The 56,062-nt window shown below is 67.7% G+C and carries 54 protein-coding genes and 2 pseudogenes (1 of these 56 cut by a window edge); 28 read left to right on the top strand and 28 right to left on the bottom strand.

What is annotated here, in order from left to right:
- Window positions 1–635, bottom strand: partial view of an arginine/ornithine antiporter ArcD gene (gene arcD, locus DJ69_RS04430; RefSeq protein WP_099254482.1) — the start only. 829 nt of this gene lie to the left of the window's left edge; the window shows 635 of its 1,464 coding nt (coding positions 1–635); the start codon lies at window positions 633–635; its stop codon lies off the left edge, out of view.
- Window positions 636–857: 222 nt separating this feature from the next.
- Between arcD and DJ69_RS04425 the strand changes: the two genes are divergently transcribed.
- Window positions 858–1,844 (top strand): NOG1 family protein, encoded by a 987-nt coding sequence (locus DJ69_RS04425; protein WP_099254481.1) that lies wholly within the window; start codon window positions 858–860, stop codon window positions 1,842–1,844.
- Between the two features lie 79 nt (window positions 1,845–1,923).
- Here DJ69_RS04425 and DJ69_RS04420 read toward each other — a convergent pair whose 3' ends face one another.
- From DJ69_RS04420 to DJ69_RS04410, 3 genes are all read right to left on the bottom strand, one after another.
- Entirely contained in the window at window positions 1,924–2,682 is a 759-nt protein-coding gene (locus DJ69_RS04420; RefSeq protein WP_099254480.1) for an SIMPL domain-containing protein, read from the bottom strand.
- A 91-nt stretch (window positions 2,683–2,773) separates the two neighbouring features.
- Window positions 2,774–4,912 carry a formate/nitrite transporter family protein gene (locus DJ69_RS04415; protein WP_099254479.1) on the bottom strand — a complete coding sequence of 713 codons (2,139 nt, stop codon included), beginning with the start codon at window positions 4,910–4,912 and terminating at the stop codon, window positions 2,774–2,776.
- A gap of 216 nt (window positions 4,913–5,128) precedes the next feature.
- Entirely contained in the window at window positions 5,129–6,400 is a 1,272-nt protein-coding gene (locus DJ69_RS04410) for a TIGR00341 family protein (protein WP_099254539.1), read from the bottom strand.
- A gap of 200 nt (window positions 6,401–6,600) precedes the next feature.
- Here DJ69_RS04410 and DJ69_RS04405 point away from each other — a divergent pair, with 200 nt between their 5' ends.
- Both DJ69_RS04405 and DJ69_RS04400 read left to right on the top strand, forming a co-directional pair.
- Window positions 6,601–6,852 carry a hypothetical protein gene (locus DJ69_RS04405; RefSeq protein ID WP_099254478.1) on the top strand — a complete coding sequence of 84 codons (252 nt, stop codon included), beginning with the start codon at window positions 6,601–6,603 and terminating at the stop codon, window positions 6,850–6,852.
- 248 nt (window positions 6,853–7,100) lie between these two features.
- Entirely contained in the window at window positions 7,101–7,982 is an 882-nt protein-coding gene (locus DJ69_RS04400) for a homoserine kinase (RefSeq protein WP_099254477.1), read from the top strand.
- A gap of 105 nt (window positions 7,983–8,087) precedes the next feature.
- Here the strand turns inward: DJ69_RS04400 and DJ69_RS04395 are convergent, their stop codons facing one another.
- Genes DJ69_RS04395 through trxA form a run of 3 tightly spaced genes read right to left on the bottom strand, consistent with a single transcriptional unit; the run spans window position 8,088 to window position 10,187 of the window.
- Window positions 8,088–8,660, bottom strand: coding sequence for a class I SAM-dependent methyltransferase (locus DJ69_RS04395; protein ID WP_099254476.1), 573 nt, complete (start codon window positions 8,658–8,660; stop codon window positions 8,088–8,090).
- 45 nt (window positions 8,661–8,705) lie between these two features.
- Entirely contained in the window at window positions 8,706–9,845 is a 1,140-nt protein-coding gene (locus tag DJ69_RS04390) for an aminotransferase class V-fold PLP-dependent enzyme (protein WP_099254475.1), read from the bottom strand.
- Window positions 9,846–10,187 (bottom strand): thioredoxin, encoded by a 342-nt coding sequence (trxA, locus tag DJ69_RS04385; RefSeq protein WP_099254474.1) that lies wholly within the window; start codon window positions 10,185–10,187, stop codon window positions 9,846–9,848.
- A 137-nt stretch (window positions 10,188–10,324) separates the two neighbouring features.
- Here trxA and DJ69_RS04380 point away from each other — a divergent pair, with 137 nt between their 5' ends.
- The 3 genes from DJ69_RS04380 to DJ69_RS04370 all read left to right on the top strand — a co-directional run bounded on the left by DJ69_RS04380 (window position 10,325) and on the right by DJ69_RS04370 (window position 12,441).
- Window positions 10,325–10,855, top strand: coding sequence for a DUF5817 domain-containing protein (locus DJ69_RS04380; RefSeq protein WP_099254473.1), 531 nt, complete (start codon window positions 10,325–10,327; stop codon window positions 10,853–10,855).
- A 111-nt stretch (window positions 10,856–10,966) separates the two neighbouring features.
- Window positions 10,967–11,980 (top strand): DUF7490 domain-containing protein, encoded by a 1,014-nt coding sequence (locus DJ69_RS04375; protein WP_099254472.1) that lies wholly within the window; start codon window positions 10,967–10,969, stop codon window positions 11,978–11,980.
- Window positions 11,977–12,441, top strand: a complete 465-nt coding sequence (locus DJ69_RS04370) for a hypothetical protein (RefSeq protein WP_099254471.1) — start codon at window positions 11,977–11,979, stop codon at window positions 12,439–12,441. Before DJ69_RS04375 ends, DJ69_RS04370 begins: the two co-directional genes overlap by 4 nt.
- Window positions 12,442–12,463: 22 nt before the next feature.
- On the opposite strand, the gene DJ69_RS04365 is transcribed toward DJ69_RS04370, so the two are convergent.
- Both DJ69_RS04365 and DJ69_RS04360 read right to left on the bottom strand, forming a co-directional pair.
- Window positions 12,464–12,799: a hypothetical protein gene (locus tag DJ69_RS04365; RefSeq protein WP_099254470.1), complete on the bottom strand. Its 336-nt coding sequence runs from the start codon at window positions 12,797–12,799 to the stop codon at window positions 12,464–12,466.
- A gap of 88 nt (window positions 12,800–12,887) precedes the next feature.
- Complete coding sequence (locus tag DJ69_RS04360) at window positions 12,888–13,730, bottom strand: Rieske (2Fe-2S) protein (RefSeq protein WP_099254469.1); 843 nt, start codon at window positions 13,728–13,730, stop codon at window positions 12,888–12,890.
- A 184-nt stretch (window positions 13,731–13,914) separates the two neighbouring features.
- Between DJ69_RS04360 and ppc the strand changes: the two genes are divergently transcribed.
- Window positions 13,915–16,617, top strand: a complete 2,703-nt coding sequence (gene ppc / locus DJ69_RS04355; protein ID WP_099254468.1) for a phosphoenolpyruvate carboxylase — start codon at window positions 13,915–13,917, stop codon at window positions 16,615–16,617.
- Window positions 16,618–16,911: 294 nt separating this feature from the next.
- Here ppc and DJ69_RS04350 read toward each other — a convergent pair whose 3' ends face one another.
- The 3 genes from DJ69_RS04350 to DJ69_RS04340 form a co-directional block, all read right to left on the bottom strand.
- On the bottom strand, window positions 16,912–17,367 hold the full coding sequence (locus tag DJ69_RS04350) for a 30S ribosomal protein S19e (RefSeq protein ID WP_099254467.1): 456 nt from the start codon (window positions 17,365–17,367) through the stop codon (window positions 16,912–16,914).
- A 137-nt stretch (window positions 17,368–17,504) separates the two neighbouring features.
- Complete coding sequence (gene hmgB / locus DJ69_RS04345) at window positions 17,505–18,848, bottom strand: hydroxymethylglutaryl-CoA synthase (protein WP_099254466.1); 1,344 nt, start codon at window positions 18,846–18,848, stop codon at window positions 17,505–17,507.
- A gap of 271 nt (window positions 18,849–19,119) precedes the next feature.
- Window positions 19,120–20,688: an Ig-like domain-containing protein gene (locus DJ69_RS04340; RefSeq protein WP_180271718.1), complete on the bottom strand. Its 1,569-nt coding sequence runs from the start codon at window positions 20,686–20,688 to the stop codon at window positions 19,120–19,122.
- A 345-nt stretch (window positions 20,689–21,033) separates the two neighbouring features.
- Here DJ69_RS04340 and DJ69_RS04335 point away from each other — a divergent pair, with 345 nt between their 5' ends.
- Complete coding sequence (locus DJ69_RS04335; protein ID WP_099254465.1) at window positions 21,034–21,759, top strand: nucleoside phosphorylase; 726 nt, start codon at window positions 21,034–21,036, stop codon at window positions 21,757–21,759.
- Window positions 21,760–21,782: 23 nt separating this feature from the next.
- Here the strand turns inward: DJ69_RS04335 and DJ69_RS04330 are convergent, their stop codons facing one another.
- Window positions 21,783–22,232: a UPF0179 family protein gene (locus DJ69_RS04330; protein WP_099254464.1), complete on the bottom strand. Its 450-nt coding sequence runs from the start codon at window positions 22,230–22,232 to the stop codon at window positions 21,783–21,785.
- A 123-nt stretch (window positions 22,233–22,355) separates the two neighbouring features.
- On the opposite strand from DJ69_RS04330, the gene tmcA reads away from it, so the two are divergent.
- Window positions 22,356–24,716, top strand: coding sequence for a tRNA(Met) cytidine acetyltransferase TmcA (gene tmcA / locus DJ69_RS04325; RefSeq protein WP_099254463.1), 2,361 nt, complete (start codon window positions 22,356–22,358; stop codon window positions 24,714–24,716).
- A 107-nt stretch (window positions 24,717–24,823) separates the two neighbouring features.
- Here tmcA and DJ69_RS04320 read toward each other — a convergent pair whose 3' ends face one another.
- Together DJ69_RS04320 and DJ69_RS04315 are read right to left on the bottom strand one after the other, a co-directional pair.
- Window positions 24,824–25,153 (bottom strand): 4Fe-4S dicluster domain-containing protein, encoded by a 330-nt coding sequence (locus DJ69_RS04320; RefSeq protein WP_099254462.1) that lies wholly within the window; start codon window positions 25,151–25,153, stop codon window positions 24,824–24,826.
- A 93-nt stretch (window positions 25,154–25,246) separates the two neighbouring features.
- The gene (locus DJ69_RS04315; protein ID WP_099254461.1) at window positions 25,247–27,019 is read right to left on the bottom strand and encodes a glutamate--tRNA ligase; all 1,773 of its coding nucleotides are present in this window, start codon (window positions 27,017–27,019) and stop codon (window positions 25,247–25,249) included.
- A 398-nt stretch (window positions 27,020–27,417) separates the two neighbouring features.
- Between DJ69_RS04315 and DJ69_RS04310 the strand changes: the two genes are divergently transcribed.
- Window positions 27,418–27,645 (top strand): hypothetical protein, encoded by a 228-nt coding sequence (locus DJ69_RS04310; RefSeq protein WP_099254538.1) that lies wholly within the window; start codon window positions 27,418–27,420, stop codon window positions 27,643–27,645.
- 14 nt (window positions 27,646–27,659) lie between these two features.
- Here the strand turns inward: DJ69_RS04310 and surE are convergent, their stop codons facing one another.
- Window positions 27,660–28,553, bottom strand: coding sequence for a 5'/3'-nucleotidase SurE (surE, locus tag DJ69_RS04305; RefSeq protein WP_099254460.1), 894 nt, complete (start codon window positions 28,551–28,553; stop codon window positions 27,660–27,662).
- Between the two features lie 163 nt (window positions 28,554–28,716).
- Window positions 28,717–29,778: a glutamine-hydrolyzing carbamoyl-phosphate synthase small subunit gene (gene carA / locus DJ69_RS04300; protein WP_099254459.1), complete on the bottom strand. Its 1,062-nt coding sequence runs from the start codon at window positions 29,776–29,778 to the stop codon at window positions 28,717–28,719.
- Window positions 29,779–29,874: 96 nt separating this feature from the next.
- On the opposite strand from carA, the gene DJ69_RS04295 reads away from it, so the two are divergent.
- Both DJ69_RS04295 and DJ69_RS04290 read left to right on the top strand, forming a co-directional pair.
- A complete protein-coding gene (locus DJ69_RS04295) occupies window positions 29,875–30,288 on the top strand; it encodes an Lrp/AsnC family transcriptional regulator (RefSeq protein WP_004047093.1) in 414 nt (137 codons plus the stop codon).
- Between the two features lie 163 nt (window positions 30,289–30,451).
- A complete protein-coding gene (locus tag DJ69_RS04290) occupies window positions 30,452–31,033 on the top strand; it encodes a hypothetical protein (RefSeq protein ID WP_099254458.1) in 582 nt (193 codons plus the stop codon).
- 228 nt (window positions 31,034–31,261) lie between these two features.
- Here DJ69_RS04290 and DJ69_RS04285 read toward each other — a convergent pair whose 3' ends face one another.
- From DJ69_RS04285 to DJ69_RS04275, 3 genes are all read right to left on the bottom strand, one after another.
- Window positions 31,262–34,123, bottom strand: a complete 2,862-nt coding sequence (locus tag DJ69_RS04285; RefSeq protein ID WP_099254457.1) for a TRAP transporter permease — start codon at window positions 34,121–34,123, stop codon at window positions 31,262–31,264.
- Window positions 34,120–34,617 (bottom strand): DUF1850 domain-containing protein, encoded by a 498-nt coding sequence (locus tag DJ69_RS04280; protein ID WP_099254456.1) that lies wholly within the window; start codon window positions 34,615–34,617, stop codon window positions 34,120–34,122. The genes DJ69_RS04285 and DJ69_RS04280 overlap by 4 nt, the downstream gene beginning before the upstream one ends.
- A 103-nt stretch (window positions 34,618–34,720) precedes the next feature.
- A complete protein-coding gene (locus DJ69_RS04275) occupies window positions 34,721–35,770 on the bottom strand; it encodes a TAXI family TRAP transporter solute-binding subunit (RefSeq protein ID WP_099254455.1) in 1,050 nt (349 codons plus the stop codon).
- 74 nt (window positions 35,771–35,844) lie between these two features.
- Here DJ69_RS04275 and DJ69_RS04270 point away from each other — a divergent pair, with 74 nt between their 5' ends.
- A complete protein-coding gene (locus DJ69_RS04270) occupies window positions 35,845–36,057 on the top strand; it encodes a hypothetical protein (protein WP_099254454.1) in 213 nt (70 codons plus the stop codon).
- Here DJ69_RS04270 and icd read toward each other — a convergent pair.
- From icd to DJ69_RS04255, 3 genes are all read right to left on the bottom strand, one after another.
- Window positions 36,054–37,316: an isocitrate dehydrogenase (NADP(+)) gene (icd, locus tag DJ69_RS04265; protein WP_099254453.1), complete on the bottom strand. Its 1,263-nt coding sequence runs from the start codon at window positions 37,314–37,316 to the stop codon at window positions 36,054–36,056. The genes DJ69_RS04270 and icd overlap by 4 nt on opposite strands.
- Window positions 37,317–37,406: 90 nt before the next feature.
- Window positions 37,407–38,345 carry a glycosyltransferase gene (locus DJ69_RS04260; protein ID WP_099254452.1) on the bottom strand — a complete coding sequence of 313 codons (939 nt, stop codon included), beginning with the start codon at window positions 38,343–38,345 and terminating at the stop codon, window positions 37,407–37,409.
- A gap of 106 nt (window positions 38,346–38,451) precedes the next feature.
- Window positions 38,452–40,089 carry a hypothetical protein gene (locus DJ69_RS04255; RefSeq protein ID WP_099254451.1) on the bottom strand — a complete coding sequence of 546 codons (1,638 nt, stop codon included), beginning with the start codon at window positions 40,087–40,089 and terminating at the stop codon, window positions 38,452–38,454.
- A 116-nt stretch (window positions 40,090–40,205) separates the two neighbouring features.
- Between DJ69_RS04255 and DJ69_RS04250 the strand changes: the two genes are divergently transcribed.
- A complete protein-coding gene (locus DJ69_RS04250; protein ID WP_099254450.1) occupies window positions 40,206–41,138 on the top strand; it encodes an isoaspartyl peptidase/L-asparaginase in 933 nt (310 codons plus the stop codon).
- A 120-nt stretch (window positions 41,139–41,258) separates the two neighbouring features.
- Here the strand turns inward: DJ69_RS04250 and DJ69_RS04245 are convergent, their stop codons facing one another.
- Window positions 41,259–41,909, bottom strand: a complete 651-nt coding sequence (locus DJ69_RS04245; RefSeq protein ID WP_099254449.1) for a potassium channel family protein — start codon at window positions 41,907–41,909, stop codon at window positions 41,259–41,261.
- 3 nt (window positions 41,910–41,912) lie between these two features.
- Window positions 41,913–43,376, bottom strand: coding sequence for an APC family permease (locus DJ69_RS04240; protein ID WP_099254448.1), 1,464 nt, complete (start codon window positions 43,374–43,376; stop codon window positions 41,913–41,915).
- Between the two features lie 136 nt (window positions 43,377–43,512).
- Between DJ69_RS04240 and cofD the strand changes: the two genes are divergently transcribed.
- From cofD to DJ69_RS17755, 11 genes and pseudogenes are all read left to right on the top strand, one after another.
- Complete coding sequence (cofD, locus tag DJ69_RS04235; protein WP_099254447.1) at window positions 43,513–44,547, top strand: 2-phospho-L-lactate transferase; 1,035 nt, start codon at window positions 43,513–43,515, stop codon at window positions 44,545–44,547.
- Window positions 44,544–45,374 carry a tRNA-dihydrouridine synthase gene (locus DJ69_RS04230; RefSeq protein WP_099254446.1) on the top strand — a complete coding sequence of 277 codons (831 nt, stop codon included), beginning with the start codon at window positions 44,544–44,546 and terminating at the stop codon, window positions 45,372–45,374. Before cofD ends, DJ69_RS04230 begins: the two co-directional genes overlap by 4 nt.
- Window positions 45,371–46,339: a triphosphoribosyl-dephospho-CoA synthase gene (locus DJ69_RS04225; protein WP_099254445.1), complete on the top strand. Its 969-nt coding sequence runs from the start codon at window positions 45,371–45,373 to the stop codon at window positions 46,337–46,339. The genes DJ69_RS04230 and DJ69_RS04225 overlap by 4 nt, the downstream gene beginning before the upstream one ends.
- Window positions 46,336–46,983, top strand: coding sequence for a DUF447 domain-containing protein (locus tag DJ69_RS04220; RefSeq protein WP_099254444.1), 648 nt, complete (start codon window positions 46,336–46,338; stop codon window positions 46,981–46,983). Before DJ69_RS04225 ends, DJ69_RS04220 begins: the two co-directional genes overlap by 4 nt.
- 123 nt (window positions 46,984–47,106) lie before the next feature.
- Window positions 47,107–47,301 (top strand): 30S ribosomal protein S17e, encoded by a 195-nt coding sequence (locus DJ69_RS04215; protein ID WP_008007028.1) that lies wholly within the window; start codon window positions 47,107–47,109, stop codon window positions 47,299–47,301.
- Between the two features lie 133 nt (window positions 47,302–47,434).
- Window positions 47,435–48,309: pseudogene (locus DJ69_RS04210) on the top strand (tripartite tricarboxylate transporter permease); the annotation flags it as partial.
- 56 nt (window positions 48,310–48,365) lie between these two features.
- A complete protein-coding gene (locus tag DJ69_RS17770; RefSeq protein WP_144050384.1) occupies window positions 48,366–48,938 on the top strand; it encodes a hypothetical protein in 573 nt (190 codons plus the stop codon).
- 5 nt (window positions 48,939–48,943) lie between these two features.
- Complete coding sequence (locus DJ69_RS04205) at window positions 48,944–49,963, top strand: tyrosine-type recombinase/integrase (RefSeq protein WP_099254443.1); 1,020 nt, start codon at window positions 48,944–48,946, stop codon at window positions 49,961–49,963.
- A 1,773-nt stretch (window positions 49,964–51,736) separates the two neighbouring features.
- Window positions 51,737–52,009 (top strand): hypothetical protein, encoded by a 273-nt coding sequence (locus tag DJ69_RS17765; RefSeq protein WP_144050383.1) that lies wholly within the window; start codon window positions 51,737–51,739, stop codon window positions 52,007–52,009.
- Window positions 52,006–52,203, top strand: coding sequence for a hypothetical protein (locus DJ69_RS17760; RefSeq protein ID WP_144050382.1), 198 nt, complete (start codon window positions 52,006–52,008; stop codon window positions 52,201–52,203). The genes DJ69_RS17765 and DJ69_RS17760 overlap by 4 nt, the downstream gene beginning before the upstream one ends.
- Window positions 52,196–52,885, top strand: a complete 690-nt coding sequence (locus tag DJ69_RS17755) for a hypothetical protein (RefSeq protein WP_144050381.1) — start codon at window positions 52,196–52,198, stop codon at window positions 52,883–52,885. Before DJ69_RS17760 ends, DJ69_RS17755 begins: the two co-directional genes overlap by 8 nt.
- Before the next feature lie 63 nt (window positions 52,886–52,948).
- Here DJ69_RS17755 and DJ69_RS18225 read toward each other — a convergent pair whose 3' ends face one another.
- A complete protein-coding gene (locus DJ69_RS18225) occupies window positions 52,949–53,398 on the bottom strand; it encodes a hypothetical protein (RefSeq protein WP_180271717.1) in 450 nt (149 codons plus the stop codon).
- A 44-nt stretch (window positions 53,399–53,442) separates the two neighbouring features.
- On the opposite strand from DJ69_RS18225, the pseudogene DJ69_RS04200 reads away from it, so the two are divergent.
- From DJ69_RS04200 to DJ69_RS04190, 3 genes and pseudogenes are all read left to right on the top strand, one after another.
- Window positions 53,443–53,850, top strand: a pseudogene (locus DJ69_RS04200) (tripartite tricarboxylate transporter permease); the annotation flags it as partial.
- 83 nt (window positions 53,851–53,933) lie between these two features.
- Entirely contained in the window at window positions 53,934–54,113 is a 180-nt protein-coding gene (locus DJ69_RS04195; RefSeq protein WP_004047107.1) for an HVO_2753 family zinc finger protein, read from the top strand.
- 2 nt (window positions 54,114–54,115) lie between these two features.
- Window positions 54,116–54,382, top strand: a complete 267-nt coding sequence (locus tag DJ69_RS04190; RefSeq protein ID WP_008007020.1) for an elongation factor 1-beta — start codon at window positions 54,116–54,118, stop codon at window positions 54,380–54,382.
- A 99-nt stretch (window positions 54,383–54,481) separates the two neighbouring features.
- On the opposite strand, the gene DJ69_RS04185 is transcribed toward DJ69_RS04190, so the two are convergent.
- On the bottom strand, window positions 54,482–54,862 hold the full coding sequence (locus tag DJ69_RS04185) for a thioredoxin family protein (RefSeq protein ID WP_099254442.1): 381 nt from the start codon (window positions 54,860–54,862) through the stop codon (window positions 54,482–54,484).
- A gap of 60 nt (window positions 54,863–54,922) precedes the next feature.
- The coding region (locus tag DJ69_RS04180) for a PD-(D/E)XK nuclease family protein (protein WP_180271716.1) at window positions 54,923–56,062 on the bottom strand (1,140 nt) is incomplete at its 5' end.

The raw sequence follows: 56,062 nt of genomic DNA, 5'->3' as shown, positions 1-56,062 counted from the left end.
CCGAAGGCGATCGCGGTGCCGGTCCGCATCCGGCGGATGTGTCCGTACAGGTCGGTGTTGGTGACGCCGGCCGCGAGGTTCGTGGTGTCGGAGAGCGGCGACTGCTTGTCGCCCGCGTACGCGCCAGAGAGGACGGCCCCGACCGTCATCGGTGCCGGGACGCCGAGCCCCGCGCCGATGCCGACGAAGGCGACGCCGAGCGTCCCGACCGTGGTCCACGAGGAACCGATGGCGAACGCGACGATCGCCGCGAGGACCGCGGCAGCGGGGAGGAACGTCGTCGGCGAGAGGACCTCCAGCCCGTAGTACATCATGCTGGGGATCGTGCCGGCGCTGACCCACGTCGCGATCAGCCCGTAGATGGTGAAGATGATAAGGATCGCCTGCAGCCCCATCACGAGGCCGTTGGCGATGCCGTCGAAGAGGTCGTCCCAGTCGTAGCCGAGCCACAGCCCGAACGCGCCGACGAAGGCGATACTCCAGAGGAGCGGCGGGTGCGGGTCCAGTCCGAGGACGGCCGAGCCGATGCCGAGGAACGCCACGATGGCGAGGACCGGGACCAGCGCCGCCGCCAAGCTCGGGCGACGGTCCGGGTCGAGATCCTCGTACGTCGTGGGCGTGAACGAGCGTGCCATGGCCGATCGTATTCCTTTGAAGCATAAATATGACTCGGAATATGAGCCAATAGTATAACGATCGTTCATCGTCGTTCGCGGTCGGCGGGCAGGGGCCACCGCGATCGGTGTGCCCGTCGGGGAGCCGGCGGCGCCACCCGCCGCGTCCGACCGTGTGCCGCCGTATCGCGGGGATCGCCGAACGGACGGTCTTATACGGGTCGGCGGTCAAGTCCGGGCAACATGATATTTGAGGGCCTCCCGACGACCCCCCGCTCGGAGGAACTCGTCGACAAGGCGTTCTCGCGGGCGGCGCGCGCGGGGCGCGCCAAACACGGACACGAGGCGCAGGAGTCGATGCTGCGGACCGCCGGCAACGTGCTCTCGGACAACCTGGAGAACGTCGTGGTGTCGTGGCCCGACTTCGGCTTCGACGTGGAGCCGTTCTACTACGAGCTCGCCGACGCCATCGTCGACGTCGACCGGCTCCGGCAGGCGCTGTCGCAGGTGATGTGGGCCAGCCGGCAGATCGAGGACCTCCGCGACGAGTACACGACGAAGATCCGCAACTCCGACGTGGACACCGCGCGGAAACACCGGAAGCAGGCGTTCGCGCGCATGGCCGACGTGATGGACCAGATCGAGGACGACTTGCGGTACATCGGCGACTCGCGGGACCAGCTGAAGGTGCTGCCGGACGTCAAGCCGGACGAGCCCGCCATCGTGGTCGCGGGCTACCCCAACGTCGGCAAGTCGTCGTTCGTCAACCGGGTCACCCGCGCCTCGAACCAGATCGCGGAGTACCCGTTCACCACGAAGGGCGTCCAGATCGGCCACTTCGAGCGGGACCACATTCGCTACCAGATCGTCGACACCCCCGGCCTGCTCGACCGGCCCGCCGACGAGCGCAACGACATCGAGCGGCAGGCGGTCAGCGCCCTCGAACACCTCGCTGACGTGGTCGTGTTCGTGCTTGACCCCTCCGGCGACTGCGGCTACCCCCTCGGCGTCCAGCTCGAACTCCGCGAGGAGGTCCGCGAGCTGTTCGGCGAGGCGGTCCCGTTCCTCACCGTGGCGAACAAACACGACCGCTTCGACGCGGTGCAGGCGGAGTCGGTCGACGCGACGATGAGCGTCACCAAAGACGAGAACGTCGAGCGCGTGCTCGACATGGCCGTCGAGGCCGCCGCGTTCGAGCCCGACCTCCCGACGCGCGACGGCGAGGAGTAACGACGGACACAGCGCGTCGTCGCCGCGGCTCCGCCGTCGACGCTTCTCAGTTAAGAAAAACTCCCGAGCGAGTGCCCGGTCAGGCCTGCTCGGCGACGTAGACGACGTTGACGCTGACCCGCACGCTCACGTCGCCCGTCTCGATACTGGTGGCGGCGCCGCCCGCTCCGTCGCTCTCGGTCGCCATGGCGGCGTCGGACACCCGGTACGGCGTCACGCCCGCGTTGGCGGTCGAGACGCTGTAGACGCCGGCCAGCTCGAGCTCGCTGGAGTTCGCGAGCACGGTGGCGTCGTCCTCGGCGCTCGCCATCGCGTTCTCGATGGCGGCGTCGCGGACCTCGCGCTCTCGCTCCTCGCTGAGTCCGAACGCGATCCGCTGGACCTCGTCGGCGCCGGCGTCGACGGCGACGTCGATGACCTCACCGACCGCGTCCACGTCGTCGATCTCGATCGCGTAGCGGTGAACCCCCTGGTACTCCGTCCGTTCGGGGTTGTCGCGCGTCTCGTAGGACTCCCGCACGTCGTACCGGTCGGTCTTGATGTCGTCCTCGTCGAGTCCCCAGTCGGTGAGCGCCGCGCGGAGCTCCTCGTCGCCGGCGGCGAGCTCGTCGCGGACGGCCGCCGAGTCGTCGCCGGTGGCGGTCACCGCGACGCGGATCGTCGCGCGGTCCGGTTCGGCCGTGGCCTCGCCGTCTGCGACCACTTCGATGTTCCGTTCGAGCGCCGGTTCGTCGCCCGCGTCGACGCCACCGACCCCCGTCGAGCCGGCGAGCCCCGTACAGCCCGCGAGCGCGACGAGCAGCGTGACGCCGATCGCAGTTACCAGTTTTCGGTTCATACCCGGAGCGTCGGCGGGTAGCATCAAATAAGGCACAGATAGGACAAAGAGCCGTTTGCGCTATCGGACGCGGCCGATCCGACGACCGCGATCAGGCGGAGCGACCCTCGTCGGCGTCGTCGCCCTCGTCGTCTTCGTCGCCGTCCGTCCCGCGGTCGTCCGCCGCTTCCGCGTCAGCATCGGGGTCGTCGTGGTCCGTGATCACCGCGGGCTCCGGCAGCGAGTCGTCGTCCGCCTCGTCGCCGCTATCGGCGTCTCTGTCACCGTCGTCGCTCTCGTCGTCTCCCGGAACGGAGCCGTCGAGCTCGGAGTCTGTCTCGTTCCGCCGGTCCGAGTCGCCGATCTGCGCTCCGCTCGACGCGTCCGGGTCGCGCTCCACGCCGCCGTCCGGCGGGCCGGACACCCGTCGCCCGGAGCCGAAGAGGCGCTCGCGGATCGTGCGCCGGCTGGGACGCTCGGCGAGCAGCAGCGAGCAGTCCACGTCGTTGACCACGTCGAGGTGAAGCGAGTTCGAGACGAGCCGCGAGAGCAGCCCCTTCTCGGTCGCGCCGATGATGACGAGGGAGTTGTCCGCCGCCTCCCTGGCGATGGCGTCCTCGACGTCGCCGCTGTCGTCGATGATCAGGTCGGCGCCCGAGAGCCCGTTTTCGGCGGCCCACGCGGTGAGGAACTCTTCGCCCTCCGGGCGGTTCTCGGGCCCGTCGACGACGTGGAGCAGGCTCACCGTTGCGCCCGCGGTCCGGGAGAGCACGCTCGCGACCTCCGCGCCCAGCCCCGAGTCCGGCCCCCCGGAAGTCGGGACCAGGATCCGGGACGTGTCGAGGTCGCTCTCGCTCAGGATGAGGAAGTCGCAGGGGAGCTGGTTGGTCAGCTCGTCGATCGGCCGCTCGGCGCGGGCCGCGCTCCAGAGCTGGTCTTCGCCCCACCCCATCAACACGGCGTCGGGACGAGTCCGGCGGGCCATGTTGAACACCTCCTCGAAGGAGCGGTGCGAGACGACCGTGGAGGTGGAGACGTCGACGTCGTACTCCTCGGCGGTCTCGCGGAGTCCGGCCATCCCCTCCTCGGAGACGTCGGCGATGCGACCGGCGCCCGCCGCCAGCGACATCCGCTCCGGCGCCTGCACGACGTGGACGATGTGGACAAGCCCGTCCTCGTGGTCGCTGGCGAGCCGGCTCGCGAGTTCGACGACGGGGCCGTCGGTTCGCGGGTTCGTGATGGGGACCATGATCCGGTATCCCTCGTTGGCGAACAGCGTCGCCTCCGTCGCGTCCAAGATCGGGACGTAGGAGCGGCCCGCGGCGCGACCGAGCACCCACTCGGGCACTGTGAGCCGGCGGGTCATCCCCTCGAAGCGCGCTTCCTCCAGACGCTCCTCGCTGGTCTGGAAGTAGTTCACCAGCGTCACCAACACCACCCCGCCGATGGTGTTCCCGAGCAACACCGGAATCACGAACCCGACGATCCCCGAGTAGAGGCTGATCTCAGCGCCGTACAGCGGGATGCTGTACTCGAAGAACAGGTAGAGCACCTCGGTGAAGGAGACGACGACGTGGAACAGGTCGCCGAGCGGGATCGCGAGGAAGGCGAGGTAGACGACGAGCATCCGGCTCACGGAGTCGGTCGAGGCGAAGCCGACCCAGACGACGCCGGCGACGATCAGCCCCGCCATCGCGGCCTTGAAGAACAGCGGGACGGCGCCGACTTTGAACCCGCCCTCGGAGATGTACCGCGCCACGTCGACGGTGTCGCCCGTGAAGACGCCGCCGTACGACAGCACGAGCGCGCCGATACCGCCGCCGACGAAGTTGCCCGCGAGCACGATCGTCCAGTGACGCAGCAGCGTCGGGACGCTCGCGAGCCGCTCCAACGTCAGCGCCACCGGCGGCAGGGTGTTCTCGGTGTACAGCTGGTAGCCGCCGATGATGATGTAGATGAACCCGAGGGGGTAGAGAAGCACGCTCAGAATGGGGTTTCGGCCGGTCGCCGCCGTCAGCGACGCGTACAGCATGAACGTGATCGTGATCGCCAGCCCGGCGGCGAGCCCGCTGAAGAAGAGTTCGCGGCTCCCCGAGGTCACCTCCTCGTCCGCGGCCGCGATGATCCGCTGGAACACCTCGTCGGACGAGAAGCGGTCTCGGACGGCCTCGCCGACCGCCGGGGCGCCGCTCCGGGAGCGCTCGACGACCTCGCGCATGGAATCGTCGTCGGGTCGCTGTGAGTCAGTCACTGGCGGATCACTGTCGGCGGGATAAAAAGTAGTTCCTCTTTCGCCATGCGTGTGTAAAACGCCGGGTACAGCAAGGATATCTGAAAAGTTGGAAGACGTGTTCAAAAAGGCCGCTTAGATCGTTTCAGTTGTCACACCGGCACCATCGAAGCGACGCCTCGGGCCGGCCGCGTCTCGGGCGCTGTCGGCCGCGTGTCAAGCCCGGTCAGCCGCGTGTCAAGCCCGGTCGATGGTCACGAGGCGCACCTCGACGCGCACCTCGGTCCCGGTGGTCGCCTCGATCCGGCGGTCGAGGGCGTCGGCCACGCCCTCGACGCCGCCGGGCGGCGCTCCCACGGTGACGACCACGCGCTCGGTGGTGAGCGGCGGGACCGTCCCGGTGCGCTCGACCTCCAGTTCCAGCAGTTCGAGACCGGAGTCGAGCGCGGCGAGCTCGTCGCCGGCGGCGCTCCGGATGTCGGCCTCGGTGGTCGAGGCGACGTACGACTCGTAGGTGACGCCGCCGAGGAACACCGAGAGCAGCGCGATGGCGGCCGCGAGCACGGCCGCTCGCTTCAGGAACGCCGCGCGCGCCTCGTCCTCGCGGAACCAGCGCTGCGGGCGGTACCCCTCGTACCAGAGCACGACCAGCGCGGAGAGGTTGATCGAGAGGACGTTCACCGCGACGATCACGCCGGCACCGAGCACCAGCCGGGGGATCTGGAAGGCGATCCCGATCCCGACGGCGGCCGCGGGCGGGATGAGCGCCACCGCGATCATCACGCCGACGAGCGTCGCGGAAACGCCCGTCATCAGCGAGACGATCCCGGCGACGCCGGCGCCGATCGCCACGACGAGCACCAGAACGTTGGGCGCGAGCCGCTCGCCGACCTCCGCGAGCTCGAGCGGGTTGAGCCCGGGCGGGACGAGCGCGAGCCACTGCAGGGCGAGCGCGAACAGGGTCGCGGCCGCGACCGCGACCGCGACGCCGAGAACCTGCATCCGAACGCCGCGCCGGAACATGTCCTCGTCGTCGACGACCGTGCCGATCGCGGCCGACATCGCCGGCCCGATCAGGGGGGCGATCACCATCGAGCCGACCACCGTCGCCGGCGAGTCGAGCAGGAGCCCGGCGGTCGCGATCACGGCCGAGATGACGGTCATCAGGACGTACGTCCGGAGCCCGGAGGCGAGGTCGTCGGCCTTCGCCTGTAGCTCCTCCCGGGAGATCCGGTCGCCGCCGCGTTCGGCCTCCGCTTCGTACTTGTCTTCGAGCGCCTCGAACCGGCGGGAGATCACCGTCTCGGCCGCGACGATAACGGTGTAGGTGCTCTCGTCGATACCCGCCTCCCGGAGCCGTTCGAGCACCGGCTCGACGGCGGCGGTCGGGAGCGGGAACGTCGCGACCGCGGTGTACTCGCGGCCGCTCGTCTCGTCGGTGACGACGTAGTCGACGCCCTCGTCGTCGAGCGCGCGGATCACGGCGGCGCGCTTCCCCGCCGGGATCATGACCTGAACGAGTCGCACGGTCGGTCGTCTCGCCGGCACGACTTATAAGAGACGGTGACCGGAGCGGCGGGACCGGGAGGACGCGCGGCGAGTCGGGAGTCCCGATCGGCCTCGGGGTCGTCGATCCCGGCGGCGACTCCCCGTCCGTCCCGCGCGAAACGGAACTTTAATGCGCGAATCCCTCGCACGTTCAGACAAGAATGCTCTCGCCGCTGTTCATCGACACGTTCCTGCTCGATTACCACCTCGGGCACGTCATACTGCTCGGGTTCATCGTCTCGCTGCTGGCGACCGCGCCCCTGAAGTCCCAGAAGGTGATCGCGTCCGTCTTCGCCGGCTTCGGGACGATCTTCCTGGTCGCCCCGTACACGACGATGCCGCAGGTGTACATCCTCGGGGGCATTCCGCTGATCCTGATCGGCGCGCTGCTGTGGACGATGGCCGGGAACTGACGCGGTTCCGACTGCGCCTCCGTTTTCTCCCGCCCCCTCACTCCCGTTTCTGTCGCTCTCTCATCCCGTTTCTGTCGCCCCTCACTCGCATTTCTGTCGCCTTCGTCTCTCGCTTCCGCCGCCCCCGACCCCGCGCGCGTTCCGCTGCTCCGACAGCGCTGGCCTCTCGTCTCACACACCGCCGGGGCGCCTCGCCGTGCCGTTGCTCGATCCCGCCTCTTTTTGCACCCCGAGCGACACTCACCGCCATGGTTACGGTACGGGCACCCGCCACGAGCGCGAACCTCGGCAGCGGGTTCGACGTGTTCGGCGCGGCCCTCACGCGGCCGGCGGACGTCGTCACCGTCGAGAAGGCGGCAGAGACGACGATCGAGGTCACCGGGGCCGGGGCGCAGTACATCCCCGAGGACCCCGAGAAGAACACGGTCGGCGCCGTCGTCGAGGCGCTCGACGCGCCCGCGCGGATCCACATCGACAAGGGCGTCCGCCCGGCCTCCGGGCTCGGCTCCTCGGCGGCCAGCGCCGCCGCCGCCGCCGTCGCGCTCAACCGGCTGTACGACCGGGGGTACTCTCGGTCGGAGCTGGTTCCGATCGCGGCCGAGGGCGAGGCGGTCGTCTCCGGCGTCGCACACTCGGACAACGTCGCCCCCTCGATCCTCGGCGGCTTCACGGTGACGACGAGCGAGGGGACCCACGCCGTCGACGCCTCGATCCCGCTCGTGGTCTGTCTCCCCGACGTCGCCGTCTCGACCCGCGACGCGCGCCGGGTCGTCCCCGAGACGGCCTCGATGGACGCGTTAGTCGAGACGGTCGGCAACGCCGCCACCCTCGCGGTCGGGATGTGTCGCTCCGACCCCGACCTCGTGGGCGCCGGGATGAGCGACCCCGTCGTCACCCCGGAGCGCGCCCGCCTGATCACCGGGTACGACGACGTGCGCGCGGCCGCCTTCGACGCCGGCGCGACCGGGGTCACCGTCAGCGGCGCCGGCCCCGCGATCCTCGCCGTCTGCCGCGGCGGGCGCCGACGGGGAGTCGCCGCGGCGATGCTCGACGCCTTCGCCGACGCCGGCATCGACGCCCGCGCCTACCAGACGCGGATCGGGCGGGGGTCGACGGTGCTCGAAGAATAAGGCGACGAGGGCGGTACATCGGTAGATCGGTACGTCGCGACGAGTCGGCGACGCCGTGACGGCGGTCGCTGACTCCGTGAGGACGGTCGACGCGGTCGAGAGCGCCTACGGCGCGACGGCGACGACGGCGAACGTCTCAGTGCGTTCGGACGCGGAGCGGACCTCGAACCCCGCCGCCTCCAGCGCCTCGACCGCGTCGCTCGCGGCGAACCGCTCGTCGACCGGCGGACCGTGCTCGCCGTCGCCCGCGGCCGACCAGTCGAAGAGGGCGATCCGTCCGCCGGACCTGAGCACGCGGGCCAGCTCCGCGATAGCGTCGTCGCTGGCGAACTCGTGGTACGTCATCGTGGAGAACACGGCGTCCAGCTCGCCGTCGTCGAACGGGAGCGTCGCCACGTCGCTCTCGACGAGGTCGACGTTCTCGGGGACCCCCTTCTCGCGGTAGAACGCGTGCATCTCGGCCTGGACGTCGACGCCGTAGACGGTCTCGACGTGTGGCGCGACCGCGTCGGTGTAGAAGCCGGTGCCGCTTCCGAGGTCGGCGACGGTCGCCGCCGCGCGGTCGGCGCGGTCGGCCCCCAGCGCGCCGATAATCTCCTCGGCGGACACCCAGCGATACCGGACCGCGGGACGCTCCAGTCGGTCGGCCTTGTCGGCGTCGAACGTGTGAAATCCCATGCGCGGTCTTGTGCGCGAACCACTAAAACGCGTCCGGTCGAGCGCTCACCACTCGGCGGCGAGGGCGTCGGTCAACCGGTCGATCTCGGCCTCGGCGGAGACGGCGTGGATCGACACCCGGACGCCGTCGGGGTGGGGAAGCGAGCGGACGACGATCCCCTCGTCGGCGAGCCGGTCCACCGTCGCCTCGGGGTCGTCGACGTCGACCGTGACGAGCCCGGTCTCGTACTCGCGGGGGCTCAACAGGCGGTCGTCGGGGACGCCGTCCTTGAACCGATCTGTGAGCGACGCGATCCGGTCGCGGATCGCCGGGAGCCCGACCGCGTCGACCGCGTCGAGCGCTTCGACCAGGCCGACGTGGGCGGCCGGCGTCGTCGTCCCGATCTCGAAGCGCCTCGCGCCCGGCTTGAACGTGATCGTGTCGGCGCCGGAATCCTCGACGCTCCGGTAGCCGACCGCGCGCGGCGCCAGCTCCGCCGCGGCCTCGCGGTCGACGTAGAGGAACCCGGAGCCCCACGGCCCGAGCAGCCACTTGTGGCCCGCCGCCGCCACCGCGTCGGCGCCCCACGCCGACACGTCCATCGCGACCTGTCCGGGCGACTGAACCGCGTCGACGAGCGTGAACGCGCCCGCCTCGTCGGCGATTTCGACGAGGTCCGCCACCGGGAGCCGCGTCCCGTGCGTCCACGTGATCGCGCTGAAGCAGACGAGCCGCGCGTCCGCGACCGCCTCCGCGTACGCCTCGAGGTCGATCCGACCGTCCTCGGTCTCGACGACCCGCACCTCGACGCCCTCGCGCTCGAGCCGCTTCCACGGGAGGACGCCGGCGGGGTGTTCGAGATCGGTCCGGACGACCACGTCGCCGGGCTCCCAGTCGATCGCGCCCGCGATCCGGGTGATCCCGTCGGTGGTGCTCTCGGTCAGAGCGATCTCGTCGGGTTCGGCGCCGACGAAGTCGGCGACGCGCTCGCGTACGATCTCGTACGTCTCGAAGGCGCGCTCGTACGGGTCGGTCGTCCCCGAGCCGAACTCGTGGTCGGCGATGAAGTCGGACGCCGCCTCGACGACGTACTCCGGGCTCGGCCCGTGCGCCCCGAAGTTGAAGTACGCGGCCTCGTGGAGCGCCGGCACGTCCGCGCGCAGCTCGCGCGGCGTCATTCTGCCGTCGGACTCGGGGTCGTTCATTCAGGCGGTGTGCTCCGTGATCGCGTCGGTGAGCGCCGCCTCCGTCTGTGCGCCGACCATCTGCTCCGCGAGCTCGTCGCCGGCGAACACGAGCAGCGTCGGGATGCCCTGCACGCCGTACTCGGCGGCTAACCCCTGGTGTTCGTCGACGTCGACCTTCAGCACGGCCGCGCCGGTGTCGTTCGCGATCGCCTCGACCGCGGGCTCCATCATCTGACACGGTCCGCACCAGTCCGCGTAGAAGTCGACGAGGACCACGTCGTGATCGGTGACGTAGTCGTCGAACTCGTCGGCGTTTGACAGCTGAATCGGTTCCGTGGGGACAGCATCGGTTGAACTCATCACGCTTTGCTACGCGCCCCACGCGGATAATGGTTTTGAATAGAGAACACAATACCGCATGTCGAGCGAGCCGCACACAGATCGATCCGGCGGCGCCGGTCCGAGGGTTCAAATCCGGGGGCGACGAACCGCGCGGCATGTACGCGGTCGTCGGCTGCAACGAGTGCGCGGCGATGTGGCTCCTCTCGGACCCGCGAACGAGCGACAGCGCGCAGTGTCCCCGCTGCGCGAAGACGCACCGGACGGCGAAGCTCAAGCGGTTCTTCGAGTCGGAAGACCGGGAGGCGGCCCGCGAGGCTCGGGCCGCCCTGCTCGCGAAGAAGCGGGACGAGAGCGCAGCGTTCGCCGAACTCGACCACGTCTCGGAGCTCGAACGCGCCGTCGACGAGGCGGGGATCGACGACCGCGAGTACCTGGAGGCGTCGGGGATCGACGCCGACGCCGTCGACGAGGCGGGCGCCCGCGCCGAGGGCGGCGGGTCGAGTGCGCGAAGTCGGACCGAGATCGTCCGCGACGCGGTGAGGGCCGTCGACGATCCCACCGAAGAGAATGTTGCGGCCCACGCAAGCGAGCACGGCGTCCCCGCCGAGACGGCCAGAGAAATTCTGACCCGGCTCGCGCGCCGCGGGGAGCTCTCCGAGTCGGGCGGGCGCTACCGCGTGCTCTGACGGGGACGCGGCGCCGAGCGACACGGCGCCGGGCGATACGACGCCGAGCGACGCCGCCCCGGACGCCGGTCCCTGACAAAGCACTTATGTTGTCGTTTAGACGTGACGGGTATGGACACGCGAACTGCCCTCCTGGCGGCCGCCGCCGCGCTCCTGCTCGTCAGCGCGGTCGGCGCCGTCGCCGCGCCGGACGCGATCGTCGACCCTCGCAAGGCCGACGAGCGCCCCGGCGACGTTAGAATCGTTGGCACGGTCGTCTCGCCGGGCGAGGTGCGCGGCGAGACCGCGGAGCTCCGGCTCGGCGTCGACCTCCGGCACCGGGGGTCGGCCGTGGAGAACGTCACGGTCCGCCACCGCGCGATCGGCGCCGACTCGGGGCTGCTCGTCGACGAGACGACGGTCGCGGTCGGCGAGGTCGACGGCGGCGGCGAGCGGACCGTGAACGGCTCCGTCGACGTGGAGCGCGAAGGCGGCTACCGGATCGAGACGGTCGTCTTCGCCGACGGTGAACGGCGCGCGGCCCAGACGACCCGCGTCGGCGGCGTCGCGGCGCTCACCCCCGACTACGCCGACTCGCGCGTCGGCTTTACCGAAGGCGACGTCTGGCCGACCGTCGCGGTCAGCGTGAGCGAGGCCGACAACGAGACCGCGACGCTGTCGGTGTCGGTCTCGGTGACGAACCGCGGCGACGCCGTCTCGGAGCCGCTGGACCTCCGCGTGCTGCTCCGGCAGTCGGAGTCGAACGTGATCGCGGACGAGGCAACCGAGACGGTCGGCGAGGTCAGACCCGGCCGGACCGACACCGTGACGACGAGCGTCGAGGTGCCCGCGAACTACAACTACTACGTCGACGCCGCGCTGTGGAGCGACGACGTGCTCATCGACGAGACGCAGGGCGTCGCCAACCTGAACCCGCGCGAGACGATCAGCGCCAACGAAACGGTCGAAGAGGTCGATTTTACCGTTGAGGACTTCACGCGCGAAGAGGGCGGCGACGCGGGAGGCGACGGCGCCGACCGGGGCGCCGACGGCAGTAGCGGCGGGGATTCAACGCCCGGCTTCGGTCCCCTCGTCGCGCTCGTCGCGCTCGTCGTCGCGGCGCTCGTTGCGCGGAGGCGACCATGACCGACGAGCGCGACCGCGGCGATTCGACCGGCGGTGCCGACGACCCCGCCCCGAACGACAGCAGTCCGACCACCGCGTCAGCCGACACCACCGACTCACACACCGGATCCATGACCGACACAGCGACCGACGACACCGCGACCGACGATCCCGCACCGCGAACGAACGACCCCGAAAACGCCGACGGGGGCGGCCGCTTCAGTCGGCTCTCCACTGACGACCTCCGCGGGCTCATCGACCGGATCGGGCTGGCGGCGCTGATCCTGCTCGCGCTGATCGCCGGCTGGAGCTTCTACAGCCAGGCCGGCCGAGCGATCCGGACGTGGCTCGACCCGGCGTATCAGCCGATCGCCCTCGCGGCGTTCAACCTCGCGGTGCTGCTCGTCGCGCTCGCCGGCGTCGCCCACCAGCTCTACCGGATCCGCCGGAGCGAGGGGGAGGGCGGCGACGGGGAGCAGTAGCGGTCGAATCGCCTTCGAGGGTCTACTCTTCAGGGAGGTCGTCGGTGTTGGCCGGAATCTGCTCGACCTGTCCCGCGAGCGTCGCCGCGTCACCCGCGACGGTGGAGGCGTCGACGCCGGCCTCGCTCGCGACCAACCGGACGTGCGCGGCGAGAAGCGCGAGCGCGCGGAGCCCGTCGTTCTCCGCGTCGCCGTCGTTCCGCTGGGCGAACGTGGTGTCGATTTCGCCGTCGCGGACGACGCCGACGTGAACCGCCTCGATCTCCTCGCCGTCGAGGAGGTCGCGGGCGCGGTCGATCTCCGCGGCGAACGAGTCGTCGGGCGTCGCTCCGTCTTCGGGGACCTCGTCGTCGCTCATGGAGACGCGTACGCGAAGCGGAGAGAAAAGCGCGGCGCCCGTCGCGGCGCGCGGGTCGCGAGCCCGCCGGTTTGGGCGGGTCCGTCGGTTACTCGCCCGGACGCGGACGAGCGATGAACAGCGACTCTTCCAGCGTGAACGGGTCGTACGTCGACTGGTGACAGACGCAGTAGGTCCCGTTCGCGGCGTCGTATCGGGCCGACTCTTCGAGCACCTTGTAGTCGGGGATACAGCAGAAGTGCGTACAGACGTTGAGGTACGCGACGAACCCCTGATCGGTGGACGCCTGGAGCCACTCGTCGTCCGAGTTCTCGACGGCTTCCTCGATCCGCGGGGAGCGGATGACGATCGCGTTCAGGTTGGTGTCGGCGTCTTGAGACCGCCACGTGACGGAGGCCGGCTTCCCGACGCCGTCGTCGCCGACCCCGTTGCCCCACTCGGCGTAGTCGTCGAAGTCGTCGACGTGGATCTTGGCGCCCTGGTCGTACGTCTCGTCCTGCCAGTCGTACTTGCCGGGCGCCGCCCGGAACAGGTTGTCCGACTCGTAGTCCGGGGAGACGTTCTCCTGCGACTCAACGCCGCAGTACTGGAACCACGCGCCGGAGTAGGTCTTCCCGCCGATCTGCTCCTGTGCGACCTGGATCTCCTTACCCTCCTGCGTGACGGTCTGCGTTTCGGGCCAGATCCCGCGGATGAACCCGTCGTCCGTGACCTCAACCGGGATCTGTGGGAGGCCGCGCGGGGCCGGGCCACCGGTCTGGGCGATCGACATCGCGACGGTCGAGCCGCCGCCGACACCGCCGGAGGTCGTCAGGGTGTTCACCGTCGCCGACCCCATCGCACCGACCCCCGCGAGGGCCGCGCCGCCGACGACGCCCTTCACGAAGCGACGCCGACCGGACTCGGCCGGATACTTGTCGGACTGACTCATACTCGCTACTCGGGTTGGACCGGTAAAAAGGGTGACGAACCCTCCACCTGAGCGGGAACGGTACAGGTTATCGACCCGACCGCGATCGAGGTGTCGGACGATCGATCAATACGTTTACTCAAAACTGAGGCAAACCTTCGTTCAGACACCGCTTTTAACCCACCACGACGGGTGTGTCTGTGGTATGGTGTTGCACAATCGGGACGTGCGGACGGACGTGCGCGAGCTCGGTGCGCTCGTTGGGGATGTCCTCGCCGCGCAGGCCTCCACCGAGGCGTACGAGACCGTCGAGGACCTCCGAAACGCGGCGATCGACTATCGGCGCGGCGACGCGGCGAGCCGGGACGTACTCCACGAGTCCGTCGAAGAGCTGTCGACGACCCGAGAGGGGATCGTCGCCCGCGCGTTCACGACGTACTTCGAACTCATCAACCTCGCCGAGGAGCGCGAACGGGTCCGCGCCATTCGGGACGCCGACGAGGACGGATCGCTTCACGACTCGTTCGACGCCACGGTCGCCGAGTTCGCGGAGGCCGGCGTCGAACCCGACGAGCTCCGAGAGCTGTTACAGGACGTGCTCATCGAGCCGACGTTCACGGCGCACCCCACCGAGGCCCGGCGAGCGACCGTGAAGGCGAAGCTCCGCTCGATCGCGAACCACCTGGAGGAGCTCGACGAGCGCAACCTCACCGAGCGCGAGCGAAACGGGATCTGGCGCGACGTCACCGCCGAGGTGACGAGCCTCTGGGGGACCCGACAGGTCCGCCAGCGCAGCCCGGAGCCGGAAGACGAGGCGCGCAACGTCCAGTGGTACTTGGAGAACACCCTCTTCGACGTGGTGGGCGACGCCTACGAGGAGTTCGAGGAGACCATCTCGAAGGAGTACGACGACGTGGACTGCCCGAAGCTCTTCGAGTTCCGCTCGTGGGCGGGGTCCGACCGCGACGGCAACCCGTTCGTCACGCCGGAGGTCACCGACGAGACGCTGGGGCGGCAACGCGAGGTGGCCGTCGAGAAGTACCGCGACCGGTGTAAGCGCCTCTCGGCCGTGCTGAGCCAAGACGGCGAGCGCTACGCGGTCGACGACCGGCTCGCCGAGTCGCTGGCGGCCGACGCCGACCGGTTCCCGACGGTGGTCGAGGAGGCCCGCGAGCGGTACCCCGACGAGCCGTACCGCCAGAAGCTCCGCCTGATGCGCGAACGGCTCGACCGCGTCGACGACGTGCGACCCGGCGAGTACCCCGACGGCGACGCGTTCCTCGCGGACCTCGACGTGATCGCCGACTCGCTGGCGGCCGACGGACAGGACGCGGTCCGCGAGTCGTTCGTCGAGCCGCTCCGCCGGCAGGTCGACACGTTCGGGTTCACGCTCGCGTCGCTGGACCTCCGCGACCACCGCGAGAACCACACCGAGGCCGTCGCCGAGGCGGTCGCGACCGAGGGCGTCGATTACCGCGAGATGGACGAGGACGCCCGGCAGGAGTTCCTCACCGAGGCGATCCTCCAAGAGGACCCGGTCGTCGACGCCGACGAGCCCGGCGACGTCTCCGAGACCACCGAGCGCGTGCTCCGCCGGTTCCAAGAGCTCGCCGAGTGGCAGGACGAGTACGGCGCACAGGCCATCGACACCTACTGCATCTCGATGACGGAGGAGCCGAGCCACGTGCTCGAAGTGCTCTTCCTCGCCGATCAGGTCGGCGTCGTCTCGCTGCCGGACCACTGCGGGCTCGACGTCGTCCCCCTGTTGGAGACCGAGTCCGCGCTCAACGGCGCCGAGCGCATCCTCGGAGCGCTGTTCGAAAACGAGGCGTACGCGACGGCCCTCGAGGTCCGCGACGAGGTCCAAGAGGTGATGCTCGGCTACTCCGACTCCAACAAGGAGAACGGGTTCCTCGCCGCGAACTGGGACCTCTACGAGAACCAGCGCCGGATCGCGCGGTTCTGTCGCGAAGAGGAGGTCACCCTCCGGCTGTTCCACGGGCGGGGCGGCTCCATCTCGCGCGGCGGCGGCCCGATGAACGAGGCGCTGCTCGCGCTCCCCAACGAGACCGTCACGGGACAGGTGAAGTTCACCGAGCAGGGCGAGGCGATCGCGGAGAAGTACGCCAACCCGCGGATCGCCGAACGCGAGCTCGAGCAGATGCTCGACGCGCAGATCCGCGCGCGACAGGAGGCCAACGAGGAGCCCACCGAAGACGTGCCCGGAGAGTGGGTCGACGCGATGGAGACGATGGCGCCCGCGGCCCGAACGACGTACCGCGACCTCCTGAACACCGACGGGTTCGTCTCCTACTTCGGCCAGGCGACGCCCATCTCCGTCGTCGAGGACCTCAACCTCGGCTCGCGGCCCGCGTCGCGCTCGGGCGAGCGCACCGTCGAGGACCTGCGTGCAATCCCGTGGGTGTTCTCGTGGACCCAGACGCGGCTCATCCTTCCGGGGTGGTACTCGCTCGCCTCCGGGCTCGACGCCTACCTCGACGACGTCGGCGAGGACGAGGGGCTTGAGACCCTCCGGGAGATGTACGAGGAGTGGCCGTTCTTCCGCACCACCCTCGACAACGCCGCGCTCGCGCTCGCCCGCACCGAGCCGGAGATCGCCGCCGAGTACGCCGACCTCGCGGACGACGACCTCCGCGAGCGCTTCTTCCCCGAGCTGATCGGCGAGTACGAGCGCGGTCGCGAACTCGTCTTGGCGATCAGCGGTCGCGACGAGCTGATCCGTCGCGAGTGGCTCGAAGAGAGTCTCGACCGGCGGAACCCCTACGTCGATCCGCTGAACCTGCTGCAGGCGGACCTGCTCGGACGGACCCACCGCACCGAAGAGGAAGAGCGGACGCTGCGGCTCACCGTCAACGGGATCGCCGCCGGGATGAAGAACACGGGATAAGCCGGGACGCGGTTCGATCGAAGCGACGCTGACCGCTCCGCCCGACGCCGTTTTTCGCCGACGCCATCGAGAGCAGAGGCGCCGGCACGCCGAGCGCGACGGTCACCTTACCGATCGCGCAGCGGATTTTGTATATCGACATGCAGTGTATGCCGCCAGACGAGAGGCGGTCGCCACTGAGCGGCGAGACGAGAGAGAAACCGCGTAGCGGCCGATTATCGGCGTATTTGTGGGACTCTCACTCCGAGCGCTGTGGCTCGGGGGCGATCGATATCGGGAAAACGAATCGGCGATCTACGCGTAGCGTTCGAGTTCCGGCCGGTCGAGGTCCTCGAAGACCTCAGTGGCGACCTCAGAGAGGAAGGCCTCGCCCTCGTCGGAGATGCGGCGTCCCTCGCCGGCGGCGGTCGTCACGAGCCCGTCGTCTTCGAGGGCCTGCAGCGACGCGCGGATGAGCTTGCGGGAGCCGCCCTCGTGCTCGCCGGGGCGGACGGAGTAGCGGTTCGAGCCGCGCTTCTTCGAGCCGTACTCGGTGGCGAGCCGCTCGATGCCGATCGGCTCGTTCTGGGCGACCTTCCGGAGGAGGCTGGCGGAGCGCACGTACCAGAAGTCCTCCTGTTCCGGCGGGAGCTCCTTCCCGGCGCCGCTCTTGGCGAACTCGACCCAGTCGGGCTCGTCGATCCGGTCCTCGAGTCGTGCGGCGACCTCCTCGATGAGGGCGTCGGCCGGCACGTCGTAGATGGTTACCATTGAGGTGAATTTCTGCCTAACGTCGTTTAAACCCATCGTATTCGAGAAGCGTCGTGTGACCGGTTTTCACGGGTAGCGGAGCTACAGCAACGGAATCGGCGGGCAAAATCTCTCGCCCGCAGCGCGCAGCCGAACGGCTACTCGACGTACTCGTACTTCCGCTCGTTCATGCGGCCCCAGCCGGTGAAGACGAACTCCGCCTCTGGCTGCGTGAACTCTTCGATCTCGCGTTCAACGTCCATGTCGTACTCGTGAACGTCGTGCACGTCCTCGTACTCCTCCCACGTGAGGTCGTAGCGCGCGGCGAGCCGGTCGTCAATGTCGAGCGACTCGATCTCCGCGCGCCAGCCCTCGCGGATCGTCTCCGCGTGAATCTCCGCCTGCGCGCCGGAGCCGTAAGAGGCCACGAGCAGCGTGTCGTCGACGAACGACCGGTCGCGGGTCAGGGCGTCGCGCAGCGCGCTGATGCGGGCGATGTGAACCGAGCTGGTGTACCAGTTGCCGACCTCCCGCGAGAGCCCGAGCGTCGGCTCCACGGCGGTGTCGTACCACGTCTGATACTGCTCGGTCGTCTTCAGGTCGTCCATGTAGTCGCGAATGGCCGCTTCGTACGCCTCGCGGTCCGCGTAGTCCTCCTCGCGGGGCTGTCGCCCGATCTCGTCGGCGAGCGCGTCCTCGTGCTCCGAGTCGCGGATGACGTGGCGGTACGCCAGCAGCGCCGCCTTCCGAACCATGCCGGGGAACGGCGTGTGGAAGGGGGCGTACGCGAAGTCGTCGAGTTCGATGTCGTCGGTGACGGACTCGTAATCTTCGAGGGCCTCGCGCATCCGCGAGAGGTACACCTGGACGGAGCGCTTCCCGTCGACGCTGGGGAACTGCTGATTCGGCTTCAGGAAGTCCGTCTCGTCCTTCGAACCGTACCCCTGTTCCGTCGAGAGCGCGACGATCGAGGGGTCCTCGTCGATCAGCATCGCGACGGCGCCGGCGCCCTGCGTCGCCTCGCCGGGGTCGCCGCGGGCGTACAGCGCCGTGTCCGTCGTGACGACGAGCGCGGCGCGGTCGCGGTTCCGCCCCGCTCGGATCCAGTTGTAGGCGTCGTCGATCGCTTGCGTCCCGGCCAGACAGGCGAACTTGCGCTCGCCCTTGTTCGCGTGGGTGAAGTCGCCGTCGTACACCCCTTCGAGACAGCCCGCGATGTACGTCGACACCGGCTTCGAGTGGTCGAACGCCGACTCCGTCGCCACGTCGATCCGGCCGATGTCGTCGGGTTCGAGCCCCTTGCGGTCCATCAGCCCCTTCGCGGCGTTGGCGCCCATCGTGACGATGTCCTCGTACACGTCCGGGAACGAGGAGTTGTTGAGCCCGAGCCCCTTCGTGTACTTCTCCGGGTCGTCGCCCTTCTCCGGCGCGAACGTGCCCGGCAAGTCGAGCTTGAGCTTTCCGGTCCAGATCTCGACGGCGTCGATGCCGACTTCGGTCATACACGGTCGTTCATGCGGCCGGCATATGGTTTTGTCGATGGGCGTTTACGTCGATCGTGGAAGTATTTACACGGCCAGTCAGTGTCGAAGTTATCGTAATTACGGATCTACTTCCCGTGATTGCAGCCGGTTTAGTCAAAACGTATCAATTGGTTGTGTTCAATCAATTCTGATCTTAGTTTATTAGTTTGACTTTGTGTTAGCGATACACTGGAATTTGCAAACCTGCTCATTTATAATATTGAATTAGTAATAAAATTATAGATTTAAATTACTGGTCGGATACAAAATATTGTGCTCTGGTGCCGTCGTCGTAATCGAGTGTTACAATGAACCAATCACCTTTCTTGGAATCGATACCCCTAATTTCCAAATTTCTCACAGGGTCTGTGTTCTCGGCTGCTGGCAAGGACACAGGAGGATCAAGAGATACACGATCTCCTCCTACGTCAAATGGGACAAGGCCTTCAGATCCATCGCGAACAGTTCCATCGGTGACCTGATTGCCACTGCCCTGAGATTGCGTGTTGTAATAGCTCAGTCTAAATTGGGTAATATTCTGTTGTGTGTCACCAGTATTTTTAAATTTGAGATTCCATCCGCGATCGTTACCATTTTTGATCAAATCCGCCCCCTCAAATACAACTTCATTGACGTTAGGGTTGGCTTCTGATTCACCTCCTTCACCCACACCTCCTGCGGCACCGAGGTCCTCAAATAGGACCGACTCCCACGGTCGGTCCACGTCTTCAAACTCATTAATATGAAATTCGACGTCGCGGACTGCGTCTACCTCGTACTCCACACGGCCCGATTCGTCGGTCGAAAGGGTTGCGTCGGCTGTCCCGTCATTATTGACATCGACTTCAACCTCGGCACCTACAACCGGATTGTTGAACCTGTCACGGACCTCTGCGACTGCCACGCCGTTAGTCGACGAGACCTTGGTGATGTATCCGTTGGACTCGTTCTCAGGGGTTGTCCCGGTACCGAGGCCGATTTTTCCGAGTTCGAGACGGTAGGTCTCGGTTCCGTCGAGCACGATTCGGATCGCTCCGCCTGTAACGGTGACATCTTCGGCGTTTTCACCGAGACGAGCACCCCACTGTTGTTCGAGGTCCGTCGCTCGATCCGGTGAGACAGCGGTCGGTAGTTCGAGGACGATCGGGTCGCCACCGGTCGCACTCAGCGTCACCGAACGCCGGCTCTGCGAGAGCGTCTCCGGATCCAGACTCGTCCGTTCGACGCCCGACTCGTCGACCTCCCCGTCCAGCGCCGTCAGTCGGATCCGATCACGACCGCTGTCGACCGCTGTCTGCCCGGTCCGGCCGAGGGCGGCGGTGTCGAACTCGGCTACGACGAGCGAGTGTTCGTAAACGAGGTCCGGACCGTTTCTGAATTCGTTGTATCCCGGGGAGTACCGCAACGAGCGGGTGTCGAATGTGATCGCGTCGTCAGTCGCAGTCCTGTTTGCCCAGTATGAACCGATATTATTGTCGTCGTCCACCGTTACGTTTTCAATACGCAGCTCCCGGGGTTCAGTTGTCGATAACTCGCCCGACGCCGGTGGGGGATTAAGAGAGAACGTCCGCTGCGGATAACGAGTACCGAGTTTCAGCGAGGTCGGTCGACCGTCACCGGTGCGGCTCGCGCTCAAGATCGCGTTCCGGAGGTCGATGATTTCACCTTCGACCTGCTGGCTGTGGTCGAACTCGACCTCACTATTCTCCTGCGGAACCACCTGCACCTGATACAGCGAGAGCGCTACGATCAGGAAGCCGAACAGGATCACGGTCCCGATCACGACCGACTGTCCCCGACGGTCGTGGCTGAATCGCATGACGAGATATCGAACCCGGACGCGTATAAAAGCCTCCGCCCGGCGTCTCAGTCGCGATAACCGTCTTCGCCCCCGAATCGCGGGCGATTCAGCCGTCGTCCGCCGCCCGGCGGGCCGTCGTCCACGCCGACGCGAGCGAATCGGACGAGCCAGATGGAGGCGGATCTGCCGCTAACGAGCGACGAATCCGGGTTATCGGCCGTTTCGATCGTCGGGGTTGCGGAGCGGAGAATACGGTGACGCACCCACCGATAAATCACATGGCGCGATATCGAATCGGGTCTGCGACGCCAATCCCGCCGCCCGACCGGTCCGTTTTTGCGCGCGGCGGCTGTCTCGGCGCGTATGGCGAAACAGCCGCATCTGCTGGTCGAGGAGGGCGACGTCCACGAGATCGCGATCATTCCGGGCGATCCGGGGCGCGTCGACCGGATCGCGAACCTCTGTGACGAGAGCGAGCTCGTCGCGCAGAACCGGGAGTACAAGATCGTCAACGCGAGCTACGACGGGACGGACCTCACGATCTGCTCGACCGGGATCGGCTGTCCCTCCGCGGCCATCGCGGTCGAAGAGCTCTCGCGGGTCGGCGTCGAGACGTTCCTCCGGTGTGGCACCTGTGGCGCCCTGCAGGCCGACATGGAGGTCGGCGACATGGTGGTCGCGACCGGCGCCGCCAAGGAGGAGGGGACGAGCAAGCGGTACGAGTCGGTCGAGTACCCCGCGGTCCCCGACTACGAGGCGCTCACCGAGCTCGTCGGCGCCGCCGAGGACAACGACGAGGAGATCCACGTCGGGCCGATCGTCTCCGACGACGCGTTCTACAACGAGGACGACGAGTACGTCGCAGACTGGAACGACGCGAACCTGCTCGCGATCGAGATGGAAGCGGCCACCGTCTTCTCGCTGGCGCGCCGCAAGGGGCTGCGGGCCGGCGCGATCTGCACCGTCGACGGCAACCTCGTCGCGGGCTCGCAGAAGGGCGCCGACTCCGACGACGAACTGCCGGAGAAGGCGAAAGACAACGTCGAACGCGCGATCCGGATCACGCTGAACGCGGTCACCGCGCTGTAAGGGTCGCGTCCCGAGTCCGACTCCTACCCGTCTTCCGCCCGGAACTCCACCAGCGTCAGGTCTCGGTCGAGCGCGCAGGTGTCGTGCGGCGGCTCGCCGAGCACCTGGTCGATCACGCGCTCGTCGTCGAAGTCGGCGCCGTCGGGGACGCAGTATCCGTGGCTCGGGCACTCGGTGTGCGGACACGGACCGGCGAGCGAGACGCGACTGCCGGCGTACGCCTGCCGCGACGGGACGTTCGCGGGGACGGGCGCGGGCTCGACCTCGACCGCGCGGACGCCGGCGTCGTGGACGGCGCAGTCGAGCGTCTGGGCGTTCTCGCGGATCCCGGTCACGCGGTACCGAGTTCCCTCGGAGAGGTTGAGACACTGGCTCCGGTAGGGACACCCCTCGCAGTCGGGCGACTCCCCCTGATAGACGAACTCGCGGCCCGTGTCCGCGAGCCGCGTGCCGATGAGCGTGACCGTGGTCATGCCCGGAGGGACGCGCCGGGCGTCCGTAAGCGTCCCGCCTCGCGTGGCGGGGTCGGCGTTGGCGACGAAGGCGGCGCGGGAGGGCAAGACACATCTGCACCCCCCGGCAACGACGACCGAACGATGATCGCGGGGCTGGCACGAGGCGCGAAGCGGGAGGCCGAAGCGACGAACGAGCGGCGCGTTCTCGTGCTCGCCGGCGACCGCGATCGCGGATTCGACGCGGCCTACGACGCGATCGAGGCGGTCGTCAGCGACGAGTCGGACGACGTCGAGGGGCGTCGCGAACGAGCGTCGGTCTCGATCGTCTCCACGCGCGAGGGGTTCCGGTTCGAGGAGCATCGCCCGCGGGGCGCCGACGAACTGCTCGGCCGCACCCGCGAGGTGGTCGTCCTCGACTGCCACGAGCAGTTCGTCCCGAACGCGGTCGGTCGGTGCGTCGGCGCGGTCGACGGCGGCGGTCTCCTCGTCCTGCTGACTCCCGGCCTCGACGCGTGGCCCGCGATCCGCGACCGGTTCGACGACTCGCTCGCGGTCCCCCCCTACGAGATCGACGACGTGACCGGACGGTTCCGCGACCGCTTCGTCGACACGCTCCGGTCGCACCCGGGGATCGCGATCGCCTCGCTCGGGGCGGACGGACCTGGGGGCGACGCGATCGAGCGCGACGGACGCACCGGCCCCCGAAACGACGCGATCGGCGCATCGAGCCAGCGGGCGCCCGCGGAGCGACCGGCCGCCCCGCCGAACGCGGCGTTCCCGACGGCGGCCTACGAGGCCTGTCTCACCGGCGATCAGGTCCGGGCGGTGCGGGCGTTCGAGTCGCTCGCGACGCCGGGGAACGCGGTCGTCGCCGAGGCGGACCGCGGGCGGGGGAAGTCGAGCGCGGCGGGGATCGCGGCCGGCGCGCTCGCGCTCGCGGGCGCCGACGTGCTCGTCACGGCGCCGGCGTTCCGCAACGCGGCGGAGGTGTTCGAACGGGCCGAGGAGCTGTTCGAACGGTGTGAACGCGACGAGAACGAGCCTGCCCCCGGCGGCGACGCTCACCGTCTCGACGCGACCGGCGGGGGGCGGGTGCGCTACCGCACTCCCGCCGAGGCCGCCGACCTGCCCGACGACCCGGACGCGGTGATCGTCGACGAGGCGGCGGCGCTCCCGGTGCGGCTGCTCGAACGGTTCCTCGACGCGCCGGCGGTCGCGTTCTGCACGACGGTTCACGGTTACGAGGGGGCCGGCCGCGGGTTCTCGATCCGGTTCAGAGAGCGCCTGCGTGAGAGCCGGTTCGCGGTGCGTGACGTGCGGCTCGACGAGCCGATCCGGTACGCCCGGAGCGATCCGGTGGAGGCGTGGGCGTCGCGGGCGCTCCTGTTGGACGCGCGCCCGGCGGTCGACGAGGCGGTCGCGGGCGCGGCGCTCGACGGGGCGACGTATCGGACGCTGGCTCCCGACGACCTGCTCGCGGACGAGGCCCTGCTCCGCGAGGCGTTCGGGCTGCTCGTCGCCGCGCACTACCGCACGGAGCCGAACGACCTGGCGCGGCTGCTCGACGCGCCGAACCTCGCCGCGCGGGCGCTGGTCGCGGACGGGCGCGTCGTCGCGGTCGCGTTGCTCGCGCGGGAGGGCGGGCTCGACGCCGAGACCCGCAGGCGGATGTACGAGGGCGAGCGCGTCCGCGGCAACATGGTGCCGGACGTGCTCACGAGCCAGCTCCGGGACGAGGCCGCCGCCGAACCGCGGGGGCTGCGGACGCTCCGGATCGCGACCCACCACGCGCTCCGAGGCGAGGGGTTCGGCGCTCGGCTGCTCGACGAGGTGCACGGGGAGTTCGGGACCGACGGGAGCGAGAGCGACGGCGTCGACTACTTCTCGGTCGGCTACGGCGCGACCCCGCGCCTGCTCCGGTTCTGGCGGCGCGCGGGCTACCGGACGGTCCACCTGTCGACGTCGCGCAACGACGCGTCCGGGGAGCACTCCGCGATCATGGTGCGACCGGTGACCGCGCCCGGCGAGGACGGGCCGGGGAGCGACCTCCTCGACCGCCACGCGGTCACCTTCCGGGACCGCGAGCGCGACGGGCTCTCGGACGCCCACCGGGACGTGGAGCCGGACGTGGTCGTCGGTGCGCTCCGCGCGTGTTCCGCGCCGGCGCCGACCGACCTGACCGAGGCCGAGTGGCGCTCCGTGGTGGGTGCGTCGTTCGGCCCGGGGATGTACGACAGCGCGCCGGGCGCGTTCCGCGACCTCGCGCTCGCGGCGCTGATCGAGGGCGACGCCGGGAGCAACGAGCGCCTCGACGACCGCGAGGAGCGCCTGCTCGTCGAGAAGGTCCTCCAAGGCCGCCCGAGCGAGTCGGTCGCTGACGACCTCGGGTACGTGTCGACGGGGGCGTGCATGCGCGCGCTCGGCGACGCCTACAAACCCCTCGTCGAGCGGTACGGGACCGACTTCGCGCTCGAAGAACGGGAGCGGTTTACGAGCGACTGAGCGGCGTCGACAACGATATTTATAAACAGATCTGCGGTGGCGCGTAGCGAGGAGCGGCCGTCAGGCTGCGAGTCGCACGCGTGAGGTCGTCGGGCTTCGCCGACCGATTATATCCGATTCTCGCGGCCGGGGTCCACGTCGATCGCGTCGACCGGACAGACGTCGACACAGAGCATGCAGTCGATACACTGGTCCTCGTCGGCGGGGTTCGCCTTCCGCTCGGACTCCGGATGCCCCGGCGTCTCCACCCACTCGAACACGTCGACCGGACAGTCCTCCAAACACGCGCCGTCGGCGAGACAGATGTCGAAGTCGACCGCGACGTGGGTCCCGCGGATCCCCTGCTTCTCCGGCGGCTCGACGGGACCCCAGACGGCGACGCCGTCCTCCTCGCCGACCTGCTCCCGGTTCTGTTCGAAGTTCGAGTCGATGGCCATCTTGCCCGTTGTTCCGGGGCTCGCTACTTAACCCCCGCGGCAGGCGGTCGAAGAGAGCGCTCGGGGACCGTGCCGCGTCGCCGGCGGCGCCGGCTACGGGTGCGCGTAGTACGCGAGCAGGTCCTCCTCGCCGTTCGGTCCGTCGGGTTCGTCGGTCGCCTCGGGGTCGAACGCGTCGATCCGGGCGAAGCCGACGCGCACGAACTGGACGACCGTGTCGGGATCGACCTCGGCGAGCGCGGGCTCCGCGACGCCTCGAACGTCGCCGGAGACGGTTCGAAGGAGCGTGTCGAGGCCCTCCTCGGCCGGGGCCCAGTGGATTACGTCCACGCCGCCCTCACGGACCACGTCGATGTCGGCGTCGACGAAGACCAGCTTGTCGCCCTCGTACCGGACGCAGCCGTACCCCTTGAGCCAGACGCGCTCGCCCTCGCTCGGGAGGTCCGGGGATTCGACGACGATCCGACCGGCGGGCACCTCGCGGTCGCCGCGGTCGGCGTGGTCGGGGTGGAGCGGCGGGTGGCCCGCCTCGGGCGCGGGAGCGTCGCCGTCGACGACCGGGAGCTCAGCGGCGGGCGCGTCGTCGCGGTCGCGCACGAGGAAGTAGCGGTTCGCCTCGTCGTCGACGAGGTCGCGGTTGTTCGCGTACACCGACGACATCGCCAGATCCACGTCGGAGGTGGACATCCCGAGTTCGGTCATCGAGTCGACGAGGGCCTGCCCCTGAATCCCGCGGCGGCGCATCGACCGGATCGTCGGGGCGCGCGGGTCGTCCCACCCCGTCAGTTCGCCGTCGTCGATCAGCCCCTTGATCGTCGAGGTGGACAGTTTCACGTCGTACTCGTCGACCTGCACGTGGCCCCAGTGGAGCACCTCGGGGTACTCCCAGTCGAAGTAGTCGTAGACGAACCGCTGGCGCTTCGCGGAGTCCTGCAGGTCGATGCCGCGGATGATGTGCGTGACGCCCGTGAGATGGTCGTCGACGCCGGACTGGAAGTCGAGCATGGGCCAGCAGCGGTACTCGGCCGCCTCCTCGCGCGGATGCGGGGTGTCGATCAGCCGGAACGCGACCCAGTCGCGCAGCGCGGGGTTCTTGTGTTCGATGTCGGTCCGGACCCGGAGGACCATCTCGCCGGCGGAGTAGTCGCCGTCGACCATCGCCGCGAACTCCTCGTGGACGGTGTCGACGTCCTTGTCGCGGTGGGGGCACGCCTCGCCCGCGTTCTTCAGCTCGGAGAAGTCGTCGCCGGAACACGAGCAGGTGTAGGCGCCCCCGGCGTCGATCAGATCACGGGCGTGGTCGTAGTAGGTCTCCAGCCGGTCGGACGCCCGGAGCACGCGGTCGGGCTCGAAGCCGAGGTACTCGATGTCCTCCAAGATCGCGTCGTACGCCGCCAGATCGGGCCGTTTCGTCTCCGGGTCGGTGTCGTCGAACCGGCAGATGAACTCGCCGTCGTAGCGCTCCTTGTACGTCCCGATGACGGCGGGCATGCGCGCGTGACCGACGTGCCACGGGCCGTTCGGGTTCGGCGCGGCGCGCATCACGACCTCGCCCGCCTCGGCGTTCGGGAGCTCGGGGAGGACGTGTCCGTCCGCCTCGTCTTCCGCCTCCAGCTCCGCGAGCTTGTCGGGCGCGAGCTCGCCGAGCCGCTCCCGGCGCTCCGCCTCGTCCATGCCGGCGATCCGATTCACGACCGGCGCGACGACGCCGGGAATCTCGTCGCCGTGCGGTCGGAACTCGGGGTTCTCGCCCATGAGCGGCCCCATGATGGCCCCCACGTCCGGATCGTTGCCGTGTTTGAGCGCGTTAAACAGCGCGGCGGCCTCGCCCGCCGCCTCGACGCGCTCGCGGAGTTCGTCGTCCATGCCCACCGGTTGTCGGGGTCGGCTCAAAAGCGCCGCGGAACGGCGGCCGAGGGGGCGACTCGCCGAGACGCGACCCGTCGCGGACAGATCCGAGCCGGAGCGCGTCGACGAGGCGGGACCGCGGTGGAAGGGGTCCGCGGGTAGGGGCGTGAGACACCTGCGCGCGGACGAAGTTAAACGGTCGAGACCGTTCACGGCCGGAGATCGGCGGTATCGGCGTAAACGGTCGAGAGACTTATCAGGACCGACGGCGTAGGCGTGTGGGTTGTTCGCGAAGCACGTGCCGCGTCGGCCGGGCTCCGCCGGCTTGATATCGGGGCGAACCGTGGATGGCCCATGGACACGGGAGCGATCGGAGACCGGACGCGGACCGCGGAGGGGTCGGCGTGGTAGGACCGATGTCGGAGGCGGAGCGCGACAGCGGAAACCGACGGATAAAGGCCGTCATCCTCCTCGTCGTGGCGGTGTCGCCGCCGCTCATCTCGCTCCAGTTCGACCCCGCTCCGATCGAGCTGCTCGCCGCGCTCGGCGGCGGGACCGCGCTGGGGCTGGTCGTCGTGTGGTATCTGGGGCGGTTGGGGAAGGAGTTCACCGGGGAATCGCGTCGACCGGGCCGCCGGCGCTGAAGAGGGGTCGTCCGTCAGTCCTGTTCGATCCGCGAGGCCGCCGAGCCGATCGCCGGGCCCGTAACGACCTCGCCGGCGCGGTCGCCCGCGACCGAGCGCGACGACGACAGCGGCGAGATGCTCACTTCGCCCTCGACGGCCGCGAGCCGGTCGGAACCGGCGTCGTCGGGAACGTCGCCGCGGAGGAACTCCCGCCAGAAGCGGTCGCGGAGCTCCATCCCCATCTCCCCGCGTCGCTCGCTGAACTGCCAGTCGTCGGGGACGTCTTCCGCCTCCGGAGCCTCCTCTCCCGGTCGGAACTCGATCACGTCGAAGCCGCGCGCGGGCTCCGTCAGCCGGTACGTCGGGTCCGCGGCCGCCTCGTCGTCGGCCGCCGGAACGTTGACGTTCAGCACGTCGGCGCCGAACGGGAGGGCGGGAGGCCCGTCTCCGCTCTCGGCCCGGTCGAGCAGGTCGGCGACGACCTCGCCGGCGACCGCGAAGTCGCCGTTGTCGAGCGTCGGCGGAACCGGGAGGTTGCCGCGGTCGTACAGCGACACCGCGATCGCCGGGGTGCCGAGGAACGACGCCTCCATCGCGGCGCCGACCGTCCCGGACTGGCCGAGGATGTGCGCGCCGATGTTCGGTCCGTGGTTACAGCCGGAGACGACCACGTCGGGGTCGAGTCCGAGCGCCACGTCAGCGACGGCGACGCAGTCGGCGGGGGTCCCTTCGACCGCGTAGCCGAGGTCGGTCTCGGCGTACTCCACCGTCGTGTCCCACCACGAACGCGCGCCGCCGACGCCGGACTGGTTGCTCGCGGGGGCGACCACCGTCACCTCGTAGTCGTGCGAGAGCGCGTCGGACAGCGCCCGGAGCCCGACGGCGTCGATGCCGTCGTCGTTGGTGAGGAGGATCTCCGTCGTCATGGCCGTCACTGCGAGGGGACGGGGGAAAACGTCGCCGGTCGCGGACGGATGGGACCCGGCGGACGTGTGCGAAACCGTGTGTGGACCGCGGGCGTCGGCTCGGTGGTACTCGGTGGTCAGCGAGAGGGGCGGGAAGCGGGGTGGTGGCGCGCGGGAGCCGGCGTCAGTCGGCCGCGACCGACGGCGTCGATCGTGCCAAGTCGAGCACGTCGTCGAAGAAGCCGAGCGAGTCGTGCGGGCCGGGGTTCGCCTCGGGGTGGTACTGGCGGGTGATGACGTCCAGCTCCTCGCTGTCGAGCCCCTCGACGGTGTCGTCGTTGACGTTCACCTGCGTCACCTCAAGCGGACCGGTGTCGTCGACGGTGTAGCCGTGGTTCTGGGTGGTCATCACGACCTTGTCGGTGCGGAGGTCCTTGACGGGCTGGTTGACGCCGCGGTGCCCGAACGCCATCTTCTCGGTCGAGCCGCCGAGCGCGCTCGTGATCACCTGCTGGCCGAGACAGATGCCGGCCATGGGTAGCTCGCCCGCGAACTCGTCGACGACCTCCTGCGCGGCGACGAAGTTCTCCGGGTCGCCCGGTCCGTTCGAGACGAACAGCACGTCCGGATCAACGTCGGCCACGTCCTCGGGGGTCGCGTCGTACGGGAGGACGTGCACGTCCGCGCCGCGCTCGGTGAGCGAGGAGATGATCGACCCCTTCGCGCCGCAGTCGAGCAGGGCCACGTCGGCGACGCCGTCGCCCTCGTAGACGGTCGGCTCGGTCACCGACACCTGCGCGCCGATGTCGACGTGGTCGCTCATCGGCTTGCACGCCTCCATCTCCTCGACGGCGTCCTCGGGGGTCGCGTCCGGCCCGGCGGCGATCCCGCAGGCCATCGCGCCCTCCTCGCGGACCGTGGTGACGATCTCGCGGGTGTCGACGTGGTCGACGGCGGGCACACCCTCGTCGGCGAGCCACTCGGCGACGTCGTCGGTCAGCTCGCGGGCGATCGCCGCGCGCGGCTGGACCGAGTCGGACTCGAACCGCTCGCTTCGGACGCCGTAGTTCCCGATCAGCGGGTACGAGAAGGTGAGTATCTGTTCGGCGTAGGAGGGGTCAGTGAGCGACTCCTCGTAGCCGGTGTACGCGGTCGTAAACACCAGTTCGCCACGGGTACGCCCCGGCGCACGAGCGCGCGCTTCGAGCACGCGTCCGTCGGCCAGCGCGATGTAGGCGTCCGACATTACGAGAAACGTACACGCAAAGGGTAATAAATGCGTCGTTCGTAGCTTCGTTACGATATTCGTAACGAGTAAGTTGGCGGGGTGAGAGGGTCGGGTATGGACGACCTCGATCGCCGGATCCTCTCGATACTGCGACGGGACGCGCGAACCCCTTACACGGAGATCGCGGACCGGGTCGGCACCTCGGAGGGGACGGTGCGCAACCGCGTCGATCGCATGACCGACGAGGGGATCATCGAGCGGTTCACGGTCACGACCCGCACTGGCAACGTGAAGGCGATGATCGAGATCTCGGTGGAGATGAACGTCGACACCGCCGCCGTCGGCGAGCGCATGGTCGACTGGGAGGAGGTGGACTTCGTCTGGCAGGTTTCGGGCGAAGACGACATCGTTCTCGTCGTCGACGCGGTCGACACGCGCGCGGTCAACGAACTCATCTCGCAGGCCCGCGAGATGGACGAGGTCAAGTCGACGAAGACGCGGCTCATTCTCGACGAGCGGCTCGGGTGAACGCGGCGGCTCCGTGGCAATCCGTCAGTGATCCGCCGATAAAAACGAGACGAGGAGTCGGTCAGTACGGGCGACGTAAGCAGCAGAGGCGTCGCCCCTCGAATCCCCCGATATCTCGGATGCGATAGGTTGGTTATATGCGTTGGTGAGGTGACCTGTGTGTATGGCCCCCGACTGGTCACGGCGGAAGACCCTCCACCTCTCCAGCACAGCAGTCCTCGCCGGTCTCGCTGGGTGCAGTACCCTCGGTTTCGACGCCCGACCGCAGGTCGATTCGTCGCTTGGAACGACCGCCGACGATGGGGTTATCGATGGCCAACCAACTCCCGAGAACGGTGTCCCCGCAGCGTGGGGGATCGTATTCGCCCATCCAGACGCCGCGCGTAAACTCATCGACTGGGGGGCGCTCACGCCCATCGACGGGGACAGCGGTCCCGGAAAGGAGTTCCGCACGTTTGACCCGGATACGCAGTTCATGTCAGCTATCGTCGGTGTGCTCCCAACGGGTGACGGTCTCACGGAGCATAGCGAAGACGACAAGAACCTCGTCGAAGACGTCGTCGATGACTTCAGCGAGCGCTCTGCCTACCGAGACGGACGACTCCACTACGACGTAACTTCATATCAAGCGTTCCCCCCGGACCCAGGCACACCCGAGTATCATTACGATTATACGTTCACCCGCTGGCAGCTGAACGGTGCCGACCGACCAACCGAGATCGCCGTCGAGTATCACGACCCCTAAACCGATCTAGTACGGCTGATGCCCCTCGTGGGGACGTGATGGTAGACGTGTGCGCTCGTTCTTCCGTTTGACCGACACCACCACGTGAGATAACGGACGGTGCCCTGCTGGACTCATCCGCCGCATTCAGCAAGACGCTTCGTAGCTGTCAGTATCGAAGGGGTTCAACAGAGCCAACGCAGCGAAAACGCCGACCGACGAAACTCCGGGCGGAACCGACAGCGCCGATCAGGTCGACTCGGAGTCGGCGGCGACCGCGGCCGATCCCGTCGGCTCGCCGGCTCCGACCGCGCCGTCCCCCTCGCCCTCGGAGGTCCGTCGGTTCCGGAGCGCGAACAGCGCGAACAGGACGAAACCGACTCCGCGCAGGGCCAGGTCGAGCAGGAGCGCGTTGACGGAGACGCTCACGCCGAAGAGCCCGAGAACGTCGAAGACGGACTCGGACAACATCCCCGGCGCCATCAACAGCAGCGAGCTGAACGCGAACACGGTCCGCCCGAGCCGGTCGACGCGGGTGTACAGCGTCCCGATGACGGTGGCGCCGAGCGCGATCACGCCGAGGAACACACCGACGACGGGGATGAGGATCTCGGGGACTGAGTAGGAGAGGTCGGCGAGGTCGGCGAAGTTGACCACGCGGTACTGCTCGCGGATTGCGAGCTCAGCCGCGTTCTCCTTCCGCCGGAGCAGGACGATCCCCGGGACGAACACGAACGCGAAGGGGACGATCGCCTTGTTCAGCGACAGCGAGAACGCCTTCACCCCGGTCTGGAACGGGTCAGATTTAGCGACCCCGCTCGCGGCGTACGCCGCCACGGCCACCGGCGGCGTGATGTCGGCGATCACGCCGAAGTAGAGGATGTACAGGTGGGCGGCCAGGAGCGGGATGCCGAACTGCACGAGCGGCGTCGCCAGCATGGAGATGAGGATGATGTAGGTGACCGTCGTCGGCATCCCCATCCCCAGGATGATGCTCGCGACGGCCGTCACGAGCAGCATGATCACCTTCGACCCGCCCGAGAGGGCCAACAGCAGCGAGGTCAGGTTGGGACCGAGTCCGGAGACGCTGATAACGCCGGGGATGATCCCCGCGGCCGCGACCGCGATCACGACCGGGACCGCGGTCCGGGCGCCCTCGTCCATCGATTTGACCACGAACGTGCCGAGCTTGAACGGTTGGCTGTCGCCCAGATCGCGGTCGGTACGCTCGCCGAGGTCCGTGGCCGTGTCCTGGATCGTCGGGTTGAGTTCGAGCAGCGTCGCGTCGAGGTCCGGCTTGGAGAGGAGCGTCAACGCCCCCGCGAGCATCACGTACCACTCGATGCCGGCGCTCACGGCGCTAACTGCGTCCGCGATCGGGAGCCCCGCACCGCCGGATCCGGTCACGAGGCCGGTAAGGGGGACGCCCGCGAGGACGTGGCTCGCCAGGTTGAGGCCCACGATCGCCGCGAGGATCCCGAAGAGCCGGACCCGCGTCTCCTCGCTGTACGCCGCGATGAAGGCGATCAGCGCGACCAGCGCGACCAACGTGAACCACGCGGACCGGGAGACCGAGAGCCGCTCGATGATGAGGTAGTAGAGGAGCAGCCCGATCGGAACGAGGTAGAACCAGCCGCGCTGGAGATGGCTCCAGAAGGAGACGGTGTCCTCGTCGGAGACGCCGCCGATCCCCTCCTCGACCGCCTTGAGGTGAACCATCACCCAGACGCCGAAGAAGAAGACGATCGCCGGAATCGTCGAGAGGATGATGATGTCCGCGAACGGCGTCGCGGTGTACTGGACCATCAGGAAGGCGGCGGCCCCCATCACGGGCGGGAGGATCTGTCCGCCGGAGGAGGCGGAGGATTCGACGGCCCCCGAGAACTCGGGCGAGTAACCCGACCGCTTCATCAGCGGAATGGTGAACGCGCCGGTGGTGACCGTGTTGGCGATCGACGAGCCGGAGATCGTTCCCATGAACCCGCTGGCGAGGATGCTCGCCTTGGCCGGCCCGCCCTTCCGCCCGCCGGTGAGCGCGTACGCGAGGTCGATGAACCACTGGCCGGCCCCGCTCATCTCGAGGAACGAGCCGAAGAGGATGAAGATGTAGATGAAGCTCACCGAGACGGTGACCGGGATGCCGAAGACGCCGTTCTCCGTGTTGTACCAGAGGTTCTGGACGATGTCCGGCCAAGTGAGCTCCGGGATCGCGAGCAGGCCGAGGAACGGCGTCCCCGAGCTGATGAGGTACCCCCACCGAGCGTAGACGATGAACGTGGCGACGATGATCATCAGCGGGAGGCCGAGCGTCCGGCGGGTGGCCTCTAATACCAGCAGAACGCCGGTCACGCCGAGAATCATCGCGTAGGAGTACTCGCTCACGAACGGGACGCCGCCGAGGAGGGGTCGCAGGAACGCGAACACCTCGGTCACCGGGCGCCCCGAATCGATCCCGAAGACGCGCATGTTCTGGATCTCCGAGAACTCGGTCAGGAAGTAGAGCGCCGACAGGATCGCCGCCGCGATACACAGCAGATCGAACGGCGTCACGCGCTCGCGGTCGGGGTCGAGGAACGCCCACCGGAACGCCGACCGAACGCTCGTCGCGAGTCGCGTGAGCGGGTTGTTCCCACCGAACTGCCGGGAGATCGCCGGCACGATTCGCCCGAGGTTCCGGGAGACGATACCGTCGCCCATACTCCCCGGGAAGAGCAGGAAGGTGAGCACGAGCGCGAAGGCGACGTGGATCGCGTTCGCCTGCAGGAGCTGGAGCGACACCTGCCAGGGGGCGAGCGAGATTCCGGCGAACTCGACGGTCGGGAGCCAAACGGTGAACGTGAAGCTCCGGGCGGCGAGGAACAGCTGGAAGATCGAGAACAGGATTCCGACCGCCGCGACCGCCACCGCCGCGGTCCCCTGCAGCGAGCGGCGGCGCTCGATCTCCTCTATCAGCTCGTCGGCCTCCTCGCGGGAGAGTTCCCCGTCGCCGTCGCCCGGCGAGGCACCCGCGCCGGACGCGTCGGGAGCGTCCGGGCCCCCGGGGCCGGGGTCTCGCGAGCCGTCGTCGTTCGGATCGTCGGTGCCGCCGTCCGTTCGGTGAGTCGTGGTCATAGAATCATCTCAAGGAACGACCGTTGTTCGATGTGGAGCGTGACGTCGTTGGAGTCGGTCACCGCGACGAGGTCGTGTTCCCGCCCGTCGACGATCAGCGTGTGGCCGGCGATCCGGCCCGGCGAGACGGAGAGGCGTTCAAGCTCGGTTATCGGCTCCGCGGGATCGTACACGAGCGTCCCGTTCACGTTCGTGACGTTGACGCGCGCGGGGAGCCCCCATCCGTACGACTCGAACTCCATCCGCGTGTTCACGAGCGTCTCGCCGTCGACGCGGTACTCGTCGTACACACGGGACTTCTCGACGCTGTGGGTGTACTCCAGCGCCACGGTGCTTCCGGAGTTGACCGGCTCCGTAAGATAGCGTTCACCCGTCTCGATGTCCTCGACGACGAGCACGGCCCCGACCGGTGCCGTCATCGCGACGCCGACGAGGACGAGCACCGCGACTGCGAGGATCGCGGCGCCCGCGGTCGAGCGAGAAAGGTGGCCCATGGTTCGGGTGATTGTCGTGGGATCGAGTTTGAAACGTTTGTGAAACGATCCGCGGACGGGCCGAATGGAGCGGATCGATCGAGGCGGTTCGCGGTGGAGCGAGTCAGGCGTCGAAGTACGACGCAGCGCCCTCGTGAAGCTCGATAGACATTCCGTCCTGCGCGCTGTCGGCGGTGATGAAGTCGGTCTTGATCGTCAGCTCGCCGAGGTTGTCGAAGATCGCCGCGGTGACCGTCTCGACGGTGTCGGCCGAAACCTCGGAGTTGGTGGCGATCATCGCCTGCACGGCGACGGTCTCGACGTCATCCTCGACGCCGCTGTAGGTGCCGCCGGGGATGGTGTCGTCCGCGAACCAGGAGGCGTCCTCCTTGACGGCCTCGCGGTTGTCGCCCGCGATCGGGACGATCTCGAGGTCGTTCGTGTTCGCGAGGTCCTCGATCGCGCCGACCGGCCAGCCGCCGACGACGAAGGCGGCGTCGATGTCGCCGTTCGCGAGCTGTTCGGACGCCTGCGAGAAGCCGGCGTTCTGCTCGTTGTAGTCGGAGATGCCGAGCGACTCCAGGATCTGTACCGCGTTGACCTGCGTCCCCGACCCGAGGTCGCCGGTGTTGATCGTCGCGCCGCTGAGGTCGTCGACCGAGGAGATGTCGTTCCCGGCCAGCGTGACCAGCGTGATCGTCTCCGGGTACAGCGTCGCGACGCCCTGGAGATTCTCGATCGCGTTGTCCTGGAAGGCGTCGATGCCCGTCCCGTTCTTCGCGAACGAGGCGATGTCGTTCTGGATCAGCGCGAAGTCTGCCGAGCCGTCGGCGAGGCTGCCGACGTTCTCGACGCTCGCGCCCGTGGACTGGACGTTCAGCGAGAAGTCGGTGTTGGCCTCGACGATCGTCTTGAACTCGTTCGAGAGCGGGTAGTAGGTGCCGCCGGTACCGCCGGCGTGCCAGCTCAGGCGGCTTCCGCTGTCGCCACCGTCGCTTCCGTCGCTTCCGTCGCTTCCGTCACTGCCATCGCTTCCGTCACTGCCATCGCTTCCGTCGCTTCCGTCGCTTCCGTCGCCGCCGTCGCCGCCGTTTCCGCTACAGCCGGCGAGTGCGGCCACGCCAGCGACACCTGTCGCCTCAAGGAATCTACGTCGTGTTCGGTGTGATGACATACGTTAATCGAATACGAAGACAAGTATATATATCTGAGGATATAGTAAAGGAACGTTATCCGATACGCAGGTATATGGTTACAATTCGCACCAATCTCTGGTTTGTAATTTACAACCATTATAAACAATTTCGCTCCGGGGATAGCGCGCTCGACCGAGGCGCGGGCGCCACCGCGGAGAGTGTCCGCGACGCACGGGAAGCGGTCGAGGCCGGAGCGGTGCGCGATGCGATCGACGCGATGTCGACAGAAAGCGAAACGGGCGCGCGGTTCGGCGAGCTCGCTTAAGCGAGCTCGTCGATGTTTTCGACGACGGCGTCGGCGAACTCGCTGGTGGCGAGTTTCTCGCCGCCTTCGATCTGCCGGTGGAGGTCGTAGGTGACCTTCCCCGAGGAGATGGTCTCTTCGACGGCGTCGCGCACGAGGTCCGCGGCGTCGTCCCAGCCGAGGTAGTCGAGCATCTCGCGGCCGGAGAGGATCATCGCGGTGGGGTTCACCTTGTCTTCGCCGGCGTACTTGGGCGCGGAGCCGTGGACGGGTTCGGCGAGACAGCGGCCGTGGCCGCGGTTGATCCCGGGGGCGATGCCGAGGCCGCCGATCTGCGCGCCGGCGGCGTCGGACATGTAGTCACCGTTGAGGTTCATCGTCGCGATGACGGAGTACTCGTCGGTGCGGGTCAGCAGCTGCTGGAGCATGTTGTCCGCGATGCGGTCCTTGACGACGACGGTTCCCTCGGGGCGTTCGCCGTCGTGGTCGTCCCACAGTTCGTCCTCGGTGATGACGTCCTCGCCGTACTCTTCCTCGGCGACCTCGTAGCCCCAGTCGCGGAACGCGCCCTCGGTGAACTTCATGATGTTCCCCTTGTGGACGAGGGTGACCGAGTCGCGGTCGTTGGCGAGCGCGTAGTCGATCGCCTCGCGGATGAGGCGTTTCGATCCGTGCTCGGAGATGGGTTTGACGCCGATCCCGACCGGACCGTCGTGGATGACGTCGGGGACCTCCATATCCTCCTCGAGGAAGTCGCGCACCCGCTCGACCTCGTCGGTGCCGGCTTCCCACTCGATGCCGGCGTACACGTCCTCGGTGTTCTCCCGGAACGTGATCATGTCCATCGCCTCGGGGTTCTTGACGGGCGACGGGACGCCGTCGAGGTGGTAGGTCGGCCGGACGTTCGCGTACATGTCGAGCGTCTTGCGGAGCGCGACGTTCAGCGAGCGGAAGCCGGCGCCGACGGGCGTGGTGAGCGGGCCCTTGATCGCGACGCGGTGGCTTCGGATCGCCGAGACGGTGTCCTCGGGAAGGTTCTCGTCGTACTTCTCGCGGGCGCTCTCGCCGGCGTAGACGCGCATCCACGCGATGGAGCGACCCGTCGCCTCCGCGGCCGCGTCCAGTACCTTCTGGGCGGCCGGCCCGACGTCGGTGCCGATCCCGTCACCGTGAATGATCGGGATGATCGGGTTCTCGGGAACGTTCAGCTCGCCGGTCTCCTCGTCGGCAAGCGTGATCGCCTCACCGTCGTCGGGGACATCGACCTTGTCGTAGCTCATGAACGTTCGTGCGTTGTCGGAGCCGCGTAAAGTGCCTGCCGCTTTGCCGCTGGCCGCCAGATCCCGCGGAATCGGCGGCTGTTGCCGGCGCTACTCGGGGAGCACTTCCACGTCGAACGGCGATCGCCACCGGTACCGCCGCCCGCCCCAGACGAACGTTCGACGCGCGATCGCGTACCCGAGGAAAATCGGCGAGACGAGCACCGACGGTCCGGTGAGCAGGAACGTCGCGCGGCGGATCCCGAACCGTGCGTACACCGCGGCCGACACCGCGGTGACGAGCGTCACGCCGATCACCGGCGCGAACAGACACAGCGCGGCGAACGCGGTCGCGAACGCGACGTCGAACGCGGCCGCGCGGGGAGCGTGGAACCGCATGATGCGGAAGAACCGAACGAACCGCTCCAGCGAGCCGCGAAGCGACCCGCCGCACGGCACGGTCCGCGTCCGGTCCGCGGCCGTTACGTCGACGTACTCGGAGAGGGTCCCGTCGTCGCTGACGGTCCGGCGGAGGTCCGCGAGGAACGCGTCTTCGCCGTCTCGGAGGTCGTCGCGCTCGAAGATGACCGCGCCGCCCCAGGCGATCCCGCCGGCGAACACCGCGGCGGTCCCGCCGATCGCGTACGCGGGCTCGAACAGGCGAGCGAGGGGGTCCTCCCCGACGAAGACCGGTATCTCGGTCGTCGGTCCCTGTCGCTCGTAGTCGGCGTTGAGCGTCGCGAGCCAGTCGTCCGGGTGCGCGAAGTCGTCGTCGGTCCAGAGGAGTCGGTCGCGGTCGGCCGCCTCCATCCCCGCGGCGATGGCGTTCGCCTTGCCGGAGCACCCCTCGGGCTCGCCGGCGAGGAGGATCCGGACGCCGTCCGGCGTCGTTCCTCGGCGGTCGGCGACGGGGTCGGCGTCGGTGTCGCAGATCACGAGCAGTTCGTCGCGGTCGCCGAGCTGCGCGGCCACCTCCTCGCAGGCGTCGGTCCAGCGCACGGTGGGGAGGAGGACGGAGGTCGGCGCGTGGTCCTGATCCGTGCTCGTCACGCCGACCGCTTCGCGCGGGGGACGTATAAGTGGTAACTGCTCGACCCGTCGCCTGCGCGCCGAGAACCCCGTACCGCGTTCCCACCGAGAACCGCGCGCCTCGATCTCACCGGCACTCGCGCGAGCCGAGCTCGACGACCCGCGTGTCGCCGCTCCCGACGGCGACCTCGACCGACGAGACCGTCACCGACTCCGCCTCCGCGCCGGAGAGTCCCGCGGCGCGGTCACAGAGGCGTGCGAGCGTCGCGTCGACGCGGTCGGCGTCGGCGGCCGACAGCAGCGAGAAGTGCTTCCGCCAGCGAGCGGTGGGGTATCCCCGCGCGTCCGACGGGGGGCGGTCGGTCGCCACGGGGTCGCCGTACAGCGCGTCGATCCGGTCGCCGTCGGCGGTCGTCGCCGTCGCGAGCACGAGGTCGTCGGTCGACGGCGGCTCCGGCGCGAACATGTCCCAGTCGCTCTCGGTCGGGTCGGACACCGCCGCGACGGAGTCGGGCGCGCCGACGACCCCGAGCCCCATGACGGTCCACGCCAACAGCGAGACGAGGAGGAGCGCCGCGACGGCGTCGGCGACGCGACCGCGGGTCGCCCGTCCGAGGCCGAGGCCGGAAATCCGACCTGTGGCGACCGATCCACCGCCCAGCGAGCTGAGGAGCCGCTCGGCCGCCGACCGGGAGGGCCGGACCGCCGGGGCGACCAGCGACTCGATCCGGTCCCAGACGAACGGCGGCAGGAAGGGGAGCAGCGCGGTCGCCGACACGGCGGCGAAGACGCCGATCTGCAGCGTGAGGGCCATCGAGAGGTGGGCAGCGATCAGGGTTCCGGCGAGGGCGGCCCGGATGCGACCGGCGGCCGCGACGAGCAGCGGTGACGCGACGAGCAGCGCGAGCCAGCCGTACGTGGCGGCCGTGAGCAGCTCCGGGCTCTCGGGCACCGCCCCCCCGAGCGGGCCGTGGAGGTACGTGAGTCGGAAGACGGTCTCGACCGCCTCGCCCGCGGGCCACGCCTCGCCCCGGAGCTTCACGACCGCGTTCGAGACGTAGACCGCGAGGACGACGGCGAACAGGAGCGCCGATCGGGGACCGGCGAATCGGCCGTCCGGGGTCGGTGAGCGAGTCCCCGGAGCGTCCCCCCGTCGCCGAACCGCGTCCACCGACCACCGCGCGCCGAGCGGGCACAGCAGTCCGGCTCCGAGCAGCTGCCAGAGCAGCGTGTCGCCGGCGTTGAGCACGAACGGGTTCCGGGCCTGCAGCGACGCGAGCAGGGCCAGCGAGACCGCGGCCGCGATCCGGGTTCGGTAGCCGACCGCGAGGGCGACCGCGGCGACCGCGGCGGCGAGGAACAGCAGGCCGGCGACCTGCGCCTCGCCGGAGAGGGCGTACAGCGAGACGCGCGCGAGTGGGTACGCCTCCGCGAGCAGCGGTCGGGGAAGGACGCCGGCGTCGGTGTAGAAGGCCGTCAGGTTCCGGGCGCGCAGGGCGAGGTCGACGAGGAGGACGGCGGCGAGCGCGATCCGGAACGCCGCGAGCGCGCGCACGTCGATTCCGAGCCGGCGCCGGAGTGCGGCGCGGAGGCGGTCGGAGGGCGGGGGGTCAGCAGGCGGGGGGTCAGCAGGCGGGGGGTCGTCCGGTGACCCCGACGCCTCGGACGGGGAGCTGGTGGCGTCGCCGGCGCTCTCGGCGGTGTCGCCGACGCTCCAGGCGTCGTCATCGCCGGATCCGGCGCGGGCGTCTCGGTGGTCGGCCACGATGGTGACGACTCTCCGAGGAGGGCGAATAGGTCTTACGGGGGCGAACGGACCGGAAGCCGGGGCGGTCCCAGCGCGTCCCGGGCGCTTATCCGGGCGCCGCGAGACGCCGGGGTATGCGCGTCATCGCTCACGGCGGCGCCGGGGGATCCCCGGACGAACCGGCTGCCAGACAGGAGACGCTCGACGAGGCGACACGCCGCGGGGCCGACGCCGAGACGCCCCTCGACGCGGTCGAGGCGGCGCTCGGCGTCCTCGAATCGGACCCGCGGTTCAACGCCGGCGTCGGCGGCGCGGTCCAGTCCGACGGCGTCGTCCGCACCGACGCGGGCGTGATGACATCGGACCGCGAGATCGGCGCGGCCTGCTCGATGCCGGGCGTCGAGCACGCGGCGAGCGTCGCCCGCGTCGTCCACGCGGAGACTCCGCACGTCTTCGTCTCCGGGGAGCACGCGGTCGCCCTCGCCGACGAGTTCGGGATCGAGACCGGCACCGATCTGCTCACCGACGAGACGCGCGAGCGGTACGAGGCCGAGGACCCGCCGCGAGGCGGCCCCCGCGAGCACCTCGACTGGCTCGCGACGCGGTTCGGATCCGGCGAGGATCAGGCGGGGGGCCGCGACGACCGATCGGACGGAGACGGGGAGCGCGGCGCTCCGGACCACGACACGGTCGGCGCGGTCGCGACCGACGGCGAGACGGTCGCCGCGGCGACCTCCACGGGCGGTCGGTCGTTCGCGCTCGCGGGGCGCGTCGGCGACGTGCCGCAGGTCGGGTCGGGCTTCTTCTGTACCGAGGCGGGCGGCGCGAGCGCGACCGGGGCCGGGGAGGATATCGCGCGCGTGACGCTCTCGCGGCGCGCGGTGGAGGCCCTCGACGACGGACTCGACGCGCAGGCGGCCGCCGACCGGGCGATCGACGAGTTCGAGGCGATCACCGGGTCCGGCGCGGGCGTCATCGTTCTCGCCCCGGACGCGGCGGGCGGGGGCGCCGCGGGGAGCGCGTTCAACACCGCGGGGATGCAGACGAGCGTCGCGCTCGACGAGTGAGGCGTGACGGTCAGCAAGTGAGGCGGGACCGTCGGCGAGTGAGGCGGGACGGTCAGCAAGTGAGGCGGGACCGTCGACGAGTGAGGCGGGGGAGTCACCGAGCCGGCCCGGCGCCGACGCCTACCCCCGGAAGAGGTTCAGCACCTCGTCCACGACCGACGGCTCCACGGCGACGAGGTACGACTCGCCGGGGTGGAGCACCGTGTCTGGGCCGGCGAGGGTGTCGCCGGCGGCGTCGGAGACGATCAGGCTCCCGCGAGGCAGCGACACCTCCTCGAGCGATCGGTCGGCGACCGGAGCGTGCTCGGCGACGTGGAGTTCGAGGATGTCGAGGGTGCCGGTGACGTCCTCTAAGGTGTTCACGTCGGGTTCGATGGCGTTGACCGCCGCCCGCGCGCCGGCGCGCTCGGGGAATATCACCTCGTCGACGAAGCGGTCGAACTCCGTGCCGGGTTCGTCCTCGGTCCGGACGACGGTCTGGGTGTCCGGGGCCAGTTCGCGGGTCAGCAGGCAGACTGCGAGGTTCGTTCCGCTTTGGCTCGTCAGCGCGGCGACGACGTCCGCGCGCTCTAACCCCGCCTGCTCGAGGACGCCCGGTCGCGTAGCGTCGCCCTCGATCACCGTGGCGACGTAGTCGCCGCTGAGCGTTGCCGCCTGCTCCGGGTCCCGTTCGATGACGGTCACGTCGTGGCCCCTGTCGTCGAGGATGTGGGCGACTCGCTTCCCGACGCGGCCGCCGCCCGCGATGACGATCCGGAAGTTCCCGTCCATGGATCAGTCGACGCCGCCCTCCGCATTAGAACTGTCCGTGGATTCCGCGGGCGACCCCCTCCGGCGGAGCCGCAGGGCGTAGTACGCGAGGCCCCCAGCGAGGATCCAGCCGACGCTCAGCGCCAGCGCGAGGGGGTCGGTGCGGACCAGATACACCACGAGGACGACGGTGAGGAGGCTGTTCAGTACGATCCCCAACACGGGCGGGATCGGGTAGTATGGCATCTCGTACGGGCGCCGCATGTTCGGTCGCTCACGGCGGAGCTTGATCACGGCCGCGTTCACGATGATGAACGAGAGGAGGAAGAAGAGACTGGACATGTTGCCCGCGCTCTCGGTCGGCAGGGCGACCGACCCGAGCATCACGACCGCGCTGACGAGGATGGCGAGGAACGGGGTGCCGTACCGGTGGTGGATGCGTCCGAGCCGCGGGAGGAGCTGTCCCTCCCGCCCCATCGAGAACGCGACCCGCGAGGAGGCGATGACGACCGCGTTCAGCGCCGTGAGCGTCGAGAAGACCGCACCGAACACGATGAGTGCGCCGCCGTTGCGGATGATCGGGAGCCCCGTGGGCATGAACGAGGTGGCGGCCTGGGCGATGCCCGCCTCGCCCGCGGCCGCGAGCCCCTCGGCGCCGAGGGTGCCGATGGCGACGACGACCACGAGCGCGTAGACGACGACCGTGGCGCCGAGGCTGTAGAAGATCGCCCGCGGGATGTTCTCGCGGGGGTTCTCGACCTCCTCGGTGACGGTGGTGATGAGGTCGTACCCCTCGAAGGCGATGAACGTCAGCCCCATCGCCGGGAGGATCGAGAAGGGCGAGTTCCCCGCGGGAAACAGCGGATCGAACTGCTGGAACGTGAAGCTGGTCTCGCCGCCGCCCCCGGCCGAGAGGAATCCGAAGGCGACGAACACCACGAGAATGGCGATCTTGACGGCGGTGAACACGGTCTCGGCGCTGCCGCTCGCGGCCGTCGAGAGCGCGTTGACGGTCACGAGGAGGGCGACGGCGGCGAGCGCGAGCCCGACGGCGGCCGGAACCGACACCGGCAGTATCGGTACCGCGATGGCGCCGACCTCCCCCGGGGCGGCGGTGAGCCCGTAGACGTGTAACAGCTCTAGGAAGTTCGGCGCGAACCCGAGCGCGTAGAGGCCGCCCGCGATCATGTAGGCGAACCAGAGCATCCACCCCATCAGAAACGAGGGGAGGTCGTCGAACGTCTCCCGGACGAAGGCGTACCCGCCGCCAGATTTCGGGATCGAGGCGGCGAGCTCGGCGTACGACAAGCCGGTGAACGCCGTTACGACGCCGTTGAACAGGAAGACGAATATCGCGGCCGGCCCGGCGATGTCGGCCGCGAGCCCCGTCAACACGAAGATTCCGGCGCCGATCATCGCCCCCATCCCAATCATTGTCGCGTCCAGCAGCCCGAGTTCGGCGGCTGGCGCGCGCTCACCGGCGCTCATCGTCGCGAACGACCGGTTCCACGGGATTAGTTGTTTGGCCATCGAGCCGAGGCGAGCCGCTCGGCGGCGGCGCGTCCGCCCGCCGGCGGCGACCGCGGAGGCGAGGATACAAACCCGCCCGCCGCGTTGCCCGCGTATGGTTACGTTTCTCGCCGGGGGCACGGGGACGCCGAAACTCCTCGACGGGGCGGCCCGCGTGTGGGACCCCGTCGAGACCGCGGTCGTCGCCAACACGGGCGACGACGTCGAGCTCGGCGGTCACCTCGTCTGCCCCGACGTCGACACCGTGCTGTTCGCTGGCGGCGGCGTCCTCGACCGCGAGACGTGGTGGGGCATCGCTGACGACACGACGGCGACCCACGAGGAGCTCCGCCGGCTCGCAGACGCCGCCGAGCTCGGATCGGGCCCCAGATACCTCGGCGACGAAGCGCAGACGGCGGGTCGAGATATCGCCCGCTGGCGGCGTTTCTCGGGCGTCGGCGAGTTCATGGAGATCGGCGACCGCGACCGCGCGGTCCACGTCACGCGCACGAGCCTGCTCGACGAGGGGCGCACGCTCACCGAGGCGGTCGGGAGCCTCGCGGACGCCTTCGACCTCGAGGTCGACCTCCTCCCGATGTCCGACGACCCGGTCGCGACGCTGATCCACACCGAGGCGGGCGAGACGATCCACTTCCAGGAGTACTGGGTCGCGCGGCGCGCCGACCCGGCAGTCGCGGACGTGGAGTTCCGAGGCGCCGCGGACGCGGAGCCGACCGCCGCCGTCGAGGAGGCCCTCGCCGACCCCGTGGTGATCGGCCCCTCGAACCCCGTGACGAGCGTCGGGCCGATGCTCGCCCTGCCGGGCGTCGAGGCGGCGCTGTCGGCGACCCCGGTCGTCGCCGTCTCGCCGTTCGTCGGGGAGGAGGTGTTCTCCGGGCCCGCCGCCGACCTGATGGCTGGCGTCGGGCGCGACCCCTCGACGGCGGGCGTCGCCGACGCGTACCCGTTCGCGGACGCGTTCGTCCTCGACGAGGACGATCCGACCGATCTCCCCGACCGTCACGTCGAGCGCACCGACACCCGCATCGACGACGCGGACGACGCCGAGCGCGTGTCCCGAGCGTGCGAGCGCGCGCTGGCGGCGGTGGGAGGCGGGGAGGCGGGATCGGACGCGGAGGTGGCGGAGTGACGGCGACCGAGGCCGACGGCCCGTCCCCGTTCCTCGTCGCGGCCAGCCTCAGCGGCGCGGCCGACGCCGACTGGGCCCGGGCCGCGGCCCCGCACGTCGACGCCGCGGTTCTCGGGGGGATCGCGCTCGACCCGGCCAGCCGAGCCGCAGCGCGCGATCTCGTCGCGCGCGACCGCTCGGAGTTCCTCCCCGCGGACCCGCTCGCGTGGATCCGTCGCCAGTTCGACCGGCTCGCCGACGCCCCGCTCCGCCCCGGCGCCAACGTCCGGAGCGCGACCGTCGGTCCCGTGCGCGAGGCGGCGGCGATCTGCGCCGAGCGCGACGCGGTCTGCGAGGTGAACGCCCACTGCCGACAGCCCGAACTGCGCGCGGTCGGCTGCGGCGAGTCGCTCCTTCGAGATCCGGCCCGGCTGGCCGCGTACGTGACCGCCGCCGCCGAGACCGGGGCGACGACGAGCGTGAAAGTCCGCGCCGAGGTCCCGGGCGTCGACCTCGGCGCCGTCGCGGACGCGGTCGCGGACGCGGGCGCCGACTGGCTCCACGTCGACGCCATGGACTCCGAGGCGGCAATCGACGAGCTGACCGCCGATCGGACGGCCGGCGCGACGAGTCGCCCCCGCGACGACCTCACCGTGATCGCCAACAACGGCGTCCGAGGCCGGGAGACCGTCGCGGAGTACGCCGCGTACGGCGCGGACGCCGTGAGCGTCGGGCGACCGAGCGAACGCCCCCCGGCGCTCTCTCGGGTCGCCGACGCGGTGGCGGCGTGGGGGGAGGGAGAGCTGCTCGATGACCCCCCGACGACCCCGGCGGAGGCGCCGCCGTGACATCGACGCCCGTCGACGACGCGACGCTCGCGCTTCTGCTGGAGGTGGCCGGGACGCCGAAGCCCGGGAACGTCGACCGACGTCGGGACCTCGACGACCTCCGGTTCGAGGCGTTTCTCGGCGGGGCGGTCGGGGCCCGACGGGGGCTCGAGCTGGCCGCGGACGAGGAGGCCGAGATCGGTCGCGCCTTCGAGCGCGGCGTCGCGGGGATGGCGGCGCGGGCCGGAACGAACACCCAGTTCGGCTGTCTCCTCCTGCTCGTTCCGCTGGTGCGGGCGACCGTCGCGGAGGGCGAGGCCGGCGGGGCCCTCTCGCCCGCCGGCGTCGATCGGGTGACCCGAGCGGCGACCGTCGACGACGCGGTCTCGTTCTACCGCGCGTTCGAGCACGTCGACGTGGCGGTGGCCGACCCGCCGACCGACGCCGCCGCCCTCGACGTGCGGCGCGGGAGCGACGCGGCCCCCGCGCTCAGAGAGCGGGACGCGACCCTCCGGGACGTGATGGCCCTCTCCGCGGATCCGGCCGGTTCCGGTGGCTCGGACGACACCGAGCGGGTCCCCGACCGCAACGCGCAGGAGTGGGTCGAGGGGTTCCCGCGGACGTTCCGCGCGGCCGAGTGGATCCGGGGCGACGAGGGACCGCTGACCGACCGCGCGGCGAGAGCGTTTCTCGGTCTGCTCGCGGGCGAGCCGGACACCCTGGTCGCGGCGAACCACGGCCCGGAGACGGCCCGCGAGGTCAGCGATCGGGTGGCCGCGCTGCTCGGCCGGGATGGCGCGGATTCCGACGGGAGCACCGCTGGCAGCGGCGTCGACGCCGCGGCGGTCCACGGCGCCGACCTCGAGGCCGCGGAGGAGCTGGCGGCCGCGTTCGCCGACGAGGGGGTCAACCCCGGGACGACCGCGGACATCACCTGCGCGGCGCTGTACGTCGCGCTCCGGCGCGGCGCGGAGGTGGCGCCGTGAGCGGGAGCGACACCAACCACACCGACGCCGTCACACCGCACGGCTGGCCGGTCGCCCTCCGCGGCGTCACCGAGTCGGTCGTGACGACGCTCGGACCGAACGACCGGTGGAACGTCGCGGCGCTCGGGCTCCACGCTCCCGACGGCCCCGACGACCCCGTCACCGCGCGGACGTACGGTCGCACCCGAACGTGGCGGAACTTCGCGGAGCGCGGCGGCGGAGTCGTGCAGTTCACGGCGGATCCGCGGACCTTCGTCGACGCCGCGCTGACGGTCCGCGAGGCCGACGACCCGGTCCTCCCGACCGCCGACGCGTGGGTCGAGGTGACCGCCGAGGAGGTCGGGAGCGAGGTCGAGGGCGACACGACGATCCGGACGTGGGCGCTCGATCCGGTGGAAAGCGCGGTCGTGAGCGAGCGCGTGCCGACGGTGAACCGCGGGTTCGGCGCGGTCGTCGACGCGACGGTGGCCGCCTCGCGCCTCGACGTGCCCGGGTTCGACACGGCGGAGCTGCTCGACCGACTGCGGTACTTCGCCGACGTGGTCGAGCGGTGCGGCGGCCCGGCGGAGCGCGAGGCGTTCGCCAGAATCGACGAGGCGACCGGGTGGCGGGAGCAGGCGGAGGCGCGGGCCGGTGAGGAGTAACCGACGGCGAGACGCAACCGGCGATGAGGGGAACCGATCGAGGCGTCGATGGGCACGAGCGCGCCTGCGGCCCGCTCGCGGCGTAACGAACCCTTTTAGTTCGGGCCGGCGGTATCGCTCGGTATGGCCATCAAACCCAAGTACATCAAGCAGCTCGGGAACGTCCTGCTCGAACGGTATCCCGACTCGTTCAACACGGACTTCGAGACGAACAAGGAGAGCGTCACCGCGCTGACGACCGTCGAGTCGAAGGGCGTCCGCAACCGGATCGCCGGCTACGTCACCCAGAAGAAGGCGCAGGCGGCCCAGAAGGCGTAACGGATTCGAGTTCTCGCCGGGTCGTTCCGCCACCGCTGAGCCGCGGCGTCGCACGTAATCGCCGCGGCGGCGGCGGTCGAGCGTCTCTCGCGTCCTCCATGTTTATCCCGGAAGCCGAGGCCACCTCGGCGCGATGGACGCACTGGTCCGGCCCGTCGTCGATCCGGGGTTCGCGGCGGCGGCGCTGGCGTTCCTGTGCGGGGGCGTCGCCCTCGGAACCGCGAGCGGGCTCGTCCCGGGACTGCACGCCAACAACTTCGCCCTGTTTCTGGCCGGGATCGCCCCCTCGGTGTCGGCCGACCCGCTGCTCGTCGGCGTCGCGATGCTCGGCGCGGGCGTGGTCCACTCCTTCCTCGACATCGTGCCCGCGCTCGCGCTCGGCGTCCCCGACGCGGCCACGGCGGTCGCCGCGCTGCCGGGCCATCGGCTCGTGGTGGCCGGCCGCGGTCGGGAGGCGGTTCGGCTGTCCGCCGTCGGGTCGGGGCTGGCGGTCGCGCTCGCGGTCCCGCTGGCGCTCCCGATCACCTGGGGCATGATGCGCGGCTACCCCGTCGTCAGGGACCACCTCCCGCTGATTCTGGGCGTCGTCGTCGCCTTCCTCGTGTTCACGGAGTCCTCGAAGCGGGCCGCGCTCGGGGGCTCGTCGCCCTCCTCGCGAGCGCCGCGCTCGGGCTCGCAACGCTCGACGCCGACCCGTCGGCGCCCCTCGACGCCGGCGGGGTCCTCGCGCCGCTTTTCGCCGGCCTGTTCGGCGCACCCGTGCTCGTCGACGCGATGGGCGGCGGGGGCGTCCCGCCGCAGGCCGACGCTCGGATCGCGATGAGCCGCCGCGGGCTCGGGGTCAGCGCCGGCGGCGGGTCCCTCGCGGGCGCGGTCGTCGGCTACGTGCCGGGCGTCTCCGCGGCCATCGCGGCGGTCGCGGCGCTGCCGGCGGTCCCGCGGGACGAGTCGGACCGCGGGTTCGTCGTCGCGACGAGCGGCGCGAACACGGCGAACACGGTGTTCTCTTACTGGCTGGGGGAACAGTGCAAACACTCAAGTACGAGGCTCAGTGACATGGCAGTATGGAACGACCTACAATCGCGTTCCGTGTTGATGAGTCACAAAAAGAACGGTGGGATACGTATGCAGAGGATAATCCCGAATACGACAGTCTGAGTCATTTGCTCCGTGTAGCCGTAGCTCATGAAATGTCGGACCACTACGGACCAGAGGGGCAAGGGGGTGGGGTTGGCAGTCAACAAGTCGGGGAGCTTGTAACGACTGTCGAACAGATGGATTCCAAACTTGAAGACCTTGAGGAACGGCTAGAGAACGCAACACGGGCGATTAATGCGGGTGGAGGTGTGTCTGAATCCACGTTAACAGAGGTATTCAATGCCCTTCCCACGGCTCCCGACCGTGCAACTACGGCAGAGGGTATTGCAGAAGGGCTTGACGTGGATGCTGAAACGACCCGCGTGGCTCTTGACCAATTGTATGAGACGACTGCCGCCGTGGAGAAACGGGAAATACAGCAAGTCGAAGAGGGGGAGGGAACCACGACAATCACGGACCACCAAGGTCGGGAGCTTGAGATTGAAGATACTGGTACTGCGATACGTCGCCGAAACCCTCTGTGGTACAAGAGGGAATAACGCCCATGTCACAAACTACCGATGCAGAACGGGCGATTGACACATACCACCAATACAAGGAGAAACAGTCTGCCAGCACCGCCCGTGAATACCGCCGTCACGTTCGGCGGTTCCGTGATTACCTCGAAGACCATACAGAGGCTACCTTGTGGGATTGTCATAGCGGTCATGCAGAGGATTTCTATCAATGGATGAAAGACGACAAGCAGTATGCACCTTCCTCTGTGCGGGTAGCTCACGCGTCTCTGGGGGATTTCTACAGTACACTAGAGACGTTCGGAACGGACGGAAGACGGGGGTTCCCTGAGGTATCTGTTAGCCAAGATCCTACGGAACACGCAACCCCCGAACGGTTAGACGGTATGCATAAGTCGTCTAAGAAGGACGTGGAAGGGGGTGACAAGCCACTGTCTAGCGAAGAGGTGGCTGAGTTAATTGAGAACGTCCCTACTCCCACCGTTCGGAACGAACTAATCTGCCGTATGCTGTATCAGACTGGTATGAGGCGGTCGGAACTTGTCCGTGTGAAACTCGACCATATCGACCAAGAGCGAAACCATATCGCAGTGTACGGAAAGAAGACGGAAGACCCACGTGACGTATGGTATCAGTCGTCTCTCAATTGGCACTTGAACAGGTGGATTGAGTCGGAACGACCCGCGGTTTTCAATGCAGAGGATTCGGATTATCTGTTCCCAACACGGCGGCAAGAACGTATGGACGAACAGACAGTCACGGACGTAGTAACCACTGCCGCCGAAAATGCATCTTTACAGGAGGTAGTGTATCGAGGAAAGCCACCAGAGGGGGAGGTAGAATCAGACACTGGAAGGGCTATCAATCGAGTCGGAGCGCATACTTTGAGAAAGTCGTTCGGGGTGCATTTCATCAATGACGGCGGCGATATTTCCTTCTTGGCTGATTTGCTCGGACATGACGACATTGAGACGACGAAAGAGAATTACCTGAAATACTCCACCAAGGATCTACAAAACTCGGTTCGCAGACATGGTCCGAGTATCTGAGCCGAATGTTTGACTCATATCTGAAAAATTAAATAATAATTTTTAAATGTGTTGTGTCGGCGGTTCATATATACTGTCTCGAAAAGTCTAGGCACGTCGTCCGTATTGATGCACCCCATATAGCGCAGAAACGTCCCTTTATAAGCATACTATTGTTGACCGGGGAGGGACGTGATACTCAGTCGAAGGTGGAGATTGAACAGCCAAAAAGTAGATACGCATCTACCAAACTTAATTGAATCACCTACAAGCCGTGATTAACTTCATTACACATAATTAATACTGTATCAAAGATTCGGTGGTCCCACATATCTAGATTAATGAGGTTATCTAGGATTGTGGTCCTAGACGGCATATCCGTAAAAAGTTACTCAAGTGCTATTTGTGTACGTCTCATGCACCTGAGGGACCAATAAATTGGAGAATCGCAAAGTACGAAACCCCGTGGAAGGTGGTTCTGGTTGCGTGAAGGGTGGGGGTTTTGTGAATACAAATTTTGCCCCTCTTCTGCGATACTCTCAGGTAACTCAGACTGCCGAATTTGAGGGGGGTGTAGTTTAGAGGAGTAACTGAAAGAATAACTAGTGCGTATATCGGGGTGGTTCTCTGTAGGATCTCGAATTGGCTCAGGTACGTTCGGCGGCTCATGTGTGTTGTTTGCTCAGAGGCGGGGGGCAAACACGAGCCGAGGCCGGTCATGTACGTTGTAGTACAGCATTACAACGTCCGTGGTCTATGTACGTACATAATAAGACAGCATCAGTAGTGGCAGTGTTTTTCCCCCGAAAACGACGGTTTCAGAAATCGATTGTTTTGGTGGGGAGCATGTGGGTAGTTCTCACTATCGGAAATCAGCCACGTATCCCCGACTCATGTGGGTAATGACCGATAATCGGGTATCAGCCACGTATCCTGATTCAAGTTGCTGTCTGTGCGGCGCGTCACGGGCGAGTTTCACAGTTGTCGAAACCTGATTACGACAGTTGGGGAGCATGTGGGTGTATCACACACCCCGAGTATCAGCCACCTGATATTTCCCCCACCTCCCGTATCACCCCTAATCGAATTTCTCCCCCTAATTACATTTCTGCCCTTTATAGGCCTTCTAACCACCTTTCTAACTGCCATACTACAACTGTTCCCACGCAAATGAAGGCTAAAACTATACATAATCTTGTATAACTCGGGTATTTTTGTCGAGCCGATACCCATACACACGCATTACATCACTGCCGATATTGGATAACGACCGTAGAATAGACGAGAGACTGTCTAATATTTTCACTGCCACTACATACATATATGGGGAGGTGGGGAACACGGCGGTGTACTACTCAGGTCAGGTAAAGCGGTTGTCGTCCCTTCTACCGTGTGTTTAGAAGGTTTCAGTCATTGTTGGTTCACCGCCGTGGATAACTGCCTTCTCACTTTATTCATACTATGGTACGTGACAATCGTATTCGACTTTCAGACGACGAGAAACGGGTTTTGGAATTGACACAAGAAACGGTCTATGATGAGAACGTCCCTCTTGGGGTGGTAGTGGCTCGGGCTTGTCGGTCGTTGCTGTCGTCAGATTCGGAGGATGACGACGGGGGTGTAACATGGTAACACGTTCCCGCAAAACGAAGAAGATCCCCATTGATTCGGCTCAGTATCACCGCTTGGTAAATGTGGGTATTGAGATAGGTCACTACGACAGCCAACCGCAAGCACGGCGGGACAATCTGGAGCTAGTGCTTGAGACTGTGCTAGACCACATGGAGAATATCGATGAGTGAGATTACGGTCTTAGAAACACGGATAGACCTTTTCGACCGTGTTGAAGTCGTGAAAGACGGAAAGGTAGACTATGATGGGGAGTATTTAAAGGCCGCTTATAAGGCCGATGCTGAGCCAGACAAGTATGTCGTGGCAAATTTCAACTATAACAATGCGGAACAAACAACCGATGTTACGCTACCCGATGGAAGTATTATTCTCGAAATGTCGGGGGGAAACCTCCGTGCCTTGGTGCCTATCGAGGAATACGGAGGTGGAGAATGAATACTGAAACGTTCGACTTCGAGGAAACGACCGAGGCAAAGCGGTTCACGGTCGTTCTTGATGCAGATTCGGACGTGACTGAGGGGGAGGCTCGTTCTGCTATAGAACGGCTTGTGTCGGACGACAACGCCGATGAGCCAGAGGAAACGAGCGATAGTGAACCACGGAACTACGGGCGGGGATACAATGCTTGAAATTGACACAGAGACGGTTGAAGAGGCGCGGCAGAGGGGTGGGAACGCGGCAGATGACCGCCCTTCACGAATTGACAATACTTTGGTATCTGATACTATTGGCTTTGGGTCGGGAGATCCTCTAGTCGGTTCTAGCTACAACGACTATCCCGACCGTGAAGACCTTGCTAACCCGTCTCAAGGGGAGTTTCTAGAGACACTATTTTCCCATGAATTGGTAGGGTCGTATGCCGATGCTGTAAAGGAAATGACAGGTGCCAGAACGGAGGGTATGATGCGCTCTTGGCTAGACAGTCTAGAGTCGGCGGCAGAGCTTCACGGGTTATCCAGTGAAGACCTATTCGCAGATTCACGGGAGGAACTCGACCGTGAAGGCCTTGTTTCTGAGGTACTTGGATATGAGATAGATGGGTCCATGTTAGACAGTAACAATGTGTTGCTGTTTAGTTCCTTATACTTGGTAGGTTGTAGCACTGAGGAAATTGCAGAGCTACTTGAGATACGGGAGACGGACGTGAAGGACCGTCTCAAGTCCGTAGGGTTGCTTAACGGTCGCACCACGGACGAACAGGAAACTGCCTTCCGTGAAAAGCGAGGGGAGGTGAATCGCCCTAGTGGGGGAGTAAGCGTCAATCACAAGGCCGTATCTGAGTCGGATAGTGTCACGGTCGTAAGCCGCTAGCTCATAGGCGTAATCAGTAGCCGATTTGCGGGAAAGTGCGCGGACGACACTGCTGTAGCGGTGTTATTCGTTCTTAAATTCCGTTCGTAGGTACGACTCTGCAGATTCTATCCACTTATCGCCGTACTTACGTTGATATACCTTAGAGTAGGGTGATATTTCATTTTCTTTGATTATGAATTCGGCGTCGTTCACCCCGTCAGAGACATAGACGACTGGCTCATTATCCTCATTATGTCTTTCAATTGAATGTCTCCAACCAGATTGTTTTGGTATATCTGGTACCTCATTCGTTGAGGAATTACTCCATGAGTTATTCAACGGACGATTTTTAGGATATGGTGTTATCTCCACGCTATATATGACTACAGCAATAATTCCGAAAATTATTGTGAGGAAAGCCCAGAAAAGTTCATTCTTATCACGTCTTTTAGCATCTTGTAGTACATAAAATGGGAGGATCAACCATATCATAACCCCTACTCCCAATATAACTGAAGGTGTAGTAGCCATATTCTAATGTTGTTTGATTGAATACACTTAGTCTAGTTGGGTCGTATTGTTTGCACTGTAGGGCCACCCAAATGGCTAACACGATCTTCGCGCTGTTCGCGCTCGTCGCGCTCGGGACGCCGCGGACGGGCGTGACGGTCGCGATCGACCGCGCCGAAGTCCCCTTCGCGCTCCCGATCCTGCTCGTCGCGGCCGCGACCGCCGCGGCGTGCGGCTTCGCGCTCGTGCTGCTGGTCGGCGACACCTACCTCCGCGTCGTCGGGAACGCCGACTACACGCGGCTCTCAGTCGGCGTACTGGGGTTGCTCGCAGTGATATCGTACGCGTTCGCGGGCGCTTTCGGCGTCGGCGTGTTCGCCCTCGCCGGGACGCTGGGGCTCGTCCCGCCGCGAGTCGGCGCGCGGCGAGTACACCTGATGGGAGTGTTGATCGGGCCGCTCATGCTCGGATGAACCACGGTATCGCGTCGCAATCGGCCGTGCGGGACCGAGGGCAAAGAACAACGGTTAAAAGTCGCGCGGTGGTGGATCACTGTATGAGCGAGAGTGAAACGCAGGGCACCCGGCAGTGTGTCTCCTGTGGCATTCAGGTGGCCGGGATGAACGCTGCGCGGTTCTCCTGCCCCGACTGCGGCGAGACGATCCACCGGTGCGCCAAGTGCCGGAAGCAGAGCAACCTCTACGAGTGTCCCGACTGCGGCTTCCGAGGGCCCTAACAATGGGAGACGTCGCCGCCAAGATCAAGGTCATGCCGAACAGCCCCGACGTGGACCTCGACGACCTGCAGGACCGGCTGGAGGAGTCGCTCCCGCAGGGCGCCAAGATCCGCGGCTTCCAGCGCGACGACGTCGCGTTCGGGCTCGTCGCCCTCCTGCCGACCGTCATCGTCCCCGACGGCGCGGGCGGCACCGAGGCCGTCGAAGAGGCGTTCAACGAGGTCGACGGCGTCGAGTCCGTCGCCGTCGAGAACGTCGGCCGCCTGTAGACGACGCCGATCTCGTCGACGGCGCGAACACACCTTTTCGAAGCGACCGTCCGTGACCGGAGAGCGTCGGCCGTGCGGCCGGCTCAACGGGATGCGGCGTTACGCGACGCGATCCGCGATCCACGCCGTGAGATCGTCTCCCGGGATGAACCCGTCCGCGCGGCGCGCGACCGGCTCGCCGTCGACGAACAGCACGAACAGCGGGACGCTTCGCACGTCGAACCGCTCGACGAGCGGCGGGTCGTCGCGGGGGTTCACCGTGGCGACGGCGACGTCGAGCTCGCGGGCGACGTTTCCGAGGACGGGCTCCATGCTCGCACAGATGCCGCAGCCGTCCGTGTAGAACTCGACCACGGCGGCGTCCGCGTCGGCGACGAAGGCGTCGAGCGCGTCCTCGTCGTCGAGGGGGGTCGGCCGTCGGGGCTCGGCGGAGGCGTCCTCCGCAGACCCCGAGTCCGCCGATCCAGTCTTGGATTCCATACACACTATTGTTGTCGGACGGGCTTAAAGGCTCGCGTCAGCGCCGTGGCCGAGTCTGCCTCACCGATCGAGAAGCCGCCGCAGTCGACGGTGGACGACGTCGACCGGCCACGAGGCCGTCGTCGTCTCGGTCGCGACGCCGAACGTCTCGACGGTCCGGTGAACGGGCGCGTCGGACGCGCCGTGCTGGGCCGCGAGGAACGCGTACGCCGCGATCTGAATCTCGTAGCGTCGCCGGGTTTCGGCGGTCGGCTCGGCTAAGGCGATCTTCACGTCGGTCACGAACCGCTCTCCGGTGGGGTGTTCGACGACGAAATCCGCCCGCCCGTGGATCTCGAACTCCAGACCGCCGACTTCGGCCAGTCCGTCCAGGGGGCGTTCGATCCCGACCTCGGTCGCCGGATCCGCGATCCGGTCCCACAGGTCGGAGCCGACGAAGTCGTCGAGGACGGTCTCGAAGAAGGCGAACATCCCCTCACGCTCGGGCTCGCCGACCGGTGTACGAATCCCGTCAACGGCCTCGTCGAAGGCGGCGCGCACCGCCGGTCCCCCGGCCCGGATGGCCCGTTCGTCCACACCGCGGGCGACCAGTTCCGTGAGCGCGTCGTGGAGACACGTGCCGACCGCTTCGGGACCGAGCCGGTCGAACCGGAGGGGTAGATCGTCGGCGACCGCGTTCGTCGTCGTGTGCAGCGGCTCGCCCAACAGGTGAGCGAGCGCGTACCGGTCCGCGTCCTCCGTCAGCGGGTACATCGTGCTCGGGCTCAGGAACCGCGGGACCCACGGGGCGAGCCGATCGCGGCGCGGCGGGGACCGGGCGACGAGGTCACATCCGGTTCGGGACGGGACGTCGCGTCCGGCGAACAGGTCGACGTCGTTGACGCCGACGTCGATCGCGTTCCGGTTCGGGTCCGCGTCGAGCCGAAGCTCGTAGGAGTCGGTCCCGCCGCGCGGGAACGCCAGCCCCTCGCGGATCGCGTCGAGCCACCGGTCCCGGCTCCGGTCCGCACCCCCGTCCGAGCGGGGAAGGGGAACGACGAGGTGATCCCGGGCGCGCGTCACCGCCACGTACAGCAGCCGCCACGCCTCGGCGCGTTCGTTTGCCGCGACGCGACGGAGCCTGTCGGGCCCGACGAGCGCGTCGCGGTCCGCGAGTCCGGAGTCGGAGTCAGAATCAGATCCGGAGCCGGACGCGGATTC

The organism is Halorubrum persicum (assembly GCF_002727125.1).
Taxonomy (GTDB): domain Archaea; phylum Halobacteriota; class Halobacteria; order Halobacteriales; family Haloferacaceae; genus Halorubrum; species Halorubrum persicum.
Note: the sequence above shows the minus strand (reverse complement) of the source record. Positions and strands in the feature narration are given on the sequence as shown.

Bases quoted from the DNA above. Each gene is read 5' to 3' on its own strand.
- DJ69_RS04425 (WP_099254481.1), top strand. From the start codon at position 858: ATGATATTTGAGGGCCTCCCGACGACCCCCCGCTCGGAGGAACTCGTC.
- DJ69_RS04420 (WP_099254480.1), bottom strand. From the start codon at position 2,682: ATGAACCGAAAACTGGTAACTGCGATCGGCGTCACGCTGCTCGTCGCG.
- DJ69_RS04410 (WP_099254539.1), bottom strand. From the start codon at position 6,400: ATGATCCCGGCGGGGAAGCGCGCCGCCGTGATCCGCGCGCTCGACGAC.
- DJ69_RS04405 (WP_099254478.1), top strand. From the start codon at position 6,601: ATGCTCTCGCCGCTGTTCATCGACACGTTCCTGCTCGATTACCACCTC.
- DJ69_RS04400 (WP_099254477.1), top strand. From the start codon at position 7,101: ATGGTTACGGTACGGGCACCCGCCACGAGCGCGAACCTCGGCAGCGGG.
- DJ69_RS04395 (WP_099254476.1), bottom strand. From the start codon at position 8,660: ATGGGATTTCACACGTTCGACGCCGACAAGGCCGACCGACTGGAGCGT.
- DJ69_RS04390 (WP_099254475.1), bottom strand. From the start codon at position 9,845: ATGAACGACCCCGAGTCCGACGGCAGAATGACGCCGCGCGAGCTGCGC.
- trxA (WP_099254474.1), bottom strand. From the start codon at position 10,187: ATGAGTTCAACCGATGCTGTCCCCACGGAACCGATTCAGCTGTCAAAC.
- DJ69_RS04380 (WP_099254473.1), top strand. From the start codon at position 10,325: ATGTACGCGGTCGTCGGCTGCAACGAGTGCGCGGCGATGTGGCTCCTC.
- DJ69_RS04375 (WP_099254472.1), top strand. From the start codon at position 10,967: ATGGACACGCGAACTGCCCTCCTGGCGGCCGCCGCCGCGCTCCTGCTC.
- DJ69_RS04370 (WP_099254471.1), top strand. From the start codon at position 11,977: ATGACCGACGAGCGCGACCGCGGCGATTCGACCGGCGGTGCCGACGAC.
- DJ69_RS04365 (WP_099254470.1), bottom strand. From the start codon at position 12,799: ATGAGCGACGACGAGGTCCCCGAAGACGGAGCGACGCCCGACGACTCG.
- DJ69_RS04360 (WP_099254469.1), bottom strand. From the start codon at position 13,730: ATGAGTCAGTCCGACAAGTATCCGGCCGAGTCCGGTCGGCGTCGCTTC.
- ppc (WP_099254468.1), top strand. From the start codon at position 13,915: ATGGTGTTGCACAATCGGGACGTGCGGACGGACGTGCGCGAGCTCGGT.
- DJ69_RS04350 (WP_099254467.1), bottom strand. From the start codon at position 17,367: ATGGTAACCATCTACGACGTGCCGGCCGACGCCCTCATCGAGGAGGTC.
- hmgB (WP_099254466.1), bottom strand. From the start codon at position 18,848: ATGACCGAAGTCGGCATCGACGCCGTCGAGATCTGGACCGGAAAGCTC.
- DJ69_RS04340 (WP_180271718.1), bottom strand. From the start codon at position 20,688: ATGCGATTCAGCCACGACCGTCGGGGACAGTCGGTCGTGATCGGGACC.
- DJ69_RS04335 (WP_099254465.1), top strand. From the start codon at position 21,034: ATGGCGAAACAGCCGCATCTGCTGGTCGAGGAGGGCGACGTCCACGAG.
- DJ69_RS04330 (WP_099254464.1), bottom strand. From the start codon at position 22,232: ATGACCACGGTCACGCTCATCGGCACGCGGCTCGCGGACACGGGCCGC.
- tmcA (WP_099254463.1), top strand. From the start codon at position 22,356: ATGATCGCGGGGCTGGCACGAGGCGCGAAGCGGGAGGCCGAAGCGACG.
- DJ69_RS04320 (WP_099254462.1), bottom strand. From the start codon at position 25,153: ATGGCCATCGACTCGAACTTCGAACAGAACCGGGAGCAGGTCGGCGAG.
- DJ69_RS04315 (WP_099254461.1), bottom strand. From the start codon at position 27,019: ATGGACGACGAACTCCGCGAGCGCGTCGAGGCGGCGGGCGAGGCCGCC.
- DJ69_RS04310 (WP_099254538.1), top strand. From the start codon at position 27,418: ATGTCGGAGGCGGAGCGCGACAGCGGAAACCGACGGATAAAGGCCGTC.
- surE (WP_099254460.1), bottom strand. From the start codon at position 28,553: ATGACGACGGAGATCCTCCTCACCAACGACGACGGCATCGACGCCGTC.
- carA (WP_099254459.1), bottom strand. From the start codon at position 29,778: ATGTCGGACGCCTACATCGCGCTGGCCGACGGACGCGTGCTCGAAGCG.
- DJ69_RS04295 (WP_004047093.1), top strand. From the start codon at position 29,875: ATGGACGACCTCGATCGCCGGATCCTCTCGATACTGCGACGGGACGCG.
- DJ69_RS04290 (WP_099254458.1), top strand. From the start codon at position 30,452: ATGGCCCCCGACTGGTCACGGCGGAAGACCCTCCACCTCTCCAGCACA.
- DJ69_RS04285 (WP_099254457.1), bottom strand. From the start codon at position 34,123: ATGACCACGACTCACCGAACGGACGGCGGCACCGACGATCCGAACGAC.
- DJ69_RS04280 (WP_099254456.1), bottom strand. From the start codon at position 34,617: ATGGGCCACCTTTCTCGCTCGACCGCGGGCGCCGCGATCCTCGCAGTC.
- DJ69_RS04275 (WP_099254455.1), bottom strand. From the start codon at position 35,770: ATGTCATCACACCGAACACGACGTAGATTCCTTGAGGCGACAGGTGTC.
- DJ69_RS04270 (WP_099254454.1), top strand. From the start codon at position 35,845: ATGGTTACAATTCGCACCAATCTCTGGTTTGTAATTTACAACCATTAT.
- icd (WP_099254453.1), bottom strand. From the start codon at position 37,316: ATGAGCTACGACAAGGTCGATGTCCCCGACGACGGTGAGGCGATCACG.
- DJ69_RS04250 (WP_099254450.1), top strand. From the start codon at position 40,206: ATGCGCGTCATCGCTCACGGCGGCGCCGGGGGATCCCCGGACGAACCG.
- DJ69_RS04245 (WP_099254449.1), bottom strand. From the start codon at position 41,909: ATGGACGGGAACTTCCGGATCGTCATCGCGGGCGGCGGCCGCGTCGGG.
- DJ69_RS04240 (WP_099254448.1), bottom strand. From the start codon at position 43,376: ATGAGCGCCGGTGAGCGCGCGCCAGCCGCCGAACTCGGGCTGCTGGAC.
- cofD (WP_099254447.1), top strand. From the start codon at position 43,513: ATGGTTACGTTTCTCGCCGGGGGCACGGGGACGCCGAAACTCCTCGAC.
- DJ69_RS04215 (WP_008007028.1), top strand. From the start codon at position 47,107: ATGGCCATCAAACCCAAGTACATCAAGCAGCTCGGGAACGTCCTGCTC.
- DJ69_RS17770 (WP_144050384.1), top strand. From the start codon at position 48,366: ATGGAACGACCTACAATCGCGTTCCGTGTTGATGAGTCACAAAAAGAA.
- DJ69_RS04205 (WP_099254443.1), top strand. From the start codon at position 48,944: ATGTCACAAACTACCGATGCAGAACGGGCGATTGACACATACCACCAA.
- DJ69_RS17765 (WP_144050383.1), top strand. From the start codon at position 51,737: ATGAGTGAGATTACGGTCTTAGAAACACGGATAGACCTTTTCGACCGT.
- DJ69_RS17760 (WP_144050382.1), top strand. From the start codon at position 52,006: ATGAATACTGAAACGTTCGACTTCGAGGAAACGACCGAGGCAAAGCGG.
- DJ69_RS17755 (WP_144050381.1), top strand. From the start codon at position 52,196: ATGCTTGAAATTGACACAGAGACGGTTGAAGAGGCGCGGCAGAGGGGT.
- DJ69_RS18225 (WP_180271717.1), bottom strand. From the start codon at position 53,398: ATGGCTACTACACCTTCAGTTATATTGGGAGTAGGGGTTATGATATGG.
- DJ69_RS04195 (WP_004047107.1), top strand. From the start codon at position 53,934: ATGAGCGAGAGTGAAACGCAGGGCACCCGGCAGTGTGTCTCCTGTGGC.
- DJ69_RS04190 (WP_008007020.1), top strand. From the start codon at position 54,116: ATGGGAGACGTCGCCGCCAAGATCAAGGTCATGCCGAACAGCCCCGAC.
- DJ69_RS04185 (WP_099254442.1), bottom strand. From the start codon at position 54,862: ATGGAATCCAAGACTGGATCGGCGGACTCGGGGTCTGCGGAGGACGCC.